Here is a 53,548-nt window from a genome sequence, read left to right on the forward strand (position 1 = left end):
ACACCTTATGGTGTGGGCCTTTCTGCGTTTCTGGAGATATTCCGGAGATATGTGGCCCGAGGCCTGTCAGAAGGTCACTTCGGTTGTGGTCACCGTGCCGCCTGCGCGGCCGGGGGCGCTGTGCCACTTCCAGTAGAGGTTGGTGTGGGCGATGACCTGCTCCGGGGCGGGGGCGCCGTACTGGGAGAAGTCCTTCGTGGTGTGGGCGTCGGCGACCAGTGTCGCGTCGTAGCCACGGACGATGGCGCCGTGCAGGGTGGAGCGGATGCACGCGTCGGTCTGTGCGCCGGTGACGACGATCCGGCCCACCTTGCGCTCCGCCAGCACGGCCTCCAGCTCGGTGTCCTCGAAGGAGTCCATCCAGTTCTTGGCCACGAGGGGTTCGCTGTCCTGCGGGACCAGCTCCGTGACGTACTGCCAGCTCTCGCTGCCCTCCTTCAGCTCCTCGTCGGAGTGCTGCACCCAGATCACCGGAACGTCGGCCGCGCGGGCCTTGCCGACGAGGGCGTTGATGTTGGCGATGACGCCGTCGCGGCGAGGGGAGCCCGCCATCACGCCGTTCTGCACATCGATGACCAGCAGGGCGGTGTGCGGGCGTTCAGGGAGTGTTGTCATGGTGGCCACAATATGAGATGCCACTGACAGTGGGCCGAACTACGGTGACTCCATGAGCGGCAACCATGACTACGTCATCCGTGCGATACGACCCGACGACTGGCCCCTGGTGAAGCGGCTGCGGCTTGATGCGCTGCGGGATCCGATGGCGGGGCTCGCCTTTCTGGAGACGTACGAGGAGGCCGTGGCCAGGGCGGACGCCTTCTGGCAGGACCGGGCCGAGGGGTCGGGTGAGAAGTCCACCGCGGCCCGGCAGTTCGTGGCCGAGGCGGCTGACGGGGCGTGGGCCGGCTCGGTGACCGTGCTCATGGAGGAGGCCGGGACGAAGGACTGGGAAGGCAGTCTGGTCGAGTGTCGGCAGGGGCATGTCGTCGGGGTGTACGTCCGGCCCGAGCACCGGGGCAACGGGCTGATCAAGGCCCTGTTCGACGCCGGTGTGGCGTGGGCGTGGGAGCGGGGTGCCGAGCGGGTTCGGCTGCTGGTGCACGAGGAGAACACGCGGGCGCAGGGGGCGTACCGCAAGGTGGGGTTCGTGCCCAGCGGGGTGACGGTGCCCTTCGTCAAGGACGAGGAACAGGACGAGCTGGAGTTCGTGCTGGGACGGCCGTACTAGACCGGCAGTTCCTGGACCGGCAGCTCCTTGTGGGGCCAGCGGGAGCGGGCCTGTTCGCGGGAGCGGAGCAGGGCGAGGGTGGGCAGGCCCCGGTCGGGGCCGGTGGTGAGCAGGTCCGGGAGCTGGGGCAGGGGCGCGACGGCCGCGATGTCGTCCAGGACCAGGGTGAGTGGTGGGTCGAGCCGACCGGAGGATGACCGTTCGGCCATGCGCCGGCCACGCTCGACCACGCTTGAGGCGAGGGCCGTCAGAAGCGGCATCGCGCCGGGGTTGCTCCGGGGGTCCTCGATGGATTCACCGACCACATAAAGCGTGCCCCCTTCGTGGACAAAGGAATCCAAGGCGAGCGCATCAGTTCGGTTGGGAGTGCAGGCCTCGCGGATGTTGACCGTGAAGAGGGCGGCGAGGGCGCGGGTGATCAACTCCTGGGCGATGTCGCGGCGTTCGGGGTGCGCGGTGAGGGCGGCCTCAAGCTCGCCGGCTGCGCCGGCCGCGGCCTTGGGGTGGGTGCGGAGCGTGCGTACGGCGTCCTGGATCTGGGTGCCCTGGGCCCAGCGGTGGACGTGGCGGACGGTGCGGGATTCCAGGGCGGCGGCGTGGAGGTAGCTGCGCAGGAGGGTGGTCGCCGTGTCCGTGACCGTTTGGTCGATCCTGGCCGTGGGCTGGACCGGGGCGAGGAGCGCCGCCGCCCTGCTCAGGGCCGTCGGCTTGTCCTCGCAGCCGGCCGTGGGGGACCAGTGGAGGCGGGCCGGGGTGTCGCAGAGGTGCGCGGGGTCGTAGAGAAGGGTGGGGCCCAGTTTGGCCCTCGCGTCCTTGGTCTCCGTCCACAGGGCGGGGTCCGAGGTGACGACGAGGATGGGGCCTTCCGCTTCGCGTACGGCGTCGGCTGCGGCCGTACGGCGGGCCGCGGGGGGTGCGCAGAGCACCGCGCCTGCGGTGCGGCTGGGCAACGGTGCTTCAGGCACCGGCTCCTGCAAGGTTTCCGTCGGCTGTGGCTGGGGTTCCCTGCGTGGCTCGGGTACCTCGTGCACCTCGCGTCGTGGTTCTTCGCGTCGTGGTTCTTCGTGGCGTGGTTCTTCGCGGCGCGGTTCCTGCTGTCCTTCCGCCTTCCGCCTCGCCCTTCCCGCCCGCCATCTGGCCACCGTCCCCATGACGAACACCGTGGCGACGAACAGGACCATCAGCTGGCCGACGAACAGGCCCCAGAACAGGCCCCAGCCGGAGAGCTGGGACGCGGGGGTGGCGGGCCAGGCGCCGGGGACGTCGTGGGGCCGGCCGACGAGGTGGCGCATGGCCAGGGGGGTGCGCAGGAAGGTGACGCCCGAGGGCCAGGCGCCCTTGGTGAAGAGCGCGGCCAGGCCGGTGGCCGTCCACACCAGCAGGGTCATGCCGAGGAGGAACGCGAGGATGCCGATCAGGAGGCCGTCGGGGATGCCGCCCGTGCCCTCCCGCCGGTCGGTGCGGCGGTCGTCCGGTCTCACGCCTGTGCCCTTCCTCTACGCGCCTCTACGGCACCGTACGTGCCGCTACGCCACCGTCGACTCGGAGTCGCCCACGTGCTGTTCCACGAAGGCCGCCGCCCGCTGTTCGGCCTCCCGTTCTGCGGCGCGCAGCGCTTCGTCGGCGGCGAGGTCGCTGGAGGACTCGGTCATCGCGCGGTCGGTGAAGACCAGCGGGCGTTCCGTCTCGGTGACGAGGTGTTTGACCACCTGGACGTTGCCGTTGACGTCCCAGACCGCGATGCCGGGCGTAAGGGTGGGGATGATCTCCACCGCCCAGCGGGGCAGGCCGAGGACGCGGCCCGTCGCCCTCGCCTCGTCGGCCTTCTGGGCGTAGATCGTCCTCGTCGACGCCATCTTCAGGATCGCGGCCGCTTCCTTCGCCGCCGCTCCGTCGACCACGTCGGACAGGTGGTGGACCACGGCGACGAAAGAGAGACCCAGACGTCGGCCGAACTTCAGCAGGCGTTGGAAGAGTTGGGCCACGAACGGGCTGTTGATGATGTGCCAGGCCTCCTCGACCAGGAAGATGCGCTTCTTCCGGTCGGGGCGGATCCAGGTGTGTTCCAGCCACACGCCGACGATCGCCATGAGGATGGGCATGGCGATGGAGTTGCGGTCGATGTGGGACAGGTCGAAGACGATGAGGGGTGCGTCGAGGTCGATGCCGACCGTGGTCGGGCCGTCGAACATGCCGCGCAGGTCGCCGTCGACCAGGCGGTCCAGCACCAGGGCGACGTCGAGGCCCCAGGCGCGTACGTCGTCTATGGCGACGTTCATCGCCTCGGCCGACTCCGGCTCGGGGTGCCGTAGCTGCTCCACGATGTCGGTGAGGACCGGCTGGCGGTCCACGATCGACTCGTTGACGTAGGAGTGCGCGACCTTCAGGGCGAAGCCGGAGCGTTCGTCCAGGCCGTGGCCCATCGCGACCTCGATGATCGTGCGGAGCAGGGCCAGCTGGCCCGTCGTCGTGATCGAGGGGTCCAGCGGATTCAGGCGGATTCCGTGGTCCAGGGCCGCCGTCGGGTCGAGTCGGATGGGGGTTATCCCCAGCTCTTCCGCGATGAGGTTCCATTCGCCGACGCCGTCCTCGCCCTGGGCGTCCAGGACGACGACCTGGCGGTCCTTGAAGCGCAGCTGCCGCAGGACGTAGGTCTTCTCCAGGGCCGACTTGCCGTTGCCGGACTCGCCGAGGACGAGCCAGTGGGGGGCCGGGAGTTGCTGGCCGTAGAGCTGGAAGGGGTCGTAGATGTAGCCCTTCCCGGAGTAGACCTCGCGGCCGATGATGACGCCGGAGTCGCCGAGGCCGGGGGCGGCCGTGGGCAGGTAGACGGCCTGGGCCTGGCCCGTGGAGGTGCGGACCGGCAGACGGGTCGTCTCGACCTTTCCGAAGAGGAAGGACGTGAAGGCGTCGGTGAGGACGGACAGCGGATCCCGCATCGGTGAATCAGCCCCTACCGTCGGATGCCGGTGGCGAAGGGAAGTGTGTTCACGAAGGCGCGGTGGTGCTCTCGGTCGCACCACTCCAGCTTGAGGTACGACTTGCCGGCGGAGGCCCTTATCGTGCGCTTGTCGCGGGCGAGGGAGTCGGGGGTGCGGGCGGAGACGGTGATGTAGCCGACCAGGTTGACGCCGGCGGCGCCGCTGGCGAGGTCCTCGCCGCGCTGGTCGAGGCGGTTGTGGGCGGCGATGTCCCGGGGGTCGACGGTCCGGTTCATCTTGGCGGCGCGGGACGCCTCGGCCTCGTCGTTGGTCTTCTCGGTCAGCATGCGTTCGATGGCGATCTCGGTGGGTTCGAGGTCCATCGTGACGGCGACGGTGCGGATGACGTCGGGGGTGTGGACGAGGAGGGGGGCGAGGAAGTTCACGCCCACCGGGGTCATCGGCCACTCCTTCACCCAGGCGGTGGCGTGGCACCAGGGGGCGCGGGTGTTGGACTCGCGTGTCTTGGCCTGGAGGTAGGTGGGCTCCATTGCGTCCAGCTCGGCCGGCCAGGCGTTGCGCTGGGTCATCGCCTGGATGTGGTCGATGGGGTGGTCCGGGTCGTACATGGAGTGGATGAGGGAGGCCAGCCGGCCCTGACCGAGCGGCTGGCGGACGCGGATGTCGGCCTCCTGGAGGCGCGAGCAGATGTCGGTCAGCTCGCGGGCCATGACGACGGCGAGCCCGGCGTCGCGGTCGAGCTTGCGGCCGGACTGTGGGCGGGCGGCCTTGGCCATGGCCTGGGCCTCGGCGGCCAGTTCGCGGGTGAAGTGCATGCAGGCGACGAGGTAGGCGCGGTGCTGCTCGCTGCTGGTGGACACCATGGACTGGAGCTGGTCGTAGGAGCGGGAGAGCCAGTCCGGGGCGCGGTCGTCGCCGCGCAGGGCGACGTCCTTGGCGTGGGCGTCGGGGTCGGCGGGGAGGGTGCGGGCGAGCATCTGCAGCCGGGTCACGAAGCCGTCGCCGTTGGCGACGTGCTTGAGCAGGGTGCCGAAGCGGTCGACCAGGGCCTCCTGGTCCTCCGAGTCGCGCAGGCCGACGCCGGGGCCCTCGATCTCGATGGCGGCGGTGACGGTCTTGCGGTCGGCGTGCAGCAGTACGGCGATCTCGTCGGGGCCGAAGGGCGCGGCGAGCCAGGTGATCCGCCCGATGCCGGGGGGCGGGCCGACCTCCACCTCGCGTCCGCCGATGGTGGTGCCGGCCTCCATGGCGGTGGAGCGGTAGACGGCGCCGTTCTTGACGGTGCGCTTGTAACTGCGGTTGATCTCGAACCACTTGTAGAGCGTGCGGCGCTTGTACGGCACGTAGACCACGGCGAGCGCGATCAGCGGGAAGCCCGTGAGCAGCACGATCCGCAGGGAGAGGACCGGGACGAGGAGGCCGCACATCATGCCGAGGAACGCGCCCGTGATGATCAGCGCGATCTCGCCGGACTCACGGTTCTTGCCGACGATCGCGTTCGGCCGGGCGCGGCCGATGAGATACGTACGGCGGGGCGTGACCGGATGGGACAGGTGGGACTCGGTCGTCAACGCCCTTCACCTCCTGAACGGTTGTTGCGGGCGTTGCTGGCGTGCGGGGTGCTGGCCGGGCTGGGTGCGCGGGGCGCGGGCGTGGCGGAGGGGACCGCCCCGCCGCCTCCGGAGGGGGTACGGCTGCTGTGCGCGGCGACGCCGCCGGTGGCGGGGTTGGCCGGGCGGGGGGTGCTGCTGCTGGTGCCGCCCGCGCCGCCGTTGTTATCGGCGCGGGAGCTGTGGGTCTTGATGCCCTGGGCGACGAGGGTGGCGGGGGAGCTGATGACGGCGGCGGCCTTGCTCTCGGCGCCCTGCATGATGCGGTTGTTGCGGCCGTTCGCGATCTCGTCGCCGAAGCCGGGGACGAAGCGGTAGATCATCGCGCTGGCGAAGATGGCGAGCAGGATGATGGCGAGGCCGGAGACGACGGCGGAGAAGGAGTCGGGGCCGTTGCCGGAGGACAGGGCGCCGGCGAGTCCGAGGACGATCACGATCACCGGTTTGACGAGGATGACCGCGATCATGATGCCTGCCCAGCGCCGGACGTGCCCCCACAGGTTCTTGTCGACCAGTCCGGCGTAGACGACGGTGCCGAGGAGGGCACCGACGTAGAGGAGGGCGGCGCGGATGACGAGCTCCAGCCAGAGGACGCCGGCGGCGAGGATGCTGACCAGGGAGACGACGATCAGCATGATCGGTCCGCCGCCGATGTCGGTGCCTTTGCCGAGGGCGCCGGAGAAGGTGCCGAAGAAGACGTCGGCCTGGTTGCCGGTGGTCTTCGCGAGGACGGCGCTGACGCCGTCGGTCGCGGAGACGACGGTGTAGAGGATCAGGGGGGTGAAGGCGGAGGCGAGGACGGTGAGCCAGAGGAAGCCGATGGCCTCGGAGATGGCGGTGGTCAGCGCGACGCCGCGGACGGCGCGCTTGGCGACGGCCAGGAGCCACAGCAGGAGCGTGAGGATCGTGGAGGCGGCGAAGACGACGGCGTACTGCTGAAGGAACTTCTCGTTGGTGAAGTCGACGTTCGCGGTGCTCTTCACGGCCTTGCTGAGCTTGTCGATGGTCCAGGAGGCGGCTTCGGCACAGCCCTTGGCGAGGGAGGAGAGGGGGTCCTGGGTGGAGGTGTCAGGGGTGACGGCACCACCGGGTCCGCTGGAGGTGTTGCCGCGTTCGCAGTATTTCTTGGCTTCGCCGGAGATGACACCGCAGTTGTACTTGCCCGACGGCGAGGGCGACGGTGTGGGCGAAGGTGCGGCGACGGCGCGCGTGGCCAGCAGCACTGCCGTGGTCTGCACGGCTGCCACGATTCCGGCGAGTTTCAGCGCACGTTGCGGGCTACCGGGCATACGTGAACCCTCCGTACTGTTCGATGGCCTTGCTGATCTCGTCGGAGGTGGCGGCCTTGTCGTCACCGGGGACCGGGGCCGGGCCGTCCTTCTGGCTGTCGGAGGCGATCTTCCAGTCGCCGCCGGTCCATTGCAGGTCGAACGTCCAGGTCTTCCAGGACGAGGTGACAGGATCGGTCGATGAGCTGCCGGCCATGCCGATGAGTCCCACGTACCAGATCGCGACCCGGGCGCCGTTGTCCGTGTAGTTCAGCACCGTCGCGCCGGCCGGGACGACCCGGGAGACGAACGTGTTGCCCTGGGGTGGGTTGCCCGCCGCGTCGAGGCCCATCTTGGCGAGGAAGTCGGCGGAGTAGGCCTGGTCCATCGCGTTCTGGAGCCGGTCGACCGCCTGGGAGGTGTAGAGCAGGCTGAGCAGTCTGTGGCGGCTGTCCTTGTTGAACATGCCTGTCGAGCCCAGCGCCACAGCGTAGTTCGAGGCCGCCGACTGCGCGCCCTGCTCGGTGTGGGCGAATCCAGTGGGGACACCACTGGACTTGGTCTGCACCGGTTCCGTTCCGCTGGCCGCCGTCGGAGACGTCGCCGGTTTGCCGCCCTTTCCGGAGGTGCTGTCGGCCGACGAATGATCCCCCCGGTTGGCGAATGCGATCGCTGCGATCAGCAGGACGACCACGCCCACCACGGTCACCAGGCTGCGGGAGGAGGAGCGGGTGGGGCGGCGGGGGGCGCCGCCGTAGGGGTCGTTCTCGGGGAGGCGGGTGCGGGTTTGGCCCGTGGGGCCGTCGTAGTCGGGGTAGGACCCTTCGTCTCCGGGACTCATGCCGTGTACGCCCCCTCACCCTCGTAGACATACGACGGTAGCCGTGCTGGTTCCCGCGCGGGCGCGGTGTGGTGACTCGACATCAGGGAGACGCAACCTCAGCCGGTGGGCACGACGGACGGGTGGAGACGGCGGGGACGGAGCGGCGGCGGGTCGTGGGGCTAGACCGCCATGCCGTACACGATCGTGAACAGGGTGCCGAGGGAGCCGATGATGAAGACTCCGGTGAGGCCGGCGATGATGAGGCCCTTGCCCTGTTCCGCGCTGAAGGTGTCGCGCAGGGCCGTGGCGCCGATGCGCTGTTTGGCCGCGCCCCAGACCGCGATGCCGAGGCACAGGAGGATGGCCACCGCCATCACCACCTCGATCATCACCTTCGCCTCGTTGCCCAGGCTGCCGAAGGGGCCCCAGTCCGGAGCGATCCCGCCGATGATGGTGTTGATGTCACCCTTGCTGGCCGCGAGAAGCATGTAAGTCACCGCCCCTGGTGGGTAGTTCCGTTGGCCCCCTGCGGGGTGCAGAGGTCAGGCCTCATTGTCGCCGACAACGGCGCCGACGTATGTCGACTTGACGTCATTGACTGGCGGGTTTCGTACACATCGCGCGTACGGTCACTCTGTGTATCACGGCAGGTCACCCCGGGCAACGAGGTCAGAGCGGAACCTGTCGTGTGGTTCTGTCGTTGTCCCTCTTCACGACCTGGCACGGTTTCTGACGGCCGGTCGGGTGAGGCTTCGGGACGATGTTCTCATGAGGGACGGGCGGGAAATGGCCAAGGTCCCGGCGGCCGGGTGCCGTCGGGACCTGTGACGTGCGAAGTGGCGGTGCGGTCAGCCGGTGAAGGCGGCCGTGCCCTCGGGGGTGCCCCAGCCGGTCGGGCCACAGGTAGCTGGGGGAGCAGGAGCCGTTGTGCCGCTGGTGACGTCGTTCAGTGCGGAGGTACCGGCCGCGGTGTACGGGTACTGGGCCGGGTAGCTGCCGCTGGACGGGGTGCCGGCGAGGGCGTAGACCGAGGCGGTGATCGGCGAGGAGGCGCTGGTGCCGCCGAAGGTGTACCAGCCGGCGGTCACGCCGTAGGAGTCGTGGACGGAGACGCCGGTCGCCGGGTCGGCCACGGCGGCCACGTCCGAGATGGTGCGCTTGGTGCAGCCGGTGTCGGTCTGCCGGGTGGGCTTGGCGCCGTGGGCGGAGCTGCCGGAGCCCGTGCCTTCCGTGCTGCCGGTCTTCCAGACGGACTCCGTCCAGCCGCGGGAGGCGGAGGAGGACTCCGACAGGGCGGTGCCGCCGGCCGCGGTCACGTACTTGGACGCGGCGGGGTACTCGGCGCCGTAGGCGCTGTCACCGGCGGAGACGGTGATGGCGACCCAGCCGCTGTCGGCGGAGGGCAGCGAGGTGGTGGAGCCGCTCTGGCCGACCTTCTTGAAGCAGCCGTTGTCGGTGGTGCAGGACGGCAGGCCGTAGTGCGAGCGGTACGTCGCGAGGCCGGCGGCCGCGTTCGGGTCGTCGTAGGCGTCGACGATCGCGATGGTCTCGCCGGAGCCGTTCGGCGGCGGAGGTGAGGCCGCAGGCCGACTGGAGGTCGGAGGGGCCGTAACCGGAGGGGGCGGAGGCGAGTGCGGCGGTGGCCGCGAAGGCGGTGCCGAGGCGGCGCCACCGTCTGTCGGTCGTACGCATGCGAGCAGCTCCTGGTCTCCGGGTGGGGGAACAGGGCTGTGTGGGTGCGTGCGGCGGTGCGGGGGGCGCCAACTCGTAGGAACTGCAAGGGAGTCGGACAGGGAAAACGGGCCGCGGCCGGCTGCCGTGACCCGCTTTCCTTTCCGTGCCGCCGAAGGGACCCCACGTCCCCCTCAACTGGCGGCTCCCCGTGACCCGACGGGGTGGATCCTTGCGGAGGTCAGCCGGCGCTGAAGGCGCTGGTGCCCTCGGGGGTGCCCCAGCCGGTCGGACCGTCGTAGCCGGTTCCGGCGGTGCAGAAGTAGTCCGTGTCGCAGGTGCCGTTGCTGCCGCTCGTCACGTCGTTGAGAGCGGAGGTGCCGGCCGCGTTGTACGGGTACTGGGCCGGGTAGTCGCTGCTGCCCGGGGTGCCGGCGAGGGCGTAGACCGAGGCGATGATCGGCGAGGAGGCGCTGGTGCCGCCGTAGGTGTTCCAGCCGGTGCCGTCGGAGCCGTAGGAGTCGTAGACGGAGACGCCGGTGGCCGGGTCGGCGACGGCGGACACGTCGGCGATCATGCGGTTGGCGCAGCCGCTGTCGGTCTGCCAGCTGGGCTTGGGGTCGTACGCGGAGCAGCCGGAGCCGGTGCCCTCGGTGCTGGAGGTGTTCCAGACGCTCTCGGTCCAGCCGCGGCTGTTGGAGGCGGTCTTGAGGGCGGTGCCGCCGACGGCGGTCACGTACTGCGAGCCGGCCGGGTACTCGGCGCCGTAGGCCTGGTCGCCCGCGCTGGCGGTGATGGCCACGCCCGGGTGGTTGTAGTACTTGGAGTCGTACGACGTGTCGGAGGACGACTCCGCGCCGCCGTAGCTGTTGGAGACGAACTTGGCGCCGAGCTTGACGGCCTCGTTCACCGCGGTGCCGAGGTTGGCGTCGGACGCCGACTTGGCCTCGACGAGCAGGATGTTGCAGTTCGGGCAGGTCGCGCTGACCATGTCGAGGTCGAGGGACTCCTCACCTGCCCAGCCGCTGTCGGCGGAGGGGAGGGAGGTGGTGGAGCCGGTCTGGCCGACCTTCTTGAAGCAGCCGTTGTCGGTGGTGCAGTCCGACAGGCCGTACTGCGACCGGTAGGTCGCGAGGTCGGCCTCGGCGTTCGGGTCGTCGTAGGCGTCGACGATGGCGACGGTCTCGCCCGAGCCGTTCGAGGCGGCGGCGGAGGTCAGGCCGTAGGCCGACTGGATGTCCGAGGGGCCGTAACCGGTCGGGGAGCCGGACGCGGCGTTCGGCGAGACGGTCTTCGGCGCGATGCCCTTGAGGGCGGCCTGCTTCTCCATGAAGGCGGTGGTGCCGCCGGTGACACGGAGCGCGTCGCAGGCGGCGAAGCCCTTCTTCGGGGTCGCGGCGCAGGCCTTCTCGTAGCGCACGTGGGCCTTGGCGACCTGCGTGGCGACGGCCTGGGCGCTCACCTTGGTGCCCGCCGTGTGGGTGGCGGCGGTGGCGGCGCTCGCGTGGGCCGCGGTGCCGAAACCGGCGAGGGCGAGCGCGGCGGTGGCCGCTGCCGCGGTGCCGAGGCGGCGCCATCTACCGCGTATGTGTGGGGAGTCGGGGGTGGACGTACGCAAGGTACAGCCTCCTGCTAGTGGGTGACAGAGGCCTGCGGGTGTGGGGGTCCACCGGTGGGTGACCGGTGGGGGCGGCGGCCCAGGCTCGACCCTTGCTTGTTGAGTACGCGACAACAAGACGGGTCTTGGAATTCTGACTTCCGCGTTACTGAAGTCGGGGGGGAGGCTTACTGATCAATGGCTGTGTGCTGGCTCTGTGCTGGGTGTGGCTTGACCTGGGGCACAGGGCGGGCGCAGGGCGCGGCTACGCGCGTAACGGGGTGCGGCGGGCGCGTGTTACCGCGGCCGGAGCCCGTTCAGCAGCAGACGGACGTGTTCGCCCAGGCCGCTCAGGGCCTCCTCGGCGTCGAGCGCGCAGCTGGTGATGAGGGAGGCCAGGCCGTGCATGCTCGCGGCGGCGACCATGGTGATCCGCTCGGGGTCGCCCGCGACGATCTCCCCTCGCTCCTGGGCGTCCGCGGTCATCCGGGTGAGGAAGCCGAGGGAGTGGTCGACGGCCGCGGCGAGCAGGTCGGCGCTGTCGGAGGTGCCGGAGCCGGCGGGGCCTTCGGGGGCGTGCTTGCGGGCGAACATCAGCTCCAGCAGCTCGGGGTTCTCGACGGCGAAGCCGAGGTAGGCGCGGGCGAGGGCCGTCAGCCTCCCCTCCAGGTCGAGGCCGGGGCTCTCGGCGGCGGTGTCCAGTGCCCGGTTCAGCCGCTCGTACCCGTCCAGTGCGAGGGCGTCGAGCAGGGCCTGCTTGTCCTTGAAGTGCCGGCCGGGGGCGGCGTGGCTGACGCCGGCGGCCCGGGCCAGCTCGCGCAGCGAGAGCGCGCCGACGCCCTTCTCGCGCAGGGTGCGCTCGGCGCTCTTGAGCAGGGCGGCGCGCAGGTCTCCGTGGTGGTAGGGGCGGGCGGAGGGGGACGGCGAGGAAGAGGACAGGCGCGGCATGGGCACCATCGTATCGGGATGTTGTCGTTGACAGCTTTGTTGTCGATGCCTACATTCGAGGGCATGACTACTGTGAAGTGGAACGTGACCGACCTCCCTGACCTCGGCGGCCGTACGGCCGTGATCACCGGTGCCAACAGCGGCCTCGGCCTCGTGACCGCCCAGGCGCTCGCCGGGGCCGGGGCGCACGTGGTGTTCGCCGTACGGGACCTCCAGCGCGGCGGCGCCGCCGCGGCGCGGGTGGGCGGCAGTACGGAGGTGCGCCGGCTGGATCTGGCCGACCTGGACTCGGTGCGCGAGTTCGCGGCCGGGTGGGACCGCCCGCTGGACCTGCTGATCAACAACGCGGGCGTGATGATGCTGCCCGAGCAGCGCACCGCGCAGGGCTTCGAGATGCAGTTCGGCACGAACCACCTCGGGCACTTCGCGCTGACCAACCTGCTGCTGCCGTATGTGACGGACCGCGTGGTGACGGTCTCCTCCGGCCTGCACCGCGGGGGCGACGGGGTGATCCACTTCGAGGACGTGAACCTGCGCGGCCGCTACACCCCGACCCGCGCCTACGCCCAGTCCAAGCTCGCGAACCTCCTGTTCACCCTGGAACTCCAGCGCCGCCTCACCGAGGCCGGCTCCCCGGTCCGCGCCCTGTCCGCCCACCCCGGCTACGCCGCCACCAACCTGCAGAGCCACCACAAGAACCCCCTGATGAGGGGCGCCATGTCGATCGGGAACAAGCTGTTCGCGCAGAGCGACCGGGCCGGCGCCCTGCCCACGTTGTTCGCCGCGAGCCAGGACCTGCCCGGCGCGGCGTACGTGGGCCCCGACGGCCTCGGTGAGATGCGCGGCGCCCCGACCCTGGTCGGCCGCAGCGCGGCGGCGAGCGATCCGGCGGCGGCGCGGCGGCTGTGGACGCTGTCGGAGGAGATGACGGGGGTGGGGTGGGAGCTGAAGCCGGTGAGCTGAGGGTTCATGGGCTCAGCGGGGATGAGTACGGCGACTCATGCCGCGGCGCGGCGCCCCGTCGCACGCTTTCGTGTATGACACAGGAACGTCACCGCACCGCACCGCACCGGAAGTTCGCCGCCGTGTCGGCCGTCGTGCCGACCCTGGCCGGGGCTGCCGCTTGCGGCCGACTGTGGACCGGGGAGCCGTATCCCGTCGCGGATCCGGTGGCGACGGCGACGCGGGAGGACGGTTATACGCAGGCTGTGTACGACGCTCTGGACCTGCCTGACGCGGAACTGGACGATCCGCAGGCCGACGGTCCGGAAGCTGATGGCTCCAACTGCCAGTACCGGGGGCTGAGCCACCTGGACGAGGAGCTGAGCGACTCCCCCGGGAACCCGCCCGGTGTGGTCGGGGTGAGCGACGGGTGGATGCTGCGGGGGGTCTCGCGCGCGCAGGCGGTCTCCTCGATGCAGCGCGCCGGCGCGGAACTGACGCGGAGGGGTTGGAAGGTCGCCGGTTTCGAGAACTCCCGCTCCTGGCTCCGGCTGGTCTTGCGCCCCGCGGGCGGCGAGGGCACCGTGCCGACGACCGTGTCCGTGGAGGCGTACCCCGGCGGCCGCCTGCAGGTCGCCGCCTACGCGGAATGCGCCCGCTATCCCTCGGGCACGCGGATGGACGAACGGGGCGATCCGATCATGCCGTCTCAGGTGGCGCCGGTGCGGCTGCGCGGGCGGTGACAGGACCTCAGCGCGTGGCCGCGAAATGATCGAACTCGCCTGCCTGGACGCCGAGTACGAAGGCGTTCCACTTGTGGCGGGTGGTCGTGACGACGGTGTCCGTGGAGCGGAGGTGTAAGGGGGCGTCGTCGGTGGCCTGGGGCGCCGGCTTCTTCTTGAGGGCGGCTATGAGGGTGCCGAAGGCGGCCGGGGTGGTGGTGAGGACCGCTCCGGTGGGGTCGGCGGATTCGGTGAGGTGGATGGTGTTGGGGCTGGCGGCGATGTGTATGCAGGACTCGCCTTCGCCGCAGTACGACGACTTCTGCCAGATCATGCTTGCCTCTCAGAGGGACTGGACGATGTTGTGAATGAGGGATCGTGATTGCAGCTCGATGAGGCTGAGGGTCGTCAGACGGTCGAGCACCTTGCGGTACTTGTCGAGTTGGGCCTCGGCGTCCAGCAGGGTGATGCCGTGCGATTGGTCGAGCTGGACGGTGTCGAGCTGAGGCACGGGCCCGTGGACGTAGTAGGTGGGCTGGCCCGCTCCGGGGTAGCCACCGGCGTCGAACGGGATGACGTGGAGCGAGATGTCGGGGTACTCGCTCACCTTGAGCAGGTGCGTGAGCTGCTGCTTGGCCACGTCCCGCCCGCCGAACCCCATATGCAGGGCGGCCTCGTGGATGATCGCCTGATACGGCACCTGTTCTCCGCCCCGGAACAGGACTGCCTGGCGCTTGATGCGGAACGAGGCGCGGTGCTCCACCTCGGGCGGTGACGGTTACGGCACGACCTGGCGGAACACCTCCCGGGAGTGGTCCAGCGTCTGGAGGAGTCCGCCGCGCACGACCTCTCCCCGCTCACCCCCACCGCCGAAGTCGTCGCCGCCGAGCTGCTCGCCGACGCGCAGGTGCACACCGACGGTCCCTACGCCCTCCGGCTCCTCGGCAGGGAGTCGGGCCGGCTGACGGTGGCCGTCTGGGACACCGACCCCAGGGTCCCGCCCTGCTTCGCCGCCGACGGCGCGCCCGAGCTCGTAGTGGACGACGACGCGGAAAGCGGGCGCGGCCTGCACCTCGTGCGTGCCTGTGCCGACTCCTGGGGCGTCTCCGTGCTGCGGGAGTTGGGTGCGTCGAGGGGCGGGAAGCTGCTGTGGGCGGACTGTCAGAGCCGTCCCTTACTGTAATTGCGCATGATCGGAACGTGAGAAGGCCTGCTCATGGCGATGGTGAGTGTGCATGACGCGGAGGCGCTGCAGGGGGCTGCCCAGTACCGTGGGTACGACGCCGAGCGGGACGTCGGACCTCCCACCGAACCCGCTCGCGCGGCCGAAGACGCCAGCGAGGCGGAAGGACGGAGGCAGCGAGCCATGTCCGTGTCGTCCGGAACGTGGAACGGCCCCCGTCCCCGGCCGGGGAACCTGCGCGAGGTCGCGGAGAAGATCGAGGAAGCGACGGGTCTGCGGGTGCAGATCGTGGGAGGAAAGCTCGTGACGTCCCCGACTCCGCGTGGCAAGCACGCGGGTGTGGTGTGGTTGCTCCGTCGGCAGATCGATGGGCTGCTACCCGAATCGTTGGCGGCTTTCGAGGTCTCCTCGATCGCCATGCCGGGAGACCCCGACGACTACGTGACCCCCGGCCTGATCGTCCTGCCCAGGGAGTGGATGGACGACGACGAGTGGCTGGCCGACCCTCAGGACACGGCGCTGGCCGTCGAAGTCATCTCCCAGTCGGAGAAATCCCGCGGCCTCCGCGACAAAGCCGACTGGTACGCCGTCGCGCGCGTCCCCGTGCTGCTCGTCATCGACCCGCGCAAAGCCACCTGGATCCTGCACACCCGGCCTGAGAACGGCGCCTACCAGGACGTACTACCGGGTAAGTTCGGGGAGCCGGTGCCGTTGCCCGAGCCGCTGCGCGGCGATGTCGCGACGGGTGACTTCCCCGTCTACGGGTGAGGCTCTGGGCCCAACCGGAGGTTTCACAGGAAAATCTCAGTTAAGTCTCAGCGGGATTCTCACGATCGCGGGGCAGAGTGGAGGCTGATGAAGCGCATCTCACGCATCACGCTCACCTCGCGCCCCGCACTGCTCGGCGCGGTGGTGATGCTCGCCCTGACCTCGGCGTCCGTGGCGGCCGCGGATGAGGCGTCGGGGCCCCTCGGGGTCACCGCCGACGCCTCGGTGAACCGGCACACCGCACGGATCGGGGTGCTCGTCGGCGCGGATCACGCCGATGATCTCAAGGGCGGCCACTACTGCACGGCCTCGGTCGTGCACAGCCCCGGGGGCGACCTCATCGCCACGGCGGCACACTGCGTGAGCAGCGCCGACAACGACCTGCTCTTCGTGCCCGGCTACCGGGACGGACACGCACCGTACGGGGTGTGGAAGGTGGGCAGGCGTTACCTGCCCGACGGGTGGTCCAAGGACCAGGACGAGGACAGCGACCTCGCCCTCGTCACCGTCGAGAACGGGAACGGCCGACGCCTGGAGGACGTGGTCGGGGCCAATCGCTTCACGTCCGGTACGGCCACCGGAGCCACCGCCGTGACCGTCGTCGGCTACCCGGACTCCCGCGAGGTGCCGATCAGCTGCACCAACAAGGCGACCCCGCACAGCAAGACCCAGCAGCGCATCGACTGTCCCTCCTTCACCGCCGGCACCAGCGGCAGCCCCTGGGTCAACGGCGACAACCAGGTCGTCGGCATCCTCGGCGGCCACGAACAGGGCGGTTCTACCGACGACGTGTCGTACAGCGTGGTCCTGGGGAGCGAGGCGGCGGAGCTCTACAAGGACGCCACGGCTGGTTGATCTTCATGGCAGGGTGTGTCCGTGGACGCACTCAGGCCTCAGGATCCGTCGCGGACAGGCATGCACACGCTGCTCGCCCGGCTCGGGGCGGGCGGGATGGGGCAGGTCTACCTCGGGCGCTCGCCCGGCGGGCGACTGGTCGCGATCAAGGTGATCAGGGACGAGATCACCGAGCATCCCGAGGCCCTGGCCCGCTTCCGGCGCGAGGTGGAGACGGCGCGGGCGGTGCGCAGCGCGTACACGGCGAACCTGATCGACACCTCGCTGGACGCGGCGCCCTACTGGCTGGCCACGGAGTACGTCACCGGCCCCACCCTCGCCCAGGCGGTCGCCGAGCGGGGACCGCTGCCGGCCGAGACCTGCCGCAGCCTCTTCGCCGCCCTCGCCGAGGGCCTCGCGCCGGTCCATGAGCAGGGGGTGACGCACCGGGACCTGAAGCCGCAGAACGTGATCCTCTCGGCGCAGGGGCCCCAGCTCATCGACTTCGGTATTGCCCGCGCGGCGGACCAGACAGCCCTCACCGACGCCGGTTTCGCGCCCGGCACGCCCGGATTCACCGCCCCCGAGGTGCTGATGCGCAACCAGGTCGGCCCGTCGGCCGACGTGTTCGCCCTCGGCGCCACCCTCGCCCACGCGGCGACCGGCCGTGCCCCCTTCGGTTCGGGCGACCCCAACGGCGTCAACTACCGCGCTGTTCACGAGCCCGTCGACCTGGCGGGCGTCGAACCGGAACTGGCCGCCCTGATCGAGGCCTGCGCGGCCAAGGATCCCGCGGCCCGGCCCGGGCTCGCGGAGGTGATCGCCCGCTGCGGGGTGCGCTCCGCGCTCGTGGAGGACCCCTTCTACGCCGGGCTCGCCCCCCTGGCACAACCGGTCCCGCAGACGCCGCCGGCCCCGGTGCGGCAGCCCACCACTCCACCGGTGGCTCCGCCGACGGGGGTGCACGAGCTGCCGACGACGGGGCCCGCGTACGGCGGCCGCGGCCCCGCCTACACGCCTACCCAGCTGACCCGCCCGGGCGGCCGCCCGAGCAGGCGGTGGATGGGGGCCGTGGCGGTGGGACTCGTGGTGGGCATCGGTGTGGCCACGGCGGTGGTGCTCACCCAGCAGAGCGACGGCAAGGACGACGGCAAGAGCACCGTGGAGGGCGGCAAGGCCTCCGGCCCGAAGGCGTCGGCGTCGGCGTCCGGCGCGCCTGCCTACGCGGGGGACGACATCGACCGCCAGTACTGGAAGTCGTCGACGGCACAGTGCCAACTGCCGGACGCGGAGCGGGCGGTCGAAGGCTTCGAGACCTCCGTGTCCGACCCCGACGACCCCAGCAGGAGCGGCTTGCGTCCGGTGTTCGGCCACAAGGTGCAGATCGGGTTCTGGAACAAGCTCTACACCGAGACCACCGGGGGATCCGGGGCCCGCACCCCGTACTACGTGACCGTCAGCGTCAAACCGCCGCACAGCATCGACCCCACCACTGGCAAACCCCCTGTCGGGGCGCTCACGCAGAGCGCGACGCTGGGTTACACCAGCAAGCCCGTCGACCTCAACAGCGGCGACCCGTCCGCCTGGAAGTACCTCACCTACCCGGCCGACTTCCGCAACTGGTCGCCGGACGGGAAGAAGACCTGGCCCGCCATCCCGCTCGTCAACGACCCCGGCGACTGGACCGTGCAGTGGTTCCACATCCGCACGCCCAGCGACTACACCAGCATCATGTGCCAGGGCTTCACCGTGAAATGACGCCACATCACGCAAAAAGAGCCTTGAACCGCGCGGACATGGGGGAAAGTTGAACCGTGCGGAAGGTATGGGTGTTCGGTGGGGCGGCCGTCGGGCTCGGCATGAGCTTCGTCGCGCTGCTCGTGGTCGGGGTCTACGTCGTCGCCGGGAACCTCGCGGGAGGGGTGGCCTCGGCAGGCCGGGCGCTGGCCAAGGGCGCCGTACCAGCCGCGTACCAGGGGCTCGTGCAGAAGTGGGGCAACCTGTGCCCGCAGCTCACCCCGGCGCTGCTCGCCGCCCAGCTGTACCAGGAGAGCGGCTGGAATCCGACCATCGTCAGCCCGGCGAACGCACAGGGCATCGCGCAGTTCATCCCCGGCACGTGGGCCATCTACGGCATCGACGGCGACGGCGACGGCAAGCGGGACGTCTGGGACCCGGGCGACGCGATCCCTTCGGCGGCGTCGTACGACTGCCAGCTGGCCAAGGACGTGAAGAACGTGCCGGGCGACGTCTCCGACAACATGCTCGCGGCCTACAACGCCGGTGCGTACCGGGTGATAAAGGCCGGCGGGGTGCCGGCCATCAGCGAGACGCAGGACTACGTCAAGCGCATCCGCAGCCTGTCGCAGAGCTTCGCCGCCCCCGTCACCCGTATCGACCCCAGCCAACAAGCCGCCGAAGCCATCACGTTCGCGCAGAGCAAGCTCGGGACGCCGTATCTGTGGGGTGGGGAGGGGACCGCCGAGCAGGGTGGGCGGTTCGACTGTTCGGGGCTGACGCAGGCCGCGTACGCCAAGGTCGGGATCACCTTGCCGCGCGTCGCCAACGATCAGTACAACGCCGGGCCGCATCCGTCGCGGGATCAACTGCTCCCGGGTGACCTGGTGTTCTTCTCCACCGATCCCAGTGACTCGCGGGCCATCCATCACGTGGGGATCTACGTCGGCGGCGGGTACATGATCGACGCACCGCGGACGGGTGCGGTGATCCGGTTCGATCCCATCGACACGCGTGACTACTTCGGCGCCACCCGTGTCACCGCGGATGGCGCAAAAGCGCTCCCCACGGCGGTGTGAAACGGAGCGTGAACCCACCCCCTGAGCTGCGAAGACGAGTCTCTCTTCGATAACGTCTGCGTGATCTTTCAGTGGAGAGTGGAACGTATTGGGGAGGGCTGTGCGTTCCTGTTGACGTAGCCGAGCGGACGAGCAGCGGAAGCGGATCTACGCACCACGGGGGGCAGGAGCGGCGCACATGAGGTGCGTCCGGTAGACGACGAAGGGGCCACAGCACCATGGCTGTACTCGCCGAATCCGGATCGAACCCCGACGTCGGCCTGCTCTACGACATCAACGGCCTGGCCAAGGACGCTCCGCGCTGGTTCGACCGGGCGATGGCGTTCGTCGGGGAGTACGGGCTGCTGCTCGCCATGGTGCTGCTGGTGCTGTGGTGCTGGTGGTCAGTGCGGCGCCGGGGCGGGGAGGACGCCGTGTCGTCCGTCGCCGCACTGGTGTGGGCGCCGCTCGCCGCCGGCCTCGCCGTACTCGTCAACATCCCCATCCGGGGGTTCGTGGGACGGCCCCGGCCCTTCGTCGATCACCAGGGGCTCGACGTCCTCGTCCCCGGCAAGACCGACTTCTCCTTCGTCAGCGACCACGCCACCATCACCATGGCCCTCGGCGTCGGGCTGTTCGTCGCCAACCGCCGCTTCGGCGTCGCGGGGATCGGGCTCGCGCTGCTGGAAGGCTTCTGCCGGGTGTACATGGGTGTGCACTATCCGACGGACGTCGTCGGCGGCTTCGCCCTCGGCACGGCCGTCGCCCTGCTGCTGTCCCCGGCGGCCATGGCGCTGCTCACCCCGCTGACGCGCGCGGTGGAGCGGTCGCCGCGCGCGGGGTGGATCGTGCGGAGCCGGGCCGCGCGGGGGTGCGGGCAGGACCGCGCGCTGGTGCCGGGCGCCCGCCCGTCCCTGGAGAACGAGGAGCGGGATCTGGCGGCCTAGTGGCCGGATCCGGATCCCGCTCGGGCTTCGTCAGACGCCCTGCGCGTAGGAGAAGAAGCGCTGCGGGTCGTAGCTCTGCTTCACCTTGACCAGGCGGCTCGCCGCGTCCCCGTAGTAGGCCTTGCGCCAGTTGCTCAGGGTCGGGTCCGTGTAGTTCTGGTACGCGGCGCCCGAGGCGTACGGCTGCATGGCGCCGTGCGCCGACGTCAGCCAGGACTGGGCCGCGCTGCCGGAGGCGCCCGCGCCCCAGGACGCGATGTACTGCGCCAGCATGCGCGAGCGGCGGTGGACGAAGGCCGTCGCCGTGGGGCTGACGCGGTTGACCGCGCCGCCGAGGGCCGTGAAGGCGATGCTGCCCGCGCCGCCCCGGACCGAGGCGATCTGCCGCAGCACCGTCTGGATGCCCGCCGCGGACAGGGAGCGGTCGAAGAAGTCGGAGCGGGCCGCGTACGTCTCCCGGCCGAGGGCACCCTGCGGGGAGCGGCCCGGGGTCGAGCCCGGCAGGTGGCACTGGGCGTCGGAGGAGAAGGAGGTGCAGCCGGCGTAGGCCTCCATCGCCTCCTCGTAGCCCTTGCGGCGCAGGGTGACCGAGGAGGCGTTCGCGCCGGCCAGGTGGGCGAGGCGGTCCACGGCGTTCTGGAGCTCGCCGTACGTTCCCATCGAGAAGCAGGCCACCGAGATGCTCGGCGTGCGGCCCGGGGAGCACTCCAGGTGGAGGGAGGACCAGATCTCGTCGGGCTGGGTCGGGCCCCACTCCTGCCAGGCCTTCAGGACCGCCGCCGCCTTCGACCACGGCCAGGTCATGTACGCCGTGACCGCCTGCGGCGCCGCGTGGGTCCTGAACTGGAGCTCGGTGACGACACCGAAGTTGCCGTTGCCCGCGCCGCGCAGCGCCCAGAAGAGGTCGGAGTGGGACGACGCGTTCGCCGTGACCTGGGTGCCGTCCGCCGTGATCACGGTCGCCTGGGTGAGGTTGTCGCAGGTCAGGCCGTAGGCGCGGGAGGCCACGCCGTGGCCGCCGCCGAGCACCAGGCCGGAGACGCCGACCGAGGGGCAGGAGCCCGCGGGTATGGTCACGCCCTTGGCCGCGAGCGCCCGGTAGACGTCGATCAGCTTGGAGCCGGCGCCGACGACCGCCTGGCCGCCGCTGACCCGGATGCGGTTCAGCTTCGACACGTCGAGGATGAGGCGGCCCGTGCCCGAGGAGTAGCCGGCGTAGGAGTGCCCGCCGTTGCGTATGGAGACCCGGATGCCGTGTGAGTGGGCGTAGGCGAGGGTGGTGCGTATGTCGTCGGCGTGTGCGACGTAGGCGACGGCGGCGGGCTCCAGGGTGTCGAAGCGCGTGTTGTAGAGCTGGTGCGCCGTCTTCCAGGCCGCGTCGCCGGGGCGGACCAGGGTGCCGTCCAGGTCGTGGGCGAGGGCCGTCCAGTTCGCGGCGGCGCTCTGGCTGGTGGTCATCAGCGCCGTGCGCGACGATGAACTCGTGTTTCCCGCGGTTGCGGTCGTACCCGAGCCCGTGCTGCACCCGGTCAGTGCGGTCGCGGTCAGTGCGGCCGCGCCGCCCGCGATGAACGTACGGCGTTCCATGCCCATCGTCGTCTCTTGCCTTTCCCCAGTCCCCCCGGACCCCCTTGGTCCTTCCCGGTGTGAGACGGCATGCCGGACGGGAAAGTTCGTAACAGTTCGCACACAGGGAATCGAACGCCGAAGACGCGTGGGTGTAACCCTGCCGTCGGGACCGGCGCGTGCTCTCCCCGTAAGCATTCCGTGACCTAACCAGGCCGATGGCAGGGGTTCACCCCGCGTTCACTTCGGGCCATCGGCGGCTTCACCTGTTCTGCCTAATTTCGGCCGTACCCGATGCGGAGTGCGGCCATGGATGCGCTGAGCTTCCGCGTCTCACACCCTCGCACGCCGCCGTCCGCGGCGGCTCCTGGAAGGAACTCCCGAAAGTGATGCTTCAGCGCAAGAACCGGCTCCGCGCCATCTCCCTCGGCGCGATCGCCGTCTCCGGCGCCCTGGCCCTGACGGCGTGCGGCTCCGACAACACCGGTGGCGGTTCGAACGCGTCGGGCAACCCGTCGTCGTCCACCAACACCTCCGCGATCAAGTGTGACGGCGCCAAGGGCCAGCTGCTGTCGGACGGCTCTTCCGCGCAGAAGAACGCGATCGACGCCTGGGTGAAGAACTTCTCCCAGGCCTGTGGCGTGCAGATCAACTACAAGGCCGGCGGCTCCGGCGCCGGTGTCACCGCGTTCACCCAGGGCCAGATCCCGTGGGCCGGCTCGGACTCCGCGCTGAAGCCCGAGGAGGTCACCGCCTCCAAGAAGGTCTGCTCCAGCGGCGGCCAGGGCATCGACCTCCCGATGGTCGGCGGCGCCATCGCCATCGGTTACAACCTGAACGGCGTGGACAACCTCGTCCTCGACGCCCCGACCCTCGCCCAGATCTTCGACGGCAAGATCAAGAACTGGAACGACCCGGCGATCGCGAAGCTGAACCCGAAGGCGAAGCTCCCCGACCTGAAGATCCAGGCCTTCCACCGCTCGGACGACTCCGGCACCACGGACAACTTCACCAAGTACCTGAAGGCCGCCTCCCCGGAGAACTGGAAGTACTCGGGCGGCAAGACCTGGCAGGCCTCCGGCGGTCAGTCCGCCGCCCAGTCCTCCGGTGTGGCCCAGCAGGTCAAGCAGACCAACGGCGCCATCGGCTACTTCGAGCTCTCCTACGTCGGTGACGGCATCAAGGCCGCCAGCATCGCCACGGGTGCCGCCCAGCCGGTCGCCCCGAGCACCGACAGCGCCACCAAGGCCATCGCCGCCGCCAAGGTCGTCGGCACCGGCCAGGACCTGGCCCTGAAGCTCGACTACAACACCAAGGCCGACGGCGCCTACCCGATCACCCTGGTGACGTACGAGATCGCCTGCGACAAGGGCAACAAGGCCGACACCCTGCCCACCGTCAAGTCCTTCCTCAACTACATCGCGTCCGAGGACGGCCAGAAGATCCTCAGCGGCATCGCCTACGCGCCGATGCCCGACGAGATCATCGGCAAGGTTCGCACCACCATCGCGGGCCTGAGCTGACCTGATCCGAGAGTGCGGCCCGGTTTCTCCCGCCTCCCCGCGGGACCGGGCCGCACCGTCCGGTGCACCGCCGCCACGAGCCACGCACCCCACCGGGTGCGCGGCTCCGCAGACCGGAGAACCCGATGGACATATCGACCAAGACAACTGACGCATCTCCCCCCGCCCCCCAGCCGGCCACGACCGGCCAGAAGAGCAAGCCGCGCGGCGCGAACCGCGCCGGTGACCGCATCTTCCTCGGCCTGTCCCGCGGCTCGGGCATCCTGCTGCTGGTGATCATGGCCGCGATCGCGGTCTTCCTCACCTACCGCGCGTCCCTCGCGATCAGCAAGGACCACGGGAACTTCCTGACCACCTTCGAGTGGAACACCAACCTCATCCCGCCGTCGTTCGGCATCGCCGTCCTGGCCTTCGGCACCGTGGTCTCCTCGGTGATCGCCATGGCCCTGGCCGTGCCGGTGGCGGTCGCGATCGCGCTGTTCCTCACCCACTACGCCCCGCGCAGGCTGAGCGGTCCCGTCGCCTACGTGATCGACCTGCTCGCCGCCGTGCCGTCCATCGTCTACGGCCTGTGGGGCGCCCTGATCCTCGTACCGCACATGAACGGCCTGTTCGGCTGGCTCAACGACTACCTCGGCTGGACCGGGATCTTCTCCTGGCAGGGCGGCGCCCCCCGTTCGATGCTCACCGTCGGCATCCTGCTCGCGATCATGATCCTGCCGATCATCACCAACGTGAGCCGCGAGGTCTTCCGCCAGGTCCCGCAGATGCACGAGGAAGCAGCGCTCGCCCTCGGCGCCACGCGCTGGGAAGTGATCCGCATGGCGGTCCTCCCCTTCGGCCGCTCCGGCGTGATCTCGGCTTCCATGCTCGGCCTCGGCCGCGCCCTCGGCGAGACGATGGCCGTCGCCACCGTGCTCTCGCCGACGTTCGACATCCAGTCCAGCCTGCTCGACCCGGGCGGCGGCACCTTCGCCCAGAACATCGCCAGCAAGTTCGGCGAGGCCACGCAGGACGGCCGTGACGCGCTCATCGCCTCCGGCCTCGTCCTGTTCGTCATCACCCTGCTGGTCAACGGCGCGGCCCGCGCGATCATCGCCCGCCGCAAGGAGTACTCGGGGGCCAACGCATGAGCACCGCAGCCGTCACCGACAAGCTGCCCCACAGCCTGCGCAGCGCACGTCTGCCGAAGTGGTCGCCCTGGGCGATCGCCGCCGGCTCCGTCGTGGTCGCCGTGGGCATCGGCGCGGGCGCGGGGATGAGCAACAAGGTCGAGTGGGGCCTGATCGCCGCACTGCTGTTCCTCTTCGCCACGTTCGCCATCGCGACCAAGGTCGAGGGCAAGCGGCAGGCCAAGGACCGCATCGCCACCTCCCTGGTCTGGGTGGCCTTCCTGCTCGCCGTCATCCCGCTGGTCTCGCTGATCTGGACCACCGTCAAGCGCGGTGTGAAGGTCCTCGACCCCTACTTCCTGACGCACTCCATGGGCGTCGTCGCCGACTCCGAGCCGGGCGGCGGTATCTACCACGCCATCATCGGCAGCCTGGAGCAGGTCGGTCTCGCCACCCTGATCGGCGCCCCGATCGGTGTGCTCACCGCCGTCTACCTGGTGGAGTACGGCCGTGGCGGTCTGGCCAAGGCGGTCACCTTCTTCGTCGACGTGATGACCGGTATCCCGTCGATCGTCGCGGGTCTGTTCATCCTCAGCCTGATGCTGATGTTCGACATGCAGCCCTTCGGCTTCGCCGGCTCGCTGGCCCTGGCCATCCTGATGATGCCGGTCGTGGTCCGCTCGACGGAGGAGATGCTCAAGCTCGTACCCAACGAGCTGCGCGAGGCGTCCCTGGCGCTCGGCGTGCCCAAGTGGCGCACCATCCTGAAGGTGGTCCTGCCGACCTCGATCGGCGGCATCACCACGGGCATCATGCTGGCGATCGCCCGTATCGCGGGCGAGACGGCGCCGATCCTGCTGCTGGTGTGGGGCAACTCCTTCATCAACAACAACCCGTTCTCGGGTGCCCAGCAGGCGCTGCCGCTGTACATCTACCAGCAGTACGCGAACAGCTCCGGTTCGACCGCGGCCTACGACCGCGCCTGGGCGGCTTCGCTCACGCTGATCGCCTTCGTGATGATCCTCAACCTGGTGGCCCGCGGCATCGCCCGCTGGAAGGCCCCGAAGACCGGTCGCTGACCCCCAGACCTGGAAGTAGTGAAGTAGTAATGGCCAAGCGAATCGACGTAAGCGGTCTGACCGCCTACTACGGCTCCCACAAGGCGATCGAGGACATCTCGATGACCGTCGAGCCGCGCTCGGTGACGGCGTTCATCGGCCCCTCCGGCTGCGGTAAGTCGACGTTCCTGCGCACCCTGAACCGTATGCACGAGGTCACCCCGGGCGGCCGTGTCGAGGGCAAGGTGCTGCTGGACGACGAGGACCTGTACGGCGCGGGCGTCGACCCGGTGTCCGTCCGCCGCGAGGTCGGCATGGTGTTCCAGCGCCCCAACCCCTTCCCCACGATGTCGATCTTCGACAACGTGGCGGCGGGTCTGCGCCTCAACGGCAGCTTCAAGAAGTCCGAGCTGAACGACATCGTCGAGAAGTCGCTCAAGGGCGCCAACCTCTGGAACGAGGTCAAGGACCGCCTGAACAAGCCGGGCTCCGGCCTCTCCGGCGGCCAGCAGCAGCGCCTCTGCATCGCCCGCGCCATCGCGGTCGAGCCGAAGGTCCTGCTGATGGACGAGCCCTGCTCCGCCCTGGACCCGATCTCCACCCTCGCCATCGAGGACCTGATCGGCGAGCTGAAGGAGCGCTTCACGATCGTCATCGTGACGCACAACATGCAGCAGGCGGCGCGTGTCTCGGACCGTACGGCCTTCTTCAACCTGGCCGCGGTCGGCCAGCCGGGCCGGCTGATCGAGATCGACGACACGGAGCGGATCTTCTCCAACCCGTCGGTCCAGGCCACGGAGGACTACATCTCCGGCCGCTTCGGCTGAGCCGACGCCGGTGTCATAGACCCCTCGCGGTGCTGCATGGCGGTGCCACCGCGAGGACGCAAAAGGGCCCGCCCCTGGCTCCCGGGGGCGGGCCCACCGCGTTCGCGTCGGCCGCCTCTTCCGCCCACCTTCCCGCCCGACTCGGTCGGCCGGGAAGGTGCTGTCAGACACCCACCTCGAACCACAGCAGCTTCCCGGCGCCTCGGTCCAGCGGACTGTCCCCGAGGGACCACCCACCCCAGGAGTCGGCGCATTCCTGTACGAGGCGCAGCCCGCGCCCCTCTTCGGCGTCAACCGGCGCGGGCGGAACCCGATCCCAGGGCGGCTCCCCGAAGGGGGCGGGGATGTTCGGGTGCCTGTCCCACACTCCGATCCGAATCCGGCCGTCGGCGAGCGCGGTGAGCCGTAGCGAGGCGGGGCCGTTGGTGTGCTGATAGGCGTTGCCGACCAGCTCGGACGTCAACAATGCGACCCGGTCCAGGACTTCGTGTCTGCCGTGCCCGTTCAGGACGGCCCGCACGGTCGTACGTGCGACGCGTGCCGCGCGGGGATCGTGGGGCAGGCGAAGGGCGTACACCCAGGTGTCGGGCAGGGATACGGTGCCCATAAAAACCTCCGTCGAGAGAAGGGACTTCGGGCTCGCTCAACGACTCCGCCCGGCGGTGGCTCTGCCTGGGGAGGTGCGCTTCCGGCTTAGAGGTGGAGGGAGTTGAGCGGTACGTGATTACGGTAGAGCAGATGGTTAGATGCATCTAACGTAATAGGTAAGATCCGTCGACTCTTCACTCGTGTGAGGGAGCGTTACGCCGCGCCGCGGCCAGGAAGGAGACTCCGTGCCGCCCACCAACAGTCCGTCGCTCCGACAGCGCCGGCTGGGCGCAGAGCTGCGCAAACTCCGGGAGCGAGCAGGACTCACCGCTACCGGCGCCGCCGAACTCCTAGGCGTCAACCAAGCGCGCGTAAGCATGATCGAGACCGGCCGCACTCCCATCAGCGCCGACTGGCTGCGCTCCATGGTCCATGTTTACGACTGCGTGGACGAAGCACTCATCGACGCTCTTGCCGCGATGACAGGACGGCGTGCCCGTGGCTGGTGGGAGGAGTACCGCGGGCACGTGCCGGTGGCTCTGGTCGATCTGGCGGAGCTGGAACATTACGCGTCCGCGCTTCGGGTGGCGCTGATGATCCATATCCCGGCGCTGCTCCAGACGACCGATCACGCCCGCGCTCTCTTCCAGTCGGCGGCGCCGCCGATGCGCCAGTACGAGATCGAACACCGTCTTACCCACCGAATGAAACGGCAGGGGGTTCTGCACAAGGCAGATCCGCCTCCGTATACGGCGATCATTCATGAGACGGCACTCCGCATGAACTTCGGTGGCCCCGCCGTGGTTCGTGGCCAGCTCAAGCACCTGCTCGACATGAGTGAACTGCCGCATGTCACCGTGCGGGTGATCCCCTTCGAGGCGGACCACTTCCCGGCCACCGGTCAGCCCTTCGACTACGTAGAGGGCCCTGTCCCACAGCTCGACACCGTCCAGTTGGACTCCTACCACGGTGCCTGTGAATTCATCGATGCCGAAGCTCAGTTGAACAAGTACCGCGCGGTGCTGAACCGCATGGAGTCCTGTGCGCTCAGCCGCGCCAGGACGCGCGACTTCGTCAGCCACCGCATCCAGGACCTGTGAAGGAGTAACCATGCCATCCCTCACCTGGCGGAAATCCACCTACAGTCCCGACGGCTCGAACTGCGTCGAGATAGCCACCACCCCCACCGCGATCCACATCCGCGACTCGAAGAACACCGGCGACCTCCAGCTCACCATCCCCTCCTACACCTGGACGGAGTTCATCCGCTACGCGGCAGGAGGCGGAGCCTCGTAGAAGTTCGTGCAAGTTCGTGGTGGTGGCGGCGTCCTGGCCTGCAAGCTCGTTCCAGTGATCGCCCATCACGGTCAAAGGAGGCCAGGCATGACGTTGCGCAAGCTGGGCAAGGACCCCGAGAGTCCTGAGGGCAAGTCGCCGACCGTGTATCTCGACGATGAGAAGGACACCTACCTGGTCCAGGGCTGGAAGGTGACCGATGAGGACAGGCGCTCGCAGTTGGATCTGCCCGGTCACGAAGACGTCGTAGAGATCCCCCGACGCATGGTGCAGTTCTTTCTGGAGGTGAACAGCGGTGGCGATGCCGACGCTTGAGGAACGGCTTCGGCGCTGTACCCGTGCCGCCGTGCACCTGGAGATGCGCGACGGCTACATGCGTTCCGATCCCCGTTTCGTTGCCTGGCAGCAGGGCGTCAGGAACAACCCGGCCGACAGTGACCCCGAGCGTCGGCCGTGGTTGCGACTGATCGCCGATCTGGTGGGCCAGGGGGTCGATGTACGGAGGGCGCGGATCGTGTCGGAGCCGGTGTCGGACTACATCAGCTTCGAGCACCACCTGACCGGTCCCACCCTCGCCGCGGGCGAGCAGGTTCGCTGGTTGCCTCGCCGCCGTGCCTCCGGGCTCGCTCTGCCGGGCAACGACTTCTGGCTCTTCGATGACAGCTCAGTGGTGTTCCACCATTTCGCTGGAGACGGTGAACTCGCTCTGGAAGACGAGGAGTTCACTGACGATCCGGCCGTGGTGAAGCTGTGTGCGAGCGCGTTCGACTCCGTCTGGTCCCTAGCAGTGCCGCACGCGGACTACCAGCTGACCTGATCCACCATCTCCGGCGCCACCTCATCCAGCGTCAAGCAAGCACGGCACGTGTCAATCCCCTCCCCCTGGACGGACTTCCTCTCGCACGCGGCGGAAGCCGGAGGCCCGTTCGCTTCGTGTTGACGGTTTCCAGAAGCGGAAACCAGGAACTCTTGCCGAATGCACGACACGGTCGGGACGATCAGTGACGACCTGTCCACGTCTGGGAGGAGCCCGTGGTGGTGAAGCTGATTCGACTGGTGGGTGAGTGCGACGACGGCGATTGCCCGACGCTGTACGCCACCGACCGGGGGACTTTAGTTGTGCAGGGAGGTCTTCTGGCCGACCACGGTAGGGAGATCCCGGCGCACGAAGCCCTCGTCGAAATCCCTGTAGAACTGATCCGAAAGGCTGTCCGTGGTGACCTCATCTAGTCTGACGTTGGGGGAGTGGTTCACCGCGTTCGAGCGCGAAGCGTTCCGACTGGAGACGTTGGACGACTACAGCCAGTCGGGAGGAGTCGGCGCCTACCAGGCCTTCCTGGCCGGGCGGGAGCAGCCCGAGTCGTACCGGACGGCAGAGTGGCTGACCACAGTCGGGGACGCTACCAAGGCCGGTAAGCGTGTGTATCGCGTGCACATTCTGTCCCGCCCGCTCACGGACTATCTACGGTTCGAGCTGTCCTGGGGGTATCGGCGCAACATGACGGTCGGCGAAGAGTTCTTCATCATCGACACGACCGAACAGGCGAACCCCATTCCCGACGCACCCGACTTCTGGATGTTCGACAGTGCGGCTGCGGCGGTGATGGCGTACGACGATGCCGGGAAGTACCTCGGGAGCGAATTCGCGGAGGAGGAGCGGTTGGCCGATTTCCGGGCCTACCGGGATACGGCACTCGCGCATGCCGTGCCGTTCACGGAATGGTGGGCACGGCACGGGGAGTGAACAAGGCTGAGCTGGGGTCCGCGCTGCGGGCGCTGCGGCAGGCATCCGGAAAGGAAGCCAAGACCGTTGCCCGCAGCGCGGCTATGTCCAGTTCCAAGCTGTCCAAAATCGAGAACGGCGCCGTCATGCCGAGCGTCGTGGACGTCGAACAGATCCTGACCGCCGTGGGGGTTTCCGAAGACATCAAGGCCGAGTACATGTCGGTGGCTCGGGCAGCGGCGACCGAGGCGACGGCCTGGCGCCTGTACCGGCGGCTCGGATACCACCGGAAGCAACAGCAGATCCAGGCGATCGAATCTCGTACGACTCTGCTGCGCCTCTTTCAACCCGCGCTCGTACCGGGCCTTCTACAGACGCCGGAGTATGTCCAGGCAGTCCTCGGCCGCAAGGATCTCGCTGGAGAACAGCTTGCGCCCCGAAGCGCACCTACTACCCGCAGTACGCCGACTGACGCCGTACCCCGATAGAACAACCCACCCGCCTCCTGCCTCGCTTTTCAGCGGGCCGAGACGGGTGGGTGGGTGGGCGAAGTGAAGGGGCTACAGCGCCACCAGCTTGACCACGCCGAAGGCCAGCGCGGCGACCAGTGCGGCGGCCGGCATCGTGATGAACCAGCCCAGGACGATGTTCTTGGCCACGCCCCAGCGGACGGCGTTGACGCGCTTCGTCGCGCCGACGCCCATGATCGCCGAGGTGATGACGTGGGTCGTGGAGATCGGTGCCTTGAAGAGGAACGCCGTGCCGAACATGATCGACGCGCCGGTGGCCTCCGCGGCGAAGCCCTGCGGGGGGTCCAGCTCGATGATCTTGCGGCCCAGGGTGCGCATGATGCGCCAGCCGCCGGCGTAGGTGCCGAGCGACAGCATCACCGCCGAGACGATCTTCACCCAGACCGGGATCGGGTCGCCGAAGGTCTCGTTGCCGGAGATCACCAGGGCCATCACCACCACACCCATGGTCTTCTGGGCGTCCTGGAGGCCGTGGCCGAGGGCCATGCCCGCGGCCGAGACCGTCTGCGCTATACGGAAGCCGCGCTTGGCCTTGTGCGGGTTGGCCCGGCGGAAGATCCACATGATCGCCAGCATGAACAGGTAGCCGACGATGAGGCCGACCACCGGGGACAGGACCATCGGGATGATGATCTTGTCCACCACGCCGTTCCAGTGCACACCGGTACCGCCCGCCAGCGCCGCGCCCACCAGACCGCCGAACAGGGCGTGGGAGGAGGAGGACGGCAGGCCGTAGTACCAGGTGGCGAGGTTCCAGACGATCGCGCCGATCAGGGCCGCGAAGAGGATGCCCATGCCGGTCCCGCCGCTGGGCGTCTCGATGAGGCCCTCGGAGACCGTCTTGGCGACGCCGGAGCCCAGGAAGGCGCCGGCCAGGTTCATCACGGCGGCCATGGCGAGGGCCGCCCGCGGGGTCAGGGCCCGCGTCGACACCGACGTCGCGATGGCGTTCGCGGAGTCGTGGAAGCCGTTCGTGTACGTGAAGAAGAGCGCGACCAGAATGGTCACGATGAGGGCGAAGGTGTCCATCGACGCCTCAGGACTCCTTGACGGCGATGGTCTCCACCGTGTTCGCCACGTGCTCGAACGCGTCCGCCGCCTCTTCCAGGACGTCCACGATCTGCTTGAGCTTGAGCACCTCGATCGCGTCGTACTTGCCGTTGAAGAGGTGGGCGAGCAGTTTGCGGTGGATCTGGTCCGCCTGGTTCTCCAGTCGGTTGACCTCGATCCAGTACTCGGTGAGGTTGTCCAGCGTGCGGAGGTTCGGCATCGCCTCCGCCGTCAGGTCGGCCGCCCGGGCCAGCACCTCGATCTGCTGCTCGACGCCCTTCGGCAGTTCCTCGACGTTGTAGAGGACGACCAGGTCGACGGCTTCCTCCATGAAGTCCATGATGTCGTCGAGGGATCCGGCGAGGGCGTAGATGTCCTCGCGGTCGAACGGCGTGATGAACGAGGAGTTCAGCTGGTGGAAGATCGCGTGAGTGGCGTCGTCACCCGCGTGTTCCGCGGCCCGCATACGCTCTGCGATCTCGGCTCGGGCAGGTCCGTCCGCCCCGAGCAGTTCCATCAGGAGTTTCGAGCCCGTGACGATGTTGTCCGCGGATGCGGCGAACATGTCGTAGAAGCTCGTCTCCCTGGGGGTCAGACGAAAGCGCACGTGGGGTCCTCGGGGTGCTTCGGTTTCGGTCAGGCTGATGCTAGGCGCATCATCCGGCCACGGCTATCGGGCCGCATCCCAGTGTCGCCCATCAGGCACAGTGATCAGCACAGGGGCGTACCAAGGGCCCCATACCCAGCAAAATTCGTTACCATATACCCACTAGGGGTATGTGAACGCAATTGTGACCAAGATCGTGACCTGGATCTTGGTCCGGACGGAGGCCAGCGATGACGACGACCGAGGCCGGCGCCACGGCCCCCGCCGAGGGCGCGACCACCGAGGGCACCTGCCACGACGCCCCCGCCACGCACGGCTACCACAAGCAGAAGGACGAGCACCTCAAGCGGCTGCGCCGGATCGAGGGGCAGATCCGCGGGCTGCAGCGGATGGTGGACGAGGACACGTACTGCATCGACATACTCACCCAGGTCTCGGCCTCCACCAAGGCCCTCCAGTCCTTCGCGCTCCAGCTGCTGGAGGAGCACCTGCGGCACTGCGTGGCCGACGCGGCGCTCAAGGGCGGCGACGAGATCGACGCGAAGGTGGACGAGGCGACGAAGGCGATCGGCCGCCTCCTGCGTACCTGAGCGCGTACCCGAACGCGCATATGAGCGGGCGTCCGAGCGGCTAGTTCTCCCGCTCCTCGTACACCCGCAGCACCTCGTCGATGCTCTCCAGGCTGAGCCGGTCCTCGGCGGCCGAGGCCGCGATGATCAGCTCTCCGCACAGCTCGATCTCGGCGAGGGCCACGTGGTCCTGAACCGCCGTCCCGCCGACCGGAGCCACCCGCCTCACCTCTTCTCTGCCGTCACCCATTCCCTAGAGTAGGCAGCGCTCTACACACCGCGCATGGCACGGACGGGCTAGTCCGCGGATGGCCCACCGGGCTAGTTCGAGGGCTCTCGTGCGGGCTTCTGGGATGGCTTGTTCTCATCGGTTCCGGTGCCGGCCTCCTCCGCGATCCGGCCGGCGTAGATGTCCTGCGCGTGCGGCAGTCGCACGTCGGCCGGGGTGCCGAAGTCGTACAGCAGCGTCGTCGAGGCGACCGCCACCGGGGTCTTCTGCAGGCCGTTGACGAAGCTGAAGCGCTGCCGGAGCTTGCGGATCCGGCCCTGGTCGTCGAGATAGACGTCGAACGGCACCTCGGCCGTGGCGAACCCCTTCGCCGCCGCGCCCAGTGCCGCCCGGTTCGCGGCGGAGGCGCTGCGGGCCGCGTCGGCCAGGTTCGCGGTGCCCCGGTAGTGCCGTACGGGCGTGCCGCCGACCTCGGTGCGGCCCGCGTAGGCCGCCCTACGGGTCCCGCGCAGCACCTCGGCCGCCGCGTACGGGTCGGTCGCGCCGCCGGTCACCAGGTTGCCGTCGGAGACGGAGGCGGTGTCCACCCGCACCCACTTGTCGGCGGGCACGCCCGCGCCCCGGTTCTTCATGAACAGGGCGCCGGGGGCGAGCAGTTCGGTGATGGGCCGGTGCTCGGCGGCGCCGGCGGGGTCCTCGGGCAGGACGACGGTGAGCCGGCCCAGCCGGTGCCGGTAGTCGTAGACGCCCTTGCCGCGGATGGTGACCCGGGTGCCGCCGGTGGCCATCTCCATGGAGGTGGTGGCCTTCGACGTGCCCGCGCCGCCCAGGGTGTCGGCGGCCCGTCGCAGCAGGGCGACCGGATCGCCCGCGCCCTTCACGTCGTCGGCGGCGGCCCGGCTGTCCGAACAGCCCGTCGTACCCGCCGCGAGGCCGAGCAGGACCCCGACCGCGACGACCGTTCCGCCCAGGTGACTGTGCTGTTGCTGCCGCCGATCCATCGCCTGCCTACCCCCAAGCCGGTACGTCCGTCACGGGCCCCAGTCGTTCCGGTTAACGACGGGTAGGGGGGCACCGTCACGCGTGAGGGCGGGCGCACAGAAGGCGTAAAGGAAGCGCAGGAGTACCGTTGACGGCGTGGCGCAGCAGGACGGGCCGGAGCGAGTCCGGCGGGAGCACCTCACCTCTACGACGGAACAGGGCCGCTTCTGTGTGGCCCGCTGTGCCTGCGGCTGGCGCGGCCCGGCCCGCAGAGCCCGCAGCCAGGCCCGTACGGACGCGGAGACTCACACGGCCAGTGCGTGAAGGGCGTCCGCCACCAGGTCCCGGTCCCGCGGCTGGGTGAGCCGGTCGCGGGCGGCGGCGGGGGAGAGCCACAGGATGCGGTCGACCTCGGCGTTGGGCGTGAAGCGGCCGGACACCGCCTGGGCCGCCCAGTAACGCACCTGTTTCGGGCGGCCGTTGGCCAGATAGCGCACGGCCGGCAGCTCGGCGCCGGGCTCGGCCGTGTACCCGGTCTCCTCGGCGACCTCGCGCAGCGCCGCGGCGAGCGTGTCCTCACCCCGCTTGAGCTTGCCCTTGGGGTGGGACCAGTCGTCGTACCTGGGCCGGTGGACCAGGCAGATCTCCAGGTCCCCGGCGACCGGCGAGCGGCGCCAGAGCACACAGCCGGCCGCCCGGACCAAGGTGTCGTTCACACCGCCTCCAAGCGGGATGTCAGGGTGCGCTGACGGTCTGCTTCTGCCAGGCCTGCTGGAAGGCGAACCGGGCCGCCTCCACCTCGTGCCGCTGGTCGGCGTGGAGCACCCCGAGCGCGTACGCCGTCGCCGGCGCGATGCGCGGGGTGCGGGCCGCCTGCGCCGCCGCGGCCGCCGCCTCCGAGGCGTCCCGGTGCCGGTCCAGCGCCTGCCCCGCCGACAGCAGCCGCAGGTCCACCGGCAGGTCGCCCGCGTGCAGCACCTCCTGGGCGTACCGGTGCAGGCGCAGCAGCAGCCGGACCTGGTGCCAGGGGCCGTCCTGGGGGTGCGGTGACAGGTCCGGGGACAGGCCGTGGACCAGGGCCTCCGCGTTGTACGGGTGGCCCGCGGTGACCAGGGGGAGCGCGCCGATGGCCGCCGTCAGCCGTTCCTCCGCAGCGGCTGCCGGCGGGCGCAGGTCGGTCGTCGGGGCCGTGAGGGTGAGGGGCACCTCGCTGGCGAGTACGGCGACCTTGTCGGCCACGGCGTGGAAGCGGCTGGACCCCAGTGCCTGGAGGGCGGTCGAGTGGGCCCGGGTCCGGGCCAGGGTCAGCTGGCGCTCCAGCAGGGCGCCCGCCTTGGCCGCGCCCACGGTGAGGTTGCTGCGCTCCTGCGCGGCCGTCGCCCCGGCCGGACCGCCGCCCGGGAGCGGTGCGGCGGCCAGGGCTGCGTCCACCGCCTGGGCCGGGAGCACGGTCGCCCCCGACAGCCGGTGCAGGGCCAGCAACAGTCGTTCCAGCCGGGCCTCGTAGGCGTGCTCCAGGCCCAACGTGCCGGACAGCCAGGCCAGTTCGGGGCGCATCTCCTCGGACCAGTCGGGGTCGAGGAGGGGCCGGAAGGTGTGCAGGTTGCCGCTGATGCGGCGGGCCGAGCGGCGCAGCAGCCGTGCCGCGTCGACCGGCTCCTCCGCGCCGCCGGCCTGATGGGTGCCGCCGGTCTCCCGGTGCAGGCGCAGCGCGCGGAGGAACTCCGTGGCCTGGGCACGCAGATAGGCCGCGAGGGACTCTCCTGTCGCCACGTCCGCCGCGGGGTCCGTCGGGTCAAGGTGTTGCTGTGCCACGCCGGCGCCTCCGGGCGTCTATGAGCATCTCCTGGACGTTGCGCAGGGGCTGTCCGTCCGCATCGGTCGCGTGCCGGGTCCACTCGCCGTCGGGGCCGAGGTGCCAGGAGGCCGTGGTGTCGGACATGCCGGTGTCGAGCAGCCGGTTCAGGGCCGCCCGGTGGGCCGGGTCGACGACACGGACCAGGGCCTCGATCCGGCGGTCGAGGTTGCGGTGCATCATGTCGGCGCTGCCGATCCACACCTCGGGCTCCCCGCCGTTGCCGAAGGCGAACACCCGCGAGTGTTCGAGGAACCGGCCGAGTATGGAGCGGACCCTTATGTTCTCCGAAAGGCCCGGGACGCCGGGGCGGATCGCGCAGATGCCGCGCACCCAGACGTCGACCGGCACGCCGGCCTGGGAGGCCCGGTAGAGGGCGTCGATGACGGCCTCGTCGACCATCGAGTTGACCTTGACGCGGACGAAGGCCGGGCGGCCCGCGCGGTGGTGCTCGACCTCCTTGTCGATCCGGGAGATCAGGCCGTCGCGCAGGGACTTGGGGGCCACCAGCAGACGGCGGTAGGTCTCGCGGCGGGAGTAGCCGGACAGCCGGTTGAACAGGTCGGACAGGTCCGCGCCGACCTGCGGGTCCGCCGTGAGCAGGCCCAGGTCCTCGTACAGGCGAGCCGTCTTCGGGTGGTAGTTGCCGGTGCCGACGTGGCTGTAGCGGCGCAGCGTGTCGCCCTCCTGGCGGACCACCAGGGACAGCTTGCAGTGCGTCTTCAGGCCGACCAGGCCGTAGACGACGTGGCAGCCGGCCTCCTCCAGTTTCTTCGCCCACTTGATGTTGGCGTGCTCGTCGAAGCGGGCCTTGATCTCGACCAGGACGAGGACCTGCTTGCCGGCCTCGGCGGCGTCGATGAGCGCGTTGACGATCGGGGAGTCGCCGGAGGTGCGGTACAGGGTCTGCTTGATCGCGAGGACGTCCGGGTCCTCGGCCGCCTGCTCGATGAAGGCCTGCACGGAGGTGGAGAAGGAGTCGTACGGGTGGTGCAGCAGCACGTCCCGCTGGCGCAGGGCGGCGAAGATGTCCGGCGCCGACGCCGACTCGACCTCGGCGAGGTCACGGTGGGTGCCCGCGATGAACTTCGGGTACTTCAGCTCGGGCCGGTCCAGGCCGTGGATGCGGAACAGGCCGGTGAGGTCGAGCGGGCCGGGCAGCGGATAGACCTCGGCCTCGGAGATCTTGAGCTCGCGGACCAGCAGGTCGAGCACCTCGCGGTCGATGGACTCCTCGACCTCCAGGCGCACGGGCGGCCCGAAGCGGCGCCGCATGAGCTCCTTCTCCAGGGCCTGGAGCAGGTTCTCGGCGTCGTCCTCCTCGACCTCCAGGTCCTCGTTGCGGGTGAGCCGGAAGGCGTGGTGCTCCAGCACCTCCATGCCCGGGAACAGCTCCTCCAGGTGCGCGGCGATGACGTCCTCGACCGGGACGTAGCGGCCGGGGCTGCTCTCCAGGAAGCGGGACAGCAGCGGCGGCACCTTCACGCGCGCGAAGTGCTTGTGGCCGCTGACCGGGTTGCGCACGACGACCGCGAGGTTGAGCGAGAGACCCGAGATGTACGGGAAGGGGTGCGCGGGGTCGACGGCGAGCGGGGTCAGGACGGGGAAGATCCGGTGCCGGAAGAGGGTGAACAGGCTGGCCTGTTCCTTCTCGGTCAGCTCCTGCCAGCGGACGAGGTGTATGCCCTCCTCCGCGAGTGCGGGGGCGACGTCCTCGTGGTAGCAGGCGGCGTGCCGGGCCATCAGCTCGCGCGAGCGGGCCCAGATCATCTCCAGGACCTCACGGGGCTGGAGCCCGGACGCGGAACGGGTGGCGACGCCGGTGGCGATCCGGCGCTTCAGACCGGCGACCCGGACCATGAAGAACTCGTCCAGGTTGCTGGCGAAGATCGCGAGGAAGTTGGCGCGCTCCAGCAGCGGTGTGTTCGGGTCCTCGGCCAGCTCCAGGACGCGCTCGTTGAAGGCCAGCCAGCTGCGCTCGCGGTCCAGGAACCGGCCCGCGGGCAGGGGGGTGCCGTCCCCCGGCGTCTCCTCGTAGTCGTCGAGGTCGGCATCGAGGTCGGGCTCCAGGTCGGAGACCGTGGCGGCGACGGTGTGCGGGCGGTGCGCGGCGATGGAGCCCACGGGGGGCTGCTGCTGGACCGATGCCTGGGCGTCTGGCTGACTCATGACCCCATTCTTCCGCGCCATCGGCGTGACGGGCGCGTCGGAACGTGCGGGCGGGAGCGTCACGGCCCCGTTCGGCGCGGCCCCCTCGGGGGGCGGCGAAGGCTCTGGCACGGCGGGCTTCATTGGCCGAGCGTCGCAAGTCTGGCTGAATCAATGGTTACGGCGACATGACGTGCGGGATATCGCGGGGCGGCTCCCGGGGGAAGCGCCCCGCCCGGCGGCTCCCTACGACACCTGCCGCCGCAGCACCCGGAAGCACGCGAGGGCGAGCAGCCCCGTCACGGCCAGGAGCAGGGCGCTGGTGGTCAGCTGGAGGGGCCAGTAGTGGGAGTAGGGGTGGTAGGTGTTGTAGAACCCGGCGGCCTTGGCGTAGGCCGCGTCGCAGGCCGCCTCGGAGTCGCAGCTGGGCATCGGCAGGTGGCCGCCGGTGCTGGTCAGCATGCCGTGGTCGACGCCGAGGCCCGCACCGAGGTCGAGCTGCTGCTGCTTGGCGGCGGTCCGGGTGACCGCGGGCCACAGGTGGGGCAGCAGCTGCTGGGTCGTACCCCAGACGCCCGACATGAACACCGCGCCGAGGACCAGCGCGGGCAGCGCACGGCGGAGCAGCAGGCCCGCCAGGGCGCCGGCCGCGAGCCCGGCGAGGGTCAGGGCGACGGTGGTGGGCCCGTTCGCGTGGAAGGTCCCGGCGTCGTACCAGGTCTTGGCCGTGTCGATACGGCCCCGGCCCGCCGCCCAGGCGCGGTGGTGCAGCCAGCACAGCAGGCTCGTGCCGGCGGTGAGGGCGAGGGCGGGGACGGCCAGCCGGACCGCGAGCCAGCGGGCCGGTGAGGTGCCCTGGGTCCAGGCCAGCCCGGCCGTGCCGGACTCCAGCTCGCGGCCGGTCAGCGCGGCCCCGGCCCAGGCGGCCACCAGGAAGGGCAGCACGTTCAGGGCGAAGGTCGTGTAGTTGTACCAGCTCTTGTAGCGCAGGATCGCGGTCTGGTCGTAGCTGCACGGCCGGTCGAAGTCGCAGGCGTCGTAGTGACGCCAGCCCTGGGCGGCCGCGTCGGCCCACGGGCCGGCCAGGGCGATCAGCAGGCCGGCGACCACGACGAACAGGCCCGCCCACGCGAACACCGCGGGCCGGTGCAGACGCACCACCCAGCGGGTCATGCGCGGCCTGCCGGCGGTCGCTACGGCGTCGACCGGTCCGGTCAGAACAGTCACGCGGCACTCTCCTCGGTGACGGCTTCGGTGGTTTCGGTGGATTCGGCGGCTTCCGCCGTGGCCAGGGCGGGGGCCCCGGGATTGCGCAGATGGGCGAGGACCAGCTCCTCCAGCGAGGGCACCGAGGTGCGCCATTCGTCGGCGAGCGGTCCGGCCGGGCGGATCAGCGCGGTGAGCTGGCGGCCGGTGGTGCGGGATTCGACCACGGTGTGCGGGCCGAGGCCGGCGCCGGCCTCGGCCGTGATCCGGCGGTGGGCGGAGCGCAGGTCGTCGATGTCGCCGGCCAGCCGGACCCGGCCGTCGCCGACGAGCAGCAGATGGTCGCAGGAGTCCTCCAGCTCGGCGACCACGTGCGAGGACATCGCGATCGTGGTGCCGTGCTGGGCGGCGTCGCCCATCAGCGTGCCCATCAGCTCGTGCCGGGCGAGCGGGTCGAGGTCGGCCATCGGCTCGTCCAGGAGCAGCAGTTCGGGCCGCTTGCCGAGGGCGAGCGCGAGCGCGACGCGGGTGCGCTGGCCGCCGGAGAGCGTGCGGATACGGGCCTCGGGGTCGAGGGCGCCGCCCGCGACGACCCGCTCGGCGACGGCCGCGTCCCAGCGCCCGGGGTTGAGGTCGGCGCCCATGCGGAGCGTCTCGGCGACGGTGAGCTGGGGGTGCAGCGGCTTGTCCTGGGCGACGAAGCCGACCCGGGGGCGGGCCTGCGCCGGGCTGGTGCCGAGCACGGTCAGCCGGCCCTCGGTGGGCGGGAGCAGCCCGGCGGCGAGCGCGAGCAGTGTCGACTTGCCGGCGCCGTTGGGGCCGACGACGGCGCACACCCGTCCGGCGGGCAGCCGGAAGCCGCACTCCCGCAGCGCCCAGCGTCCCCCACTCTCGACTTCGCTCGAGCGGGGGGACCCCCATCGCCGGCCGAACCGTTTCCCCAGTGCCTCGGCCCTCAGCGCCGTGTCGGTCATGACGGGTCTCCCTGCAAGTTCTCGGTGAGCTCGGTGTGCGCGGTCTGCTCGGTGTCGCGCCGAGTGCCGTTCACGGCGAAGCGCTGGTCGAGTACGGCGGTGAAGAGCGCGGCCACGTCCTCGCGGTCCAGCCCCGCCTCGCGCGCCCGGTCCGTCCAGGTCTCCAGCTCGGCGCGGAGCGCGGCGTCGGCCGTCGCGGCGCCGAGCGAGCGCCGGACGAAGGTGCCGAGCCCGCGCCGGGCCTCCACCAGTCCCTCGCGCTCCAGCTCCCGGTACGCCTTCAGGACGGTGTTGGGGTTGATCGCGGTGGCCTCCACGACCTCACGGGCCGTGGGCAGCCGGTCGCCCGGCCGCAGCAGGCCCATGCGCAGGGCCTGCTTGGTCTGCTGGACGATCTGGACGTAGGTGGCGACCCCGCTGTGCCGGTCGATGCGGTACTCGACCACGCCCTCACCACCCTTTCACTAATTGAGTAGTGAAAGGGTGGTGCAAGTCCGGCCGGGAAGTCAAGCGAGGATCCGTGGAACCGATCGAGGATCCGTGAACCGATCGCGGGCCCCGGTCCGATGAGGAGACGTGAGCGAGAAGAGAAGCGACGGGGAGCTGCTGCGGGCCATCGCGGCGGACCGGGACCGGCGTGCTGCCCGTGCTGCCGGCCTTCGCGGTGCTGGTCTCGGGCGGCCGCCGGAGCCGGGCCGTGCAGGCCGCCTTCGCCGGTGCGCCGGCCCTGGCCGTGCTGGGCGGGGTCGTGCAGACCGGCGGGGTGCCGGCGCGGACGCCCGCGGCCCGTACCCGCGCCTCGGTCACGCCGGAGAAGGTGCAGCCGTGCGTGCGGCGCGGGCAGGTGCGGTACTGCGCCTTCGCCGAGTGGCAGCCCCGCGTCGCCGGCTGGGCGCGGGTCACGGACCGGGTGCAGACCCTCGCGGGCGGCCCCGCGCGGGGGCGGGACCTGCTCGTACGACAGCGGGTGGACGTCCGGGGCGGCCTCTTCGGCGACGCCGCGCTGCTCGGGGCCGCCGTTCTCGCGCCCCTGTTGCTGCCCGGCCGCTGGGCGCTGTCCGTCCCACCGACCGACCCCAGGCGGGCCGCGGGACACGAGCGAGGGACGTGGCTCCTGGCGGGCGCGGCGGCACTCCGGGCGGCATCACTCCACGAACGCCGCCCCCACGGTCAGGGCTTCTCCGTCAGGTCTCCGTGCGGTACATCAGGTCCGTCTCGTACGTCGTGAACCCGAGGCGTTCGTACACCGACACGGCTGCCTGGTTGTCGGCGTCGACGTAGAGCATCGCCGTGGGCAGCCCCTGTGCGGCCAGGTGCCGCAGGCCGATCGTGGTGAGGGACTTGCCGAGGCCGCCGCCCTGTTCGCCGGGGCGCACGCCGAGGACGTACACCTCACCGAGCTGTTCCTCCGCGTGCACCTTGGTCCAGTGGAAGCCGACCAACTCGCCGCCCTGCTCGGCGAGGAAGAAGCCGGCCGGGTCGAACCACGACTCGGCCTTGCGGTCGTCGAGGTCCCGCTGGGTCAGCGAGCCCTGCTCGGGGTGGTGGGCGAAGGCGGCCGCGTTGACCGTGAGCCACGCGGTGTCGTCCTTGCCGGGCACGAAGGCGCGCACACTCACGCCCTCCGGCAGCTTCGGGTCGGGCAGCTCCAGGCCGGTCAACGGCCGCCGCATCTGGCGCAGTTCACGGAACAGGGTCAGGCCGAGCACCTGGGCCAGATGCCGGGCGGCGGGGTGTCCGCCGTGCGCCCACACCCGCAGCCGCTTGCCGGACGCGCCGAGCAGGGCGGAGCCGAGCGCCCGGCCGTGTCCGTGCCCGCGGTGCACGGGGTGGATGACGAGTTCGGCGGCCGGCGCCTCCACCGGATCGGTGTCCTCCAGCTGGGCGTAGCCCACGAGTTCACCGTCGACGGTCAGCAGCAGATGCGAGACGCCCTCCCGGGCACCCCCGCGCAGTTGCAGTCGCCCCTGCTCGGACACCGGCTGCTGTCCGTCCGCCCGGACGGCCTCGGCCAGCAGGTCGAGTACGGCCTCGGCCTGGTCCGGGGTGAGCGCGGAGTAGGTCTCGATGGAGCGGGCTGGGAAGGCTCGTACGGTGTCGTCGCTGCTCATGGGTACGAGGGTACGGGGCGAGGGTCACCGTCGTGCGGCAGAACGTTCGACACGCGTCATAAAACCTGTGTGAATACCGCCGCGGTTCCACAATTCACCTGTGAATTGCGCACAGGGGTATTTCATTGAGGTCTCATCGGAATCGGCTTTTCCTGGCTCTCGAATCCCGTAATGTTTTCCGTGTCGAAAGCGAAAGGCGCTGACGACGGCAAGAAGACAAGAAGAGAGAGGTCGCGGCCATGAGCTTCCACAAGATCGTTCCGGTGAGGAAGACCCGCAGGCCTGCCCCGGAGCCGAAGTACGGCCACCGCCACCACCAGCCGAAGAAGCACGAGCCCAAGCGCCCGGTCGGCCACAAGTAATTATCAGGGATCACAGAAAACAGAAAGGGAAATCCCATGTCTTTCCACAAGCTCGCCCCCCTCGGCAAGAAGCACTGCAAGCCCGGCCAGGAACGCCGGAAGCCGGAGCCGAGGAAGCCCGCGCCGCGCCGCCGCCCCGTCGGCGACAAGCGCTGAGCCGAGCCGTCATGAGGCGGGGTCACCGGTTACCGCGTGGTCGCACCGGTGGCCCCGCCTCGGCCATGTCCACAGCTGTGAGGGAGTGTCGATGCTGAGGGAGTCCCGTGCGGCCTTCCGCCGGTTCTGGCCGCTGACCCGCGGGGACCGCGGACGGCTCGGGGCGATCGTCGCGTGCGTGGTCGTGGCCGCGCTCGCCGAGACCGCCGCGATCCTGCTGTTCGCGCAGCTCACCGACCATGCCCTGAAGGCCGGTTCGCTCGCCGCCTTCTGGGGTCCGGCCGGCGCCTGGCTGGGCGTGGCCGCGCTCGCCGCGCTCGTCGGCTGTCTGGGCAACTCCCTGGCCACCTGGACCGCCGAGAGATTCGTCCTGCGCCTGCGCGCGTCCGTCTTCCGGCACGTCCAGGACCTGCCCCCGCACTTCTTCCAGCGCCACCGCCAGGGCGACCTGGTCGAACGGCTCACCGGAGACGTCGAGTCCATCGAGCAGCTGGTGGTCTCCGGCGTCGTGGGAGCCGTGTCGGCGGGCTTCTCGGCCGTCTTCTACGCCACCGCCGCCTTCTGGCTGCGCTGGGACCTGGCGCTGGCCACCTTCGTCCTCGCCCCCCTGTTCCTGCTCGCCGCCCGCCGCTTCTCCGGCCGGATCGGCGAGGCCGCGCGCGCCGAGCGGGTCGCGGACGGCGCGATCACCTCGGTCGTGGAGGAGTCGCTCGGCAACGTCGTGCTCACCCAGGCGTACAACCGGCAGCGCGACGAGGAGCGGCGGCTGGAGCGTGAGGCCCGCGCCTGGATGCGGGCGAGCGTGCGCGGGGCGCGGCTGAGCGAGATGTACGAGCAGTGCGTCGAGGTCGTCGAGACGCTGTGCGTGATCGCGGTCATCGGCCTCGGCGTCTGGGAGATCTCGGCGGACCGCATGACCCTCGGCCAACTCCTCGCCTTCGCCGCCTTCCTGGGCTACCTCTACCCGCCGATCCGCAACCTGGGCCGGCTCGGCCTCACGCTCACCGCGGCCACCGCCGGCGCCCGCCGCATCGGCGAGATCCTGGACGCCGAGCCCGCCGTCACCGACCCCGCGCGCCCCGTCCCGGCCTGGCCGGTGCACGGCCGGCTCGCCTTCCACCGGGTCTCCTTCCGCTACCCGGGCGCCCCCCGCGCCTCCCTCCATGGCATCGAACTCACCGCGGAGCCAGGCGAGTTGGTGGTCGTCACGGGTCCGAGCGGCGCCGGCAAGTCCACCCTCGCCGCCCTCCTCACCCGCTTCTACGACCCCTCGGCCGGCGCGATCACCCTGGACGGCGTGCCCCTCACCGACGTACCCCTGTACTTCCTGCGCGAGCAGATCACCCTCCTGCCGCAGCAGACGCTGGTCCTGAACGGCACCGTCCGCGAGAACATCGCCTGCGGCCGCCCCGGCGCGACGCGGTCCGAGATCGAGCGGGCGGCCCGGGACGCCGCGGCCCACGACTTCGTCACCGCCCTCCCCGACGGCTACGACACCCGCATCGCCCCCGGCACCGCCACCCTCTCCGGCGGTCAGCTCCAGCGGATCGCCATCGCCCGCGCGATGCTGCGCGCCTCGTCCGTCCTCGTCCTGGACGAGCCGACGGCGGGCCTGGACGCGGTGGCCGCCCGCCAGGTGGTGCGGCCCCTGCGCCGCCTGATGTCCGGCCGTACGACGATCATGATCACCCACGACCTGTCGCTCGCCCCCGACGCCGACCGCATCCTGGTCGTCGAGCACGGCCGGCTGGTGGAGACGGGAACGCACGCGGAACTCGTCACCCGGGGCGGGGCGTACGCCCGACTGGCGGCACCGCTGCCGCCGTCGTCGGCGGAGGACACGATGGTCCTCGGACGGTGAGCGTCACTCCGCCCTCCTGGGGCGGCCGTTGACGCGCGAGCGTCTGCTGCGGGCGACGCGGAGCACCTCCTCCAGCGACTCCGAGGCCCGCGTCAGCGCGAACCGCACCGCGTGTTCCCCGGCCGCCCGGTCCGCGAGCACGGCTCTCGCCCCGGCCGGCACCTGCCCGCCCGACCGCACCTGGGCCTCTTCCAACTCGTCCGCGAGGAGGGAGAGGCGGCTGTCGTCGTGGTCGGCGCTGAGGTGACAGGGTCTGCCCTCGGGAGTGGTCCAGGGGAGGAGGCGGAGGGCGGTCATGCGCGTACCTCCACCCCGTGGATGCGGCGGGGGCCGACGTCGATGCCGTAGGCGGCGAGCCACAGCGCGTGCCGTCGGCGCCGTTGCAGTCGGCGTTCGCGGCGGGCGCGGCCCGCGCTCGGCAGCAGGGCCGTGACGGCGACGAGAAGCAGCACCGCCGTGTGGCGCAAGTCGTCGTACAGCGAAGGGGGGACAACGACTGCGTCGAAGTCGCCGACGGCTACGCGGGCATAGTCCCGGTCCGCGACAGCAAGACCCCGGCCGCCCGTCCGCTGGTCTTCTCGGCCGCGTCCTGGGCCGTGTTCGTGGGCGGGGCCAAGAGGGAGCCTGGTCGGCGCACATTCGGGTGACATATGCCGGAAGCCCTGATGTTCGAGGCGTCACCGCCGACACGCTGGATCTCGTGACCACGACACGAACGACTGATCCACGAGGTGCGAGGCGGCTATGGTCGTAGAGACGCAGCGTCGAAGGAGGGCATCGGTCATGACTGCTCACGCCACGGAGAACGACCAGGTCATCCCGCCCATGCCTGAGCGCACGCCGAAGGCGCTGCGCAGGGCCATCGCCCAGCACACGCCCAAGCTGCTCCCTGACTTCGACAAGCACTGGAAGCGGGCGATCGGTGACGCGTACGACGCGAGGCCAGTGCACGCGTTTACGGCCCGCTGGTGGATCGAGTACGCGATCGCGCGCGATCCCAAGCTCGACGCTCATCTGTACGACCTGGAGCACCGCGGGGCGGAGGCCACCGACAGTGCCGAGGCCAGGGCCCTGCTCGAAGAGGCGTCGAAGATTCGGCACAGGGCTCTGAGGACGGAGCCCGGCGAGTGACCGACGAGTTCATGGGGCCGCCTTGGCAGATGGACTGGCGGCTCGATGCCCTCGCTGTTTTCGATGCACTGCCTACACACGTTCGTGAACTCGTTATGGCAGCCCGTGCCGAACTCGTCACAGCGAAGGACCCGTACTTCCGAGGCATCGAGACCGACGCAGACCTGCCGGACGGCATGTGGGTCGAGCCGGCACGGTCCAGTTGGCCAAAGGGGTCTCGCATCTGCTACTTCGATCACGGAAGCGGCTGGCTCACCTACGCTTTCGTGCCGCGCATAGAAGATCCCCAGATCACCGTGGAACAGCTCTTCTGGCTGGAGTACGAACCAGCCGAGGAAGAAGAGTAGCCACCCCGCCGAGCGTCTCCTTCAGGACGCGCTCGGCACCCAGCTTCTGCGGTGGCGGCGGGCGCGGGTGCGGGTGTGGGTGCGCGGGGACGGCATGGTCACTCCAGTCGGTTGTTCACGTGGGGCGCCGGGCCGGGCTGGGGCGGGGATGTCAGGTGGCCGCCGGCTCCGGCGGCGGCGTCGGTGCGCCCGGCAGGCGTACCGTCGCCACCGTGCCGCCGCCCTCCGCGTGGGCCAGGACGACCTGCCCGCCCGCCTGCTGGACCGTGCGGGCGACGATGGAGAGGCCGAGACCCGAGCCCGGGAGGGCACGTGCGCTCGGGCTGCGCCAGAAGCGGTCGAAGACGTGCGGGAGTTCGTCCGCGGGAATGCCGGGGCCGTGGTCGCGGACGGTCAGCTCGCCGTCGGCCAGCCGCACCTCGACCGTGCCGCCCTCGGGGCTGAACTTCACCGCGTTGTCCAGGATGTTGACGACGGCCCGTTCCAGCGCGGAGGGCTCGGCGCGGACGTACCAGGGCTTCAGGTCAGCCGTGATCGTCAGCTCCGGCCCGCGCAGCCGGGCCCGGCGCAGGGCCGCCTCGACGGTGTCCAGCAGCGGTACCACCTGGAGCCGCTCGCCGCGCTGGCCCTCCGAGCGGGACAGCTCCTGCAGGTCGCCGATCAGCGCGGCCAGCTCGGTCATCTGGGCCTTCACCGAGGCGAGCAGGGCCTTGCGGTCCGCCGGCGGGATCGGGCGGCCGGTCTCCTCGCTGCGGGTGAGCAGCTCGATGTTGGTGCGCAACGAGGTCAGGGGCGTACGCAGTTCATGGCCGGCGTCGGCGATCAGCTGCTGCTGGAGGTCGCGGGAGCTGGCCAGCGAGGCGGTCATCGAGTTGAAGGAGCGGGACAGCCGCGCCACCTCGTCCTCGCTGTCGTCCTCCACGGGGATGCGGATCGTCAGGTCCTCGGTCCGGGCCACGTGCTCCACGGCCTCGGTCAGCTTGTCGACCGGCCGCAGACCCGCCCGGGCGACGGCCAGTCCGGCGGCGCCCGCGCCGAGTACTCCTATGCCGGAGACGAGGAGCAGGACGACGGCCAGGTCGTTGAGGGTGCTCTCGGTGCCCTTGAGGGGAACGGCGGTGACCAGACCGACGTTGGGCCCGGGCTGGCCGGTGACACGGGAGGCGGTGGCCCCCATGGGATAGGTGAGCACCCGCATCTCGTTGCCTTCCGCGTCGGTTCCGTTGCGGAAGTAGAGACTGTTGAGGTTCCCGCTCTTGATCACGTCCTTGTCGTGCCGGGTGACCCTGACCTTCCCGGAGGAGCCGGCGAAGAGGCAGACCTTGCCGTCCTCGGTGACCACCTGGCCGTATCTGTCCTGGAAGAGGGGGTTGCGCTGGGGGGTCTCGATGCAGTTGGCGAGGGCGTCGTCGACCTGACCGATCTGTGAGGGACCCCGCAAGGACTTCTGCAGGTCGAGGTCGACCTGGTCGTACAGCCTCCGCTGCACGATGAACCAGCACGTCACCGACACCGCCGCCACCGCGAACGCCACCGCCGACGCGACCAGCATCGCCAGCCGGGCCCGGATGGGCAGGGCCCGGTACCGGCGGACCAGCTTCCTCACTCGGCGCCGCCCTGGCGGAGCACGTACCCCACGCCCCGCACCGTGTGCACCAGGCGCGGCTCGCCGCCCGCCTCGGTCTTGCGGCGCAGGTACATGACGTAGACGTCGAGGGAGTTGGACGAGGGCTCGAAGTCGAAGCCCCAGACCGCCTTCAGGATCTGTTCGCGGGTGAGGACCTGGCGCGGGTGCGCCATGAACATCTCCAGGAGCGTGAACTCCGTGCGGGTCAGTTCGACCTGGCGCCCGCCCCGGGTCACCTCGCGTGTCGCGAGGTCCATGCGCAGGTCGCCGAAGGTGAGCGCCTCGTCCTCCTGGACGTCCGGCGAGACCGCGGCCGCGTACGAGCTGCGGCGCAGCAGCGCGCGGATGCGGGCGAAGAGCTCGTCCAGCTCGAAGGGCTTGACGAGGTAGTCGTCGGCGCCCGCGTCGAGACCGGTCACCCGGTCGCCGACGGTGTCGCGGGCGGTGAGCATGAGGATCGGGGTGGTGTCGCCCGCGCCGCGGATGCGGCGGGCCGCGGTCAGGCCGTCCATGCGCGGCATCTGGATGTCGAGGACGACCAGGTCGGGCCGGTAGGCGGTGGCCTTCTCCAGCGCGTCCGCGCCGTCGACGGCCACCTCCGTGTCGTACCCGTCGAACGCGAGGCTGCGCTGCAGCGCCTCGCGTACCGCCGGCTCGTCGTCGACGATCAGGATGCGCTGGGGGTCACGGTCGCCTTCGGCGGGGCTCATCGCTCGCGGTTCCTCGGGGTACGGGTCCTGCTCGGACGGGGACTGTCTCTCAGCGTGCCACGTTCAGGCCCGCACCGCGGTCAGGCGGTTCAGCGGGACCTTGCGGCGGTGGGTGCGGACGGCAGGGGTGCGCAGGCCCATCAGCTCGGGGAACGGTGTCACGAGGACCTCCGGGGCGCGGGGCTTCGGGATCGGCAGGTGCAGATCGAGGGCGATCGAGAGCGCCAGGGTGATGTCGGCGGCGTGACGGCCGGTGATCCGGTGCGCGTGCGAGACATGCGTGATCATGACGTACTCCCTGCTGACGTGCTGACGTGCTGACGTGCCGGTGCGGTTGTTAGCCGTTGGACCCCGACCGCAGCTTGGCCAGGTCGGCCTTGACGGTGTTGATCGGGATCGCGAAGCCGAGGCCGATGCTGCCCGCGTCGGAGGACGACGAGGACTGCTGGCTCGACGAGTACATCGCGGAGTTGATGCCGATGATGTTGCCGCTCGCGTCGATCAGCGCACCGCCGGAGTTGCCGGGGTTGAGGGACGCGTCGGTCTGGATGGCCTTGTACGTCGTCGTGGACGAGCCGGTGTCGCCGTTGAACTGACGGCCGCCGAACTGGAACGGCCAGTTTCCGTCGCCGCCCTGGTTCTGGCCCTGGTTCTCCTCGGTGGAGACGGTGACGTCCCGGTTCAGGGCGGAGACGATGCCGCTGGTCACGGTGCCGGTCAGGCCCTCGGGGGAGCCGATCGCGACGACCGTGTCGCCGACCTGGACGCCGCTGGAGTTGCCGAGCGAGGCCGTCTTCAGGCCCGAGGCGCCCTGGAGCCTGAGCAGCGCCAGGTCCTTGGAGCTGTCGGTGCCCACGACCTGGGCGGTGTAGCTGCTGCCGTCGCTGGTGCGCACCTTGATGGACTGCGCGCCGGAGATGACGTGGTTGTTGGTGACTATCTCGCCGTTCGACGTGATGATCACGCCGGAGCCGGTGGAGGAGCCGCTGTCGAGGGTCGCGTTGATCTCGACCACGCTCGGGCTGACCGCGGCGGCGATCGCGGCGACGTCGCCGCGCTTGCTGGAAGGCACCACGTTGGTCGCCGTGGCGCTGGAGGCGACCGTGTCCTTGCCGGTCAGCTCCTGGAAGGCGTAGGCGGTGCCGCCGCCGACGGCCGCCGCGACGATCGCGACCGCCGCGAGCAGGGCGACCGGGCCGCGGCCCCGCTTGCGGGGGGCGGGCTCCGGAGTGGCCACGGCCGTCGTCACCGGCTGGTACGGCGGCGGGGGCGGCCACTCGGGGTTCACAGGAGCGGAGTAGTAGTGCTGCTGCGTCTCATTGCCCTGGCTCTCGGTCATGCAAAGAGATTCCCCTGCGAACGTGAGAGCTTCCTGAGTGCTTGCTGAGAAGCCCGGCAGAACCTTGTTTGCCCGATATAAAGAAGCTTCTCGCAGCTCGCGCGGGCTTCTCAGACGGGCTTCAGGAAGCGGCCGGCGTGTCCTGGCAGCCGCAGCTCGTACGCACCACCAGCCGCGACGGGAACGTCTTCAGCCGCTCCCGGCGCGAGCCCGCCACCCGGAGCCCGTCGTCCAGCACCAGGTCGACCGCCGCGCGGGCCATCGCCGAGCGGTCCGAGGCGACCGTGGTCAGCGGCGGGTCGGTGAGCGCGGCTTCCTTGATGTCGTCGAACCCGGCCACCGCCAGCTCGCCGGGCACGTCGATGCGCAGCTCGCGCGCGGCCCGCAGCAGGCCGATCGCCTGGTCGTCGGTGGAGCAGAAGATCGCGGGCGGCCGGCGGGGCCCGGACAGGACCTCCAGGCCGACCCGGTAGGCGTCGTAGCGGTTGTACGGCGCCTCGAACAGCCGGCCCTCGGTGCTCAGGCCCGCCTCGGCCATGGCCCGCTTCCAGCCCTCGACGTGGTCGGAGACCGGGTCGCCGACGGCCGGTGTCTCCGCCGTACCGCCCAGACAGGCGACGTAGTCGTGCCCGTGCTCCAGCAGATGGCGTACGGCGAGCTGGGCGCCGCCCAGGTCGTCGGTGACCACGGCGACGTCGTCGATGGCCTCGGGCCGCTCGTGCAGCAGCACCACCCGGGCGTCCCAGGCGTCGATCTCGGCGGCGGCCAGGTCGTTCAGGGCGTGACTCACGAGAATCAGGCCGGAAACACGCATGCCCAGGAAGGCGCGCAGATAGTGGACCTCGCGCTCGCCGATGTAGTCGGTGTTGCCGACGAGGACCATCTTTCCGCGCTCGGAGGCGGCCTGCTCGACCGCGTGCGCCATCTCGCCGAAGAACGGCTGACGGGCGTCCGGGATGATCAGGCCTATGAGGTCGGTGCGGCGTGACGCCATGGCCTGGGCGACCCGGTCGGGCCGGTACCCCAGCTCCTTGATCGCCGCGAGGACACGCTCGCGCGTGGCCGGGGCGACCGGCCGGGGTCCGTTGTTGATGACATAGCTGACCACGGCGGTGGACGTTCCCGCCAGCCGCGCCACATCATCCCGAGTCACCTTGGCCACGCGCGGAGTCTACGCGGATGGACCCGCTCTGGGCAGGGCGTATCAGTGCTCGGATGGTGGCCCGGAGGTGTGGGGACTGTGCGGGGACTACACGTCGGCGTGGACGTCGGCGCCGTCCCGGGCGGCCGCCCCGTCCGTCTTGTCCGCATCCTCCGTCTTTGCCCGCCCGGCCTCGGCCTTGGCCTCCGCGGCCGCCTTCTCGGCGGCGCGGTCGGCCTTCTCCGGGGTGACGAACCGGTAGCCGACGTTCCGTACGGTGCCGATCAGCGACTCGTGCTCCGGGCCGAGCTTGGCGCGCAGCCGCCGTACGTGCACGTCGACCGTGCGGGTGCCGCCGAAGTAGTCGTAGCCCCAGACCTCCTGGAGGAGCTGGGCGCGGGTGAAGACGCGGCCCGGGTGCTGGGCGAGGTATTTCAGGAGCTCGAACTCCTTGAAGGTGAGGTCGAGCACGCGCCCCTTGAGCTTGGCGGAGTACGTGGCCTCGTCCACCGAGAGATCGCCGTTGCGGATCTCCATCGGGGAGTCGTCGCCCACGATCTGCTGGCGTCCCGTCGCGAGCCGCAGCCGCGCCTCCACCTCCGCGGGACCGGCGGTGTCGAGGAGGACGTCGTCGATGCCCCAGTCGGCGGTGACGGCGGCGAGCCCGCCCTCGGTGACGACGAGGATCAGCGGACAGCCGGGGCCGGTGGACCGCAGCAGCTGGCACAGGCTGCGCACCTGCGGCAGGTCGCGGCGGCCGTCGACGAGGATGACGTCGGCACCCGGGGTGTCGACCAGGGCGGGACCCTCCGCCGGGGCCACCCGCACGTTGTGCAGCAGCAGGCCGAGTGCGGGCAGCACCTCCGTCGAGGGCTGGAGGGCGTTGGTCAGGAGCAGCAGAGAACTCATACGTCTGGTTCCTCCTCGGGTCCCCGCGAGGACTGTGCGGACGGGCACTGCTCTGCGATCCCGAAGGCCCCGTACACGGCCACGGGCCACCTGGGGTTTCCCGTTTCGTATACAACGCTTCCGAAAGCACAAAAGGACCCGGGGGCTTCGCTGCCCGAGTCCTCTGCCCAGCAGAATAGCCCACATGAGGAACCGTTCGGCAGGTCAAGTGGCGCATTCCACCGTTCGTCCGAATCCCGAGACACGCAGACAGGAAGCTTTCCGGACGTTCCTGCGCACGACCGACGGAATTCCGGTCGATTCCGTATACGATCCGGGCGCCGTTGTATACGAAGGCTCGGAATCCCTCCCCGACACCTCGGGTACGCCCGCCCGTGACCTCGTGTTCGTGATCGCCCACGGGTTCACCGGGGACGTGGACCGGCCGCACGTACGAAGGGTGGCGGGCGTCCTCGCGCGTTACGGCGCGGTCCTCACCTTCTCCTTCCGCGGCCACGGACGCTCCGGCGGCCGCTCCACGGTCGGCGACAAGGAGGTGCTCGACCTCGCCGCCGCCGTCGACCGGGCCCGCTCTCTCGGGCACGCGCGCGTGGTGACCGTCGGCTTCTCCATGGGCGGCTCGGTCGTCCTGCGCCACGCGGCCCTGTACCCGCGCACGGCCGACGCGGTCGTCGCGGTCAGCGCCCCCGCCCGCTGGTACTACCGCGGCACCGCCCCCATGCGCCGGCTGCACTGGCTGGTGACCCGCCCCGAGGGCCGCCTGGTCGGCCGCTACGGCCTGCGCACCCGCATCCACCATCGGGACTGGGACCCGGTCCCGCTCTCCCCGGCCGAGTCGGTCCCGCGCATCGCCCCCACGCCGCTGCTCTTCGTCCACGGCGACCAGGACGGCTATTTCCCCCTCGACCACCCCCGGATGCTCGCCGAGGCGGCCGGTGACCACGGGGAACTATGGGTGGAGCACGGCATGGGCCACGCCGAGCACGCGGCGGACGACGCGCTGCTGGCCCGGATCGCGGACTGGGCTGTCGGCGCGGCGGGCTAGCCTGAGGGCACTCTTATTTCTTTCTTGCCATCGATCGAGGAACGAGATGCCCAAGGTCACGGTGCGCTACTGGGCCGCCGCCAAGGCCGCGTCCGGTATCGCCGAGGAGCCGTACGACGCGGACACGCTCGCCGACGCGCTGGCCGCCGTGCGCGCGCGACACCCCGGTGAGCTGACGCGTGTGCTCCAGCGATGCTCCTTCCTCATAGACGGTGACCCCGTCGGGACCCGCGCGCATGAGACGGTACGCCTGGCCGAGGGCGGCACGGTCGAAGTGCTCCCGCCGTTCGCAGGAGGATGAGGCGCGATGAGCGACCAGCCGCATGAGGGGTACGGGCCGTACGACCCGTACCAACAGCATCCACAGCATCCACAGCATCCACAGCAGCAGCAACAACAGCAGCAGTGGCAGGCCTACGACCAGTACGACCAGTACGGGCAGCACGGCCAGCAGGCGGGCTACGACCCCCAGTCGACCCAGCAGTGGCAGGGCCGGACGTGGGACACGGAGACGCACGCGCACACGTACCCGCCGGCGCAGCAGTACCAGCAGCCCCAGCCCTATCAGCAGCAGTACCAGCCGCAGCCCGCGTACTCCGGGCCGTACGCACAGCCCCAGCCCCAGCCGCAGCCGGTACCCGAGCCCGAGCCGCAGGCCGCGCCCGCGCCCGTGCCCGAGCCGGAGGCGG

61 protein-coding genes and 2 pseudogenes (1 of these 63 cut by a window edge) are annotated in these 53,548 nt (G+C 70.3%); 30 read left to right on the forward strand and 33 right to left on the reverse strand.

Features of this window, described 5'->3' with window-relative positions; all coding sequences use genetic code 11:
- Positions 1–66: 66 nt before the first annotated feature.
- Complete coding sequence (locus BIV25_RS40670; RefSeq protein ID WP_071377601.1) at positions 67–615, reverse strand: cysteine hydrolase family protein; 549 nt, start codon at positions 613–615, stop codon at positions 67–69.
- A gap of 52 nt (positions 616–667) precedes the next feature.
- Here BIV25_RS40670 and BIV25_RS40675 point away from each other — a divergent pair, with 52 nt between their 5' ends.
- Positions 668–1,228 (forward strand): GNAT family N-acetyltransferase, encoded by a 561-nt coding sequence (locus BIV25_RS40675; RefSeq protein WP_079177203.1) that lies wholly within the window; start codon positions 668–670, stop codon positions 1,226–1,228.
- Here BIV25_RS40675 and BIV25_RS40680 read toward each other — a convergent pair.
- The 9 genes and pseudogenes from BIV25_RS40680 to BIV25_RS40720 all read right to left on the reverse strand — a co-directional run bounded on the left by BIV25_RS40680 (position 1,225) and on the right by BIV25_RS40720 (position 12,096).
- Positions 1,225–2,709, reverse strand: a complete 1,485-nt coding sequence (locus tag BIV25_RS40680) for a type IV secretory system conjugative DNA transfer family protein (RefSeq protein WP_071377602.1) — start codon at positions 2,707–2,709, stop codon at positions 1,225–1,227. The genes BIV25_RS40675 and BIV25_RS40680 overlap by 4 nt on opposite strands.
- A gap of 45 nt (positions 2,710–2,754) precedes the next feature.
- A complete protein-coding gene (locus BIV25_RS40685; RefSeq protein ID WP_071377603.1) occupies positions 2,755–4,167 on the reverse strand; it encodes an ATP-binding protein in 1,413 nt (470 codons plus the stop codon).
- Between the two features lie 14 nt (positions 4,168–4,181).
- Positions 4,182–5,741 carry an SCO6880 family protein gene (locus tag BIV25_RS40690; protein WP_071377604.1) on the reverse strand — a complete coding sequence of 520 codons (1,560 nt, stop codon included), beginning with the start codon at positions 5,739–5,741 and terminating at the stop codon, positions 4,182–4,184.
- A complete protein-coding gene (locus BIV25_RS40695) occupies positions 5,738–7,069 on the reverse strand; it encodes a hypothetical protein (protein WP_071377605.1) in 1,332 nt (443 codons plus the stop codon). The genes BIV25_RS40690 and BIV25_RS40695 overlap by 4 nt, the downstream gene beginning before the upstream one ends.
- Entirely contained in the window at positions 7,059–7,889 is an 831-nt protein-coding gene (locus tag BIV25_RS40700; protein WP_071377606.1) for a hypothetical protein, read from the reverse strand. Before BIV25_RS40700 ends, BIV25_RS40695 begins: the two co-directional genes overlap by 11 nt.
- Before the next feature lie 161 nt (positions 7,890–8,050).
- Complete coding sequence (locus BIV25_RS40705; RefSeq protein ID WP_071377607.1) at positions 8,051–8,359, reverse strand: hypothetical protein; 309 nt, start codon at positions 8,357–8,359, stop codon at positions 8,051–8,053.
- A gap of 360 nt (positions 8,360–8,719) precedes the next feature.
- Positions 8,720–9,563 (reverse strand): annotated as a pseudogene (locus tag BIV25_RS48500) (hypothetical protein).
- Positions 9,564–9,783: 220 nt separating this feature from the next.
- Entirely contained in the window at positions 9,784–11,160 is a 1,377-nt protein-coding gene (locus BIV25_RS40715; protein ID WP_071377609.1) for a S53 family peptidase, read from the reverse strand.
- A gap of 276 nt (positions 11,161–11,436) precedes the next feature.
- A complete protein-coding gene (locus BIV25_RS40720) occupies positions 11,437–12,096 on the reverse strand; it encodes a TetR/AcrR family transcriptional regulator (RefSeq protein ID WP_071377610.1) in 660 nt (219 codons plus the stop codon).
- A 54-nt stretch (positions 12,097–12,150) separates the two neighbouring features.
- Between BIV25_RS40720 and BIV25_RS40725 the strand changes: the two genes are divergently transcribed.
- Positions 12,151–13,050 (forward strand): oxidoreductase, encoded by a 900-nt coding sequence (locus BIV25_RS40725; RefSeq protein ID WP_079177204.1) that lies wholly within the window; start codon positions 12,151–12,153, stop codon positions 13,048–13,050.
- A gap of 74 nt (positions 13,051–13,124) precedes the next feature.
- Entirely contained in the window at positions 13,125–13,772 is a 648-nt protein-coding gene (locus BIV25_RS40730; RefSeq protein WP_071377612.1) for a hypothetical protein, read from the forward strand.
- A 7-nt stretch (positions 13,773–13,779) separates the two neighbouring features.
- Here the strand turns inward: BIV25_RS40730 and BIV25_RS40735 are convergent, their stop codons facing one another.
- The gene (locus BIV25_RS40735; protein ID WP_071377613.1) at positions 13,780–14,085 is read right to left on the reverse strand and encodes a DUF397 domain-containing protein; all 306 of its coding nucleotides are present in this window, start codon (positions 14,083–14,085) and stop codon (positions 13,780–13,782) included.
- A 9-nt stretch (positions 14,086–14,094) separates the two neighbouring features.
- Complete coding sequence (locus tag BIV25_RS40740) at positions 14,095–14,514, reverse strand: DUF5753 domain-containing protein (protein WP_071377614.1); 420 nt, start codon at positions 14,512–14,514, stop codon at positions 14,095–14,097.
- Positions 14,515–14,562: 48 nt separating this feature from the next.
- Here BIV25_RS40740 and BIV25_RS40745 point away from each other — a divergent pair, with 48 nt between their 5' ends.
- The 6 genes from BIV25_RS40745 (at position 14,563) to BIV25_RS40770 (ending at position 20,278) form a co-directional block, all read left to right on the forward strand.
- Positions 14,563–14,934 carry an ATP-binding protein gene (locus BIV25_RS40745; RefSeq protein WP_256257126.1) on the forward strand — a complete coding sequence of 124 codons (372 nt, stop codon included), beginning with the start codon at positions 14,563–14,565 and terminating at the stop codon, positions 14,932–14,934.
- A gap of 183 nt (positions 14,935–15,117) precedes the next feature.
- On the forward strand, positions 15,118–15,702 hold the full coding sequence (locus BIV25_RS40750) for a Uma2 family endonuclease (RefSeq protein ID WP_071377698.1): 585 nt from the start codon (positions 15,118–15,120) through the stop codon (positions 15,700–15,702).
- A gap of 87 nt (positions 15,703–15,789) precedes the next feature.
- Entirely contained in the window at positions 15,790–16,557 is a 768-nt protein-coding gene (locus BIV25_RS40755) for a serine protease (protein WP_071377615.1), read from the forward strand.
- Positions 16,558–16,578: 21 nt separating this feature from the next.
- A complete protein-coding gene (locus tag BIV25_RS40760; RefSeq protein WP_071377699.1) occupies positions 16,579–18,294 on the forward strand; it encodes a serine/threonine-protein kinase in 1,716 nt (571 codons plus the stop codon).
- A gap of 101 nt (positions 18,295–18,395) precedes the next feature.
- Positions 18,396–19,352 (forward strand): bifunctional lytic transglycosylase/C40 family peptidase, encoded by a 957-nt coding sequence (locus BIV25_RS40765; RefSeq protein WP_079177213.1) that lies wholly within the window; start codon positions 18,396–18,398, stop codon positions 19,350–19,352.
- 218 nt (positions 19,353–19,570) lie between these two features.
- Positions 19,571–20,278 (forward strand): phosphatase PAP2 family protein, encoded by a 708-nt coding sequence (locus tag BIV25_RS40770; RefSeq protein WP_071377617.1) that lies wholly within the window; start codon positions 19,571–19,573, stop codon positions 20,276–20,278.
- Between the two features lie 30 nt (positions 20,279–20,308).
- Here BIV25_RS40770 and BIV25_RS40775 read toward each other — a convergent pair whose 3' ends face one another.
- Positions 20,309–21,865, reverse strand: coding sequence for an FAD-binding oxidoreductase (locus BIV25_RS40775; protein WP_071377700.1), 1,557 nt, complete (start codon positions 21,863–21,865; stop codon positions 20,309–20,311).
- Between the two features lie 365 nt (positions 21,866–22,230).
- Between BIV25_RS40775 and pstS the strand changes: the two genes are divergently transcribed.
- The 4 genes from pstS to pstB all read left to right on the forward strand — a co-directional run bounded on the left by pstS (position 22,231) and on the right by pstB (position 26,364).
- Positions 22,231–23,367, forward strand: coding sequence for a phosphate ABC transporter substrate-binding protein PstS (gene pstS / locus BIV25_RS40780; protein ID WP_071377618.1), 1,137 nt, complete (start codon positions 22,231–22,233; stop codon positions 23,365–23,367).
- Between the two features lie 125 nt (positions 23,368–23,492).
- The gene (pstC, locus tag BIV25_RS40785) at positions 23,493–24,500 is read left to right on the forward strand and encodes a phosphate ABC transporter permease subunit PstC (RefSeq protein ID WP_071377619.1); all 1,008 of its coding nucleotides are present in this window, start codon (positions 23,493–23,495) and stop codon (positions 24,498–24,500) included.
- The gene (pstA, locus tag BIV25_RS40790) at positions 24,497–25,558 is read left to right on the forward strand and encodes a phosphate ABC transporter permease PstA (protein ID WP_071377620.1); all 1,062 of its coding nucleotides are present in this window, start codon (positions 24,497–24,499) and stop codon (positions 25,556–25,558) included. The genes pstC and pstA overlap by 4 nt, the downstream gene beginning before the upstream one ends.
- 29 nt (positions 25,559–25,587) lie before the next feature.
- Complete coding sequence (gene pstB / locus BIV25_RS40795) at positions 25,588–26,364, forward strand: phosphate ABC transporter ATP-binding protein PstB (RefSeq protein ID WP_071377621.1); 777 nt, start codon at positions 25,588–25,590, stop codon at positions 26,362–26,364.
- Between the two features lie 163 nt (positions 26,365–26,527).
- Here the strand turns inward: pstB and BIV25_RS40800 are convergent, their stop codons facing one another.
- The gene (locus BIV25_RS40800; RefSeq protein ID WP_071377622.1) at positions 26,528–26,971 is read right to left on the reverse strand and encodes an ATP-binding protein; all 444 of its coding nucleotides are present in this window, start codon (positions 26,969–26,971) and stop codon (positions 26,528–26,530) included.
- Between the two features lie 226 nt (positions 26,972–27,197).
- Here BIV25_RS40800 and BIV25_RS40805 point away from each other — a divergent pair, with 226 nt between their 5' ends.
- The 7 genes and pseudogenes from BIV25_RS40805 to BIV25_RS40835 form a co-directional block, all read left to right on the forward strand.
- Complete coding sequence (locus BIV25_RS40805; protein WP_071377623.1) at positions 27,198–28,052, forward strand: helix-turn-helix transcriptional regulator; 855 nt, start codon at positions 27,198–27,200, stop codon at positions 28,050–28,052.
- A 10-nt stretch (positions 28,053–28,062) separates the two neighbouring features.
- Positions 28,063–28,248, forward strand: a complete 186-nt coding sequence (locus BIV25_RS40810) for a DUF397 domain-containing protein (protein ID WP_071377624.1) — start codon at positions 28,063–28,065, stop codon at positions 28,246–28,248.
- 87 nt (positions 28,249–28,335) lie between these two features.
- On the forward strand, positions 28,336–28,563 hold the full coding sequence (locus tag BIV25_RS40815) for a hypothetical protein (protein WP_071377625.1): 228 nt from the start codon (positions 28,336–28,338) through the stop codon (positions 28,561–28,563).
- Positions 28,550–29,065: a DUF6879 family protein gene (locus tag BIV25_RS40820; protein ID WP_071377701.1), complete on the forward strand. Its 516-nt coding sequence runs from the start codon at positions 28,550–28,552 to the stop codon at positions 29,063–29,065. The genes BIV25_RS40815 and BIV25_RS40820 overlap by 14 nt, the downstream gene beginning before the upstream one ends.
- A 221-nt stretch (positions 29,066–29,286) precedes the next feature.
- A complete protein-coding gene (locus BIV25_RS40825) occupies positions 29,287–29,478 on the forward strand; it encodes a hypothetical protein (RefSeq protein ID WP_071380813.1) in 192 nt (63 codons plus the stop codon).
- Entirely contained in the window at positions 29,465–29,992 is a 528-nt protein-coding gene (locus BIV25_RS40830; RefSeq protein WP_071377702.1) for a DUF6879 family protein, read from the forward strand. Before BIV25_RS40825 ends, BIV25_RS40830 begins: the two co-directional genes overlap by 14 nt.
- Positions 29,989–30,402: pseudogene (locus tag BIV25_RS40835) on the forward strand (Scr1 family TA system antitoxin-like transcriptional regulator); the annotation flags it as partial. The gene BIV25_RS40830 and the pseudogene BIV25_RS40835, both read left to right, overlap by 4 nt.
- A gap of 129 nt (positions 30,403–30,531) precedes the next feature.
- On the opposite strand, the gene BIV25_RS40840 reads toward BIV25_RS40835, so the two are convergent.
- Positions 30,532–31,530 (reverse strand): inorganic phosphate transporter, encoded by a 999-nt coding sequence (locus tag BIV25_RS40840; protein ID WP_071377627.1) that lies wholly within the window; start codon positions 31,528–31,530, stop codon positions 30,532–30,534.
- Between the two features lie 7 nt (positions 31,531–31,537).
- Entirely contained in the window at positions 31,538–32,158 is a 621-nt protein-coding gene (locus BIV25_RS40845) for a DUF47 domain-containing protein (RefSeq protein WP_071377628.1), read from the reverse strand.
- A 230-nt stretch (positions 32,159–32,388) separates the two neighbouring features.
- On the opposite strand from BIV25_RS40845, the gene BIV25_RS40850 reads away from it, so the two are divergent.
- Positions 32,389–32,748 (forward strand): metal-sensitive transcriptional regulator, encoded by a 360-nt coding sequence (locus tag BIV25_RS40850; protein WP_071377629.1) that lies wholly within the window; start codon positions 32,389–32,391, stop codon positions 32,746–32,748.
- A 40-nt stretch (positions 32,749–32,788) separates the two neighbouring features.
- Here BIV25_RS40850 and BIV25_RS48505 read toward each other — a convergent pair whose 3' ends face one another.
- The 8 genes from BIV25_RS48505 to BIV25_RS40885 form a co-directional block, all read right to left on the reverse strand.
- On the reverse strand, positions 32,789–32,947 hold the full coding sequence (locus BIV25_RS48505) for a hypothetical protein (RefSeq protein ID WP_177235600.1): 159 nt from the start codon (positions 32,945–32,947) through the stop codon (positions 32,789–32,791).
- Between the two features lie 101 nt (positions 32,948–33,048).
- Entirely contained in the window at positions 33,049–33,957 is a 909-nt protein-coding gene (locus BIV25_RS40855; RefSeq protein ID WP_071377630.1) for a hypothetical protein, read from the reverse strand.
- A gap of 285 nt (positions 33,958–34,242) precedes the next feature.
- On the reverse strand, positions 34,243–34,653 hold the full coding sequence (locus tag BIV25_RS40860) for an NUDIX hydrolase (RefSeq protein ID WP_071377631.1): 411 nt from the start codon (positions 34,651–34,653) through the stop codon (positions 34,243–34,245).
- 19 nt (positions 34,654–34,672) lie between these two features.
- Positions 34,673–35,752, reverse strand: a complete 1,080-nt coding sequence (locus BIV25_RS40865; RefSeq protein WP_071377632.1) for a CHAD domain-containing protein — start codon at positions 35,750–35,752, stop codon at positions 34,673–34,675.
- On the reverse strand, positions 35,733–38,084 hold the full coding sequence (locus BIV25_RS40870) for an RNA degradosome polyphosphate kinase (RefSeq protein ID WP_107486634.1): 2,352 nt from the start codon (positions 38,082–38,084) through the stop codon (positions 35,733–35,735). The genes BIV25_RS40865 and BIV25_RS40870 overlap by 20 nt, the downstream gene beginning before the upstream one ends.
- 102 nt (positions 38,085–38,186) lie before the next feature.
- Positions 38,187–39,167, reverse strand: coding sequence for an ABC transporter permease (locus tag BIV25_RS40875; protein WP_079177208.1), 981 nt, complete (start codon positions 39,165–39,167; stop codon positions 38,187–38,189).
- The gene (locus BIV25_RS40880; RefSeq protein WP_071377634.1) at positions 39,164–40,120 is read right to left on the reverse strand and encodes an ABC transporter ATP-binding protein; all 957 of its coding nucleotides are present in this window, start codon (positions 40,118–40,120) and stop codon (positions 39,164–39,166) included. The genes BIV25_RS40875 and BIV25_RS40880 overlap by 4 nt, the downstream gene beginning before the upstream one ends.
- Positions 40,117–40,566: a GntR family transcriptional regulator gene (locus BIV25_RS40885; protein ID WP_071377635.1), complete on the reverse strand. Its 450-nt coding sequence runs from the start codon at positions 40,564–40,566 to the stop codon at positions 40,117–40,119. The genes BIV25_RS40880 and BIV25_RS40885 overlap by 4 nt, the downstream gene beginning before the upstream one ends.
- A gap of 191 nt (positions 40,567–40,757) precedes the next feature.
- On the opposite strand from BIV25_RS40885, the gene BIV25_RS51770 reads away from it, so the two are divergent.
- Entirely contained in the window at positions 40,758–41,348 is a 591-nt protein-coding gene (locus BIV25_RS51770) for a hypothetical protein (protein ID WP_071377636.1), read from the forward strand.
- Here the strand turns inward: BIV25_RS51770 and mshD are convergent.
- The gene (mshD, locus tag BIV25_RS40895; RefSeq protein WP_071377637.1) at positions 41,305–42,231 is read right to left on the reverse strand and encodes a mycothiol synthase; all 927 of its coding nucleotides are present in this window, start codon (positions 42,229–42,231) and stop codon (positions 41,305–41,307) included. The two genes, BIV25_RS51770 and mshD, sit on opposite strands and share 44 nt — an antisense overlap.
- A 239-nt stretch (positions 42,232–42,470) precedes the next feature.
- On the opposite strand from mshD, the gene BIV25_RS53755 reads away from it, so the two are divergent.
- Entirely contained in the window at positions 42,471–42,593 is a 123-nt protein-coding gene (locus BIV25_RS53755; protein WP_256257127.1) for a hypothetical protein, read from the forward strand.
- 247 nt (positions 42,594–42,840) lie between these two features.
- Positions 42,841–44,610: an ABC transporter ATP-binding protein gene (locus BIV25_RS40900; RefSeq protein WP_071377638.1), complete on the forward strand. Its 1,770-nt coding sequence runs from the start codon at positions 42,841–42,843 to the stop codon at positions 44,608–44,610.
- Positions 44,611–44,613: 3 nt separating this feature from the next.
- On the opposite strand, the gene BIV25_RS40905 is transcribed toward BIV25_RS40900, so the two are convergent.
- Both BIV25_RS40905 and BIV25_RS51775 read right to left on the reverse strand, forming a co-directional pair.
- On the reverse strand, positions 44,614–44,907 hold the full coding sequence (locus BIV25_RS40905) for a hypothetical protein (RefSeq protein WP_071377639.1): 294 nt from the start codon (positions 44,905–44,907) through the stop codon (positions 44,614–44,616).
- A complete protein-coding gene (locus tag BIV25_RS51775) occupies positions 44,904–45,077 on the reverse strand; it encodes a hypothetical protein (protein ID WP_177235601.1) in 174 nt (57 codons plus the stop codon). Before BIV25_RS51775 ends, BIV25_RS40905 begins: the two co-directional genes overlap by 4 nt.
- Here BIV25_RS51775 and BIV25_RS40910 point away from each other — a divergent pair.
- The 3 genes from BIV25_RS40910 (at position 45,069) to BIV25_RS40920 (ending at position 46,088) form a co-directional block, all read left to right on the forward strand.
- The gene (locus tag BIV25_RS40910; protein WP_371273130.1) at positions 45,069–45,257 is read left to right on the forward strand and encodes a DUF397 domain-containing protein; all 189 of its coding nucleotides are present in this window, start codon (positions 45,069–45,071) and stop codon (positions 45,255–45,257) included. The two genes, BIV25_RS51775 and BIV25_RS40910, sit on opposite strands and share 9 nt — an antisense overlap.
- A gap of 136 nt (positions 45,258–45,393) precedes the next feature.
- Positions 45,394–45,741, forward strand: a complete 348-nt coding sequence (locus BIV25_RS40915; protein ID WP_071377640.1) for a DUF6247 family protein — start codon at positions 45,394–45,396, stop codon at positions 45,739–45,741.
- Entirely contained in the window at positions 45,738–46,088 is a 351-nt protein-coding gene (locus BIV25_RS40920; protein WP_071377641.1) for a hypothetical protein, read from the forward strand. Before BIV25_RS40915 ends, BIV25_RS40920 begins: the two co-directional genes overlap by 4 nt.
- Before the next feature lie 151 nt (positions 46,089–46,239).
- Here BIV25_RS40920 and BIV25_RS40925 read toward each other — a convergent pair whose 3' ends face one another.
- The 6 genes from BIV25_RS40925 to BIV25_RS40950 form a co-directional block, all read right to left on the reverse strand.
- Positions 46,240–47,694 (reverse strand): cell wall metabolism sensor histidine kinase WalK, encoded by a 1,455-nt coding sequence (locus tag BIV25_RS40925; protein WP_071377642.1) that lies wholly within the window; start codon positions 47,692–47,694, stop codon positions 46,240–46,242.
- Positions 47,691–48,425 carry a response regulator transcription factor gene (locus BIV25_RS40930; RefSeq protein ID WP_071377643.1) on the reverse strand — a complete coding sequence of 245 codons (735 nt, stop codon included), beginning with the start codon at positions 48,423–48,425 and terminating at the stop codon, positions 47,691–47,693. Before BIV25_RS40930 ends, BIV25_RS40925 begins: the two co-directional genes overlap by 4 nt.
- Positions 48,426–48,488: 63 nt before the next feature.
- Positions 48,489–48,713, reverse strand: coding sequence for a hypothetical protein (locus tag BIV25_RS40935; protein ID WP_071377644.1), 225 nt, complete (start codon positions 48,711–48,713; stop codon positions 48,489–48,491).
- 49 nt (positions 48,714–48,762) lie between these two features.
- On the reverse strand, positions 48,763–49,764 hold the full coding sequence (locus BIV25_RS40940) for a S1C family serine protease (RefSeq protein ID WP_071377645.1): 1,002 nt from the start codon (positions 49,762–49,764) through the stop codon (positions 48,763–48,765).
- 121 nt (positions 49,765–49,885) lie between these two features.
- On the reverse strand, positions 49,886–50,926 hold the full coding sequence (locus BIV25_RS40945) for a LacI family DNA-binding transcriptional regulator (RefSeq protein WP_079177209.1): 1,041 nt from the start codon (positions 50,924–50,926) through the stop codon (positions 49,886–49,888).
- A gap of 87 nt (positions 50,927–51,013) precedes the next feature.
- Positions 51,014–51,814, reverse strand: a complete 801-nt coding sequence (locus BIV25_RS40950) for a response regulator transcription factor (protein ID WP_071377647.1) — start codon at positions 51,812–51,814, stop codon at positions 51,014–51,016.
- 184 nt (positions 51,815–51,998) lie between these two features.
- On the opposite strand from BIV25_RS40950, the gene BIV25_RS40955 reads away from it, so the two are divergent.
- The 3 genes in view from BIV25_RS40955 to BIV25_RS40965 are tightly spaced (at most 46 nt apart) and all read left to right on the forward strand, a layout consistent with a single transcriptional unit that may run on beyond the window.
- Positions 51,999–52,859, forward strand: coding sequence for an alpha/beta hydrolase (locus BIV25_RS40955; RefSeq protein WP_107486636.1), 861 nt, complete (start codon positions 51,999–52,001; stop codon positions 52,857–52,859).
- Positions 52,860–52,905: 46 nt separating this feature from the next.
- Complete coding sequence (locus tag BIV25_RS40960; RefSeq protein ID WP_071377649.1) at positions 52,906–53,160, forward strand: MoaD/ThiS family protein; 255 nt, start codon at positions 52,906–52,908, stop codon at positions 53,158–53,160.
- 6 nt (positions 53,161–53,166) lie between these two features.
- Positions 53,167–53,548: the 5' end (the start) of a hypothetical protein gene (locus BIV25_RS40965; protein WP_071377650.1), read on the forward strand. It continues 803 nt past the right edge of the window; the window shows 382 of its 1,185 coding nt (coding positions 1–382); it begins with the start codon at positions 53,167–53,169; its stop codon lies off the right edge, out of view.

It is taken from the genome of Streptomyces sp. MUSC 14 (assembly GCF_001866675.1).
Taxonomy (GTDB): Bacteria; Actinomycetota; Actinomycetes; order Streptomycetales; family Streptomycetaceae; genus Streptomyces.

Coding starts and splice junctions, on each gene's coding strand:
- BIV25_RS40670 (WP_071377601.1), bottom strand. CDS start 615: ATGACAACACTCCCTGAACGCCCGCACACCGCCCTGCTGGTCATCGAT.
- BIV25_RS40675 (WP_079177203.1), top strand. CDS start 668: ATGAGCGGCAACCATGACTACGTCATCCGTGCGATACGACCCGACGAC.
- BIV25_RS40685 (WP_071377603.1), bottom strand. CDS start 4,167: ATGCGGGATCCGCTGTCCGTCCTCACCGACGCCTTCACGTCCTTCCTC.
- BIV25_RS40695 (WP_071377605.1), bottom strand. CDS start 7,069: ATGCCCGGTAGCCCGCAACGTGCGCTGAAACTCGCCGGAATCGTGGCA.
- BIV25_RS40700 (WP_071377606.1), bottom strand. CDS start 7,889: ATGAGTCCCGGAGACGAAGGGTCCTACCCCGACTACGACGGCCCCACG.
- BIV25_RS40705 (WP_071377607.1), bottom strand. CDS start 8,359: ATGCTTCTCGCGGCCAGCAAGGGTGACATCAACACCATCATCGGCGGG.
- BIV25_RS40720 (WP_071377610.1), bottom strand. CDS start 12,096: ATGGTGCCCATGCCGCGCCTGTCCTCTTCCTCGCCGTCCCCCTCCGCC.
- BIV25_RS40725 (WP_079177204.1), top strand. CDS start 12,151: ATGACTACTGTGAAGTGGAACGTGACCGACCTCCCTGACCTCGGCGGC.
- BIV25_RS40730 (WP_071377612.1), top strand. CDS start 13,125: ATGACACAGGAACGTCACCGCACCGCACCGCACCGGAAGTTCGCCGCC.
- BIV25_RS40735 (WP_071377613.1), bottom strand. CDS start 14,085: ATGATCTGGCAGAAGTCGTCGTACTGCGGCGAAGGCGAGTCCTGCATA.
- BIV25_RS40750 (WP_071377698.1), top strand. CDS start 15,118: ATGTCCGTGTCGTCCGGAACGTGGAACGGCCCCCGTCCCCGGCCGGGG.
- BIV25_RS40755 (WP_071377615.1), top strand. CDS start 15,790: ATGAAGCGCATCTCACGCATCACGCTCACCTCGCGCCCCGCACTGCTC.
- BIV25_RS40765 (WP_079177213.1), top strand. CDS start 18,396: ATGAGCTTCGTCGCGCTGCTCGTGGTCGGGGTCTACGTCGTCGCCGGG.
- BIV25_RS40770 (WP_071377617.1), top strand. CDS start 19,571: ATGGCTGTACTCGCCGAATCCGGATCGAACCCCGACGTCGGCCTGCTC.
- BIV25_RS40775 (WP_071377700.1), bottom strand. CDS start 21,865: ATGGAACGCCGTACGTTCATCGCGGGCGGCGCGGCCGCACTGACCGCG.
- pstC (WP_071377619.1), top strand. CDS start 23,493: ATGGACATATCGACCAAGACAACTGACGCATCTCCCCCCGCCCCCCAG.
- pstA (WP_071377620.1), top strand. CDS start 24,497: ATGAGCACCGCAGCCGTCACCGACAAGCTGCCCCACAGCCTGCGCAGC.
- pstB (WP_071377621.1), top strand. CDS start 25,588: ATGGCCAAGCGAATCGACGTAAGCGGTCTGACCGCCTACTACGGCTCC.
- BIV25_RS40800 (WP_071377622.1), bottom strand. CDS start 26,971: ATGGGCACCGTATCCCTGCCCGACACCTGGGTGTACGCCCTTCGCCTG.
- BIV25_RS40810 (WP_071377624.1), top strand. CDS start 28,063: ATGCCATCCCTCACCTGGCGGAAATCCACCTACAGTCCCGACGGCTCG.
- BIV25_RS40815 (WP_071377625.1), top strand. CDS start 28,336: ATGACGTTGCGCAAGCTGGGCAAGGACCCCGAGAGTCCTGAGGGCAAG.
- BIV25_RS40820 (WP_071377701.1), top strand. CDS start 28,550: ATGCCGACGCTTGAGGAACGGCTTCGGCGCTGTACCCGTGCCGCCGTG.
- BIV25_RS40840 (WP_071377627.1), bottom strand. CDS start 31,530: ATGGACACCTTCGCCCTCATCGTGACCATTCTGGTCGCGCTCTTCTTC.
- BIV25_RS40850 (WP_071377629.1), top strand. CDS start 32,389: ATGACGACGACCGAGGCCGGCGCCACGGCCCCCGCCGAGGGCGCGACC.
- BIV25_RS40855 (WP_071377630.1), bottom strand. CDS start 33,957: ATGGATCGGCGGCAGCAACAGCACAGTCACCTGGGCGGAACGGTCGTC.
- BIV25_RS40870 (WP_107486634.1), bottom strand. CDS start 38,084: ATGAAGCCCGCCGTGCCAGAGCCTTCGCCGCCCCCCGAGGGGGCCGCG.
- BIV25_RS40880 (WP_071377634.1), bottom strand. CDS start 40,120: ATGACCGACACGGCGCTGAGGGCCGAGGCACTGGGGAAACGGTTCGGC.
- mshD (WP_071377637.1), bottom strand. CDS start 42,231: ATGAGCAGCGACGACACCGTACGAGCCTTCCCAGCCCGCTCCATCGAG.
- BIV25_RS53755 (WP_256257127.1), top strand. CDS start 42,471: ATGAGCTTCCACAAGATCGTTCCGGTGAGGAAGACCCGCAGGCCTGCC.
- BIV25_RS40900 (WP_071377638.1), top strand. CDS start 42,841: ATGCTGAGGGAGTCCCGTGCGGCCTTCCGCCGGTTCTGGCCGCTGACC.
- BIV25_RS40905 (WP_071377639.1), bottom strand. CDS start 44,907: ATGACCGCCCTCCGCCTCCTCCCCTGGACCACTCCCGAGGGCAGACCC.
- BIV25_RS40915 (WP_071377640.1), top strand. CDS start 45,394: ATGACTGCTCACGCCACGGAGAACGACCAGGTCATCCCGCCCATGCCT.
- BIV25_RS40930 (WP_071377643.1), bottom strand. CDS start 48,425: ATGAGCCCCGCCGAAGGCGACCGTGACCCCCAGCGCATCCTGATCGTC.
- BIV25_RS40935 (WP_071377644.1), bottom strand. CDS start 48,713: ATGATCACGCATGTCTCGCACGCGCACCGGATCACCGGCCGTCACGCC.
- BIV25_RS40940 (WP_071377645.1), bottom strand. CDS start 49,764: ATGACCGAGAGCCAGGGCAATGAGACGCAGCAGCACTACTACTCCGCT.
- BIV25_RS40950 (WP_071377647.1), bottom strand. CDS start 51,814: ATGAGTTCTCTGCTGCTCCTGACCAACGCCCTCCAGCCCTCGACGGAG.
- BIV25_RS40955 (WP_107486636.1), top strand. CDS start 51,999: ATGAGGAACCGTTCGGCAGGTCAAGTGGCGCATTCCACCGTTCGTCCG.
- BIV25_RS40960 (WP_071377649.1), top strand. CDS start 52,906: ATGCCCAAGGTCACGGTGCGCTACTGGGCCGCCGCCAAGGCCGCGTCC.